The sequence below is a fragment of the Pseudorhodoferax sp. Leaf274 genome (assembly GCF_001422445.1).
GTDB lineage: Bacteria > Pseudomonadota > Gammaproteobacteria > Burkholderiales > Burkholderiaceae_C > Pseudorhodoferax.
The window spans coordinates 109,352-164,561 of the sequence record NZ_LMNA01000007.1 but is presented as its reverse complement, the minus strand read 5'-3'; the positions used below and the strand labels follow the sequence as shown (position 1 = coordinate 164,561).

Here is a 55,210-nt window from a genome sequence, read left to right as displayed (position 1 = left end):
CCTTCCGTCCTGACGCCACTTGGGCGGCAGAACACTGCTTCACGCGCCGTGGTCTGCTTCACCGCGCTCGGCCTGCTCGTGCTGGCCCTGTTCACCGCCGAGCTGATGCTGGGTGCGGTGCCGATCCCGCTGGGCGCTGTGCTGCAGGCACTGGTCTGTGACCCGGGAGGCAGTCAGGTGTGGCGCGACATCGTCCTGGCCTTCCGGCTGCCGCGCGCACTGAACGCCGTGTTCTCCGGGGCCGCGCTGGGCGTGGCTGGCCTGCTGTTGCAGACCCTGTTCCGCAATCCCCTGGCAGACCCGTTCGTGCTGGGCATCGTGCACGGCGCGCGGCTGGGCAGCGCCATGCTCGTGACACTGGCGGGTGTGGTCGGGCATGCCTTCCTGGTCCGCTTCGGTCTGGTCGGCGATGTAGGTCTGGCCCTCGCGTCGGTCGCTGGCTCGGTCGCGGTGCTCGCGCTGCTCGCGGCGCTGTCACAGCGGATTGGCACCGTGACACTGCTGATCGTCGGGCTGATGCTCGGTTATCTAGCGGTAGGATTAATCAGCGTGCTGATGCACTTCATCGACGAGACCCAGGCCCGCGCCTTCAAGGCCTGGGACGATGCCAGCTTCGCGGGCGCAACGCGCCAGCAGCTTCAGATTCTGGTCCCCGGGGTGGGGGCTGGCTTGGCCGCCTGCGCCGCACTGGTCAAGCCGCTGAACGGGCTGCTGCTCGGGGAGCGCTATGCGGCCTCCATGGGCATGCGTGTCGGTCTGGTCAAGCGCATGGCGCTGCTGACAACCGCGTGGCTCAGCGGCTTGGTGTCCGCCTTCTGCGGCCCGGTCGCCTTCCTGGGACTGGTCGCAGCCCAGGTGGCCCGCGCGATGATGCGCAGCGCAGACCATCGGGTGCTGATTCCGGCCGCGGCCCTGGTCGGGTCTTCACTCGGACTGGCCGCCGATCTGGTCATGCATCTGCCCTGGAGCCGCCACGTGTTCCACCTGAACGCCGTCATCGGCCTGGTCGGCGCGCCGCTTGCGTTGTGGATGCTGTACAGGACAAGAGCGATGCAACAGGTGGACTGACCAGCACCGGGCCGGCGGCCGAGCAGCGGGCCAAATCATAGGGTGCGCATCGGAGTTGCGAAGCCAAGACTCTCGGACGACCCGACGTCGCGGGCGAACAGCTATCGCACAGCATTGGCCACAACCGGTTGCCAATCGTTGATGCAGCAGGAAAAGTCGACCGTTCTTGGCGACGACGTCGCTGGAAGTTGGCGAGACGCGAGCAACGGTGCGACGACGGTCAGGCCGTCTTCTTCTTGTTGAGGGAGGCTTGCGCGTAAGCCGTGTCTTCGCCCCCATCCGGACGTGGAGTGTAGTAACAGTGCTCGGAGAGCGGCCAAATTCGGGAGCTCGCTTCGCTCGTCAGCTGGCAACATTCGGCCCAAATAGCCGAAAAGGAGCGTCGAGGTGCGGATACACGTCGAGGTTGTAATCGAAGGCCAGCCCGCGCGACAGCGCATCGCAACGGTCGAGCGGATCGTGAAGCCGGCCACCTGCGACGGCTTAGGCTTGTCGCTTGACTAAGCCAAGGGACGTACCCTACAAGGCAGCACGCCTGTGGTCATGAGCCTGCTCGGCAACCAGTTAGGTGCTGCCTTCATCGATAGCGCCAGTGCTCGGCCTCATGCAGACAAGCTCCGCTTCCTCGCCGTGACAGGCACCAAGCGCGTTCGTGGGCTTCCGGACCTGCCGATCCTCCAGCGGGCCACCATGCATATCCTGCGAGACGCGCCGATCATCGCCGGACGCCCTCAGGCAAACAAGTTCAGCTGCCCGACTTCCTATGCGTACCGGACGGATTCAAGCTTGTCGTGGCTGATGGCAGTTCCATCATCGGTGACTCCACAGTGCAACTGGCGCACGAAACGTGACGCGACTGCGGGCAGCTTTTCGAGTAAGGCAACTCTGCGATCCAGTTGCCGCCACGAAGGTAGGCGCCTGGAGCCACAAAGCAGTGAGGCCCAAGGATCAGTGGTCCCTTGAAAATGATCGAGAGACCTTGTCCGCGCGATCTCGTCCAGCATCCGTGCTCGGCGCGGAGCTTGATCTCGCGGGCAGCGATGGGCATGACTTTTTCATCAGAATGCCGGCGCGGAATGTCCGCAGCGCAACGTGCTGCCGTGTCTCGCAGCAGTCAGCGCAACGTGGCTTCCGCAGTGGCCGGTGCGCGCTGCCGCGGGGCGGCCGCGCTGGGCCGGCCTTGCGCCAGGCCGGCGGGTGCATCGGCCGCGGTGCCGGCGGTGCCGCCGATGTCGTAGTGGCAGGCGATCCAGTGCGCCTCGCCCACGGGCCGCAGCAGGGGCCGCTCGGCCGCGCAGCGCGCCGTGGCGTGCGGGCAGCGCGACTGGAAGCGGCAGCCGCCCGGCAGGTCGATGGGCGAGGGGATGTCGGCCATGGCCGTGGGCGCGGATTCCACACGGCTCTCGCTGGATGCGATCAGCGCGCGCGTGTAGGGGTGGCGCGCGCGGCCGACCACGTCCTCGCGCGTGCCCAGTTCCATGAACTCGCCCAGGTACAGCACGCCGACCTGGTCGCTCATGTAGGCCACCACGGCCAGGTCGTGCGAGATCAGCAGATAGGTCAGGCCGCGGGCGCGCTGCAGGTCTTTCAGCAGGTTCAGGATCTGCGCCTGGATCGACACGTCGAGCGCCGACACCGGTTCGTCCAGCACCAGCGCCTGCGGCTGCAGGCCCAGCGCGCGCGCGATGGCCACGCGCTGGCGCTGGCCGCCGCTCAGTTCGTGCGGATGGCGGCGCGCCATCTCGGGCGCCAGGCCCACGAGCGTGAGCAGCTCCTCGGCCTTGGCCAGCACCTCGCTACGCTGGGCCAGGCCGTGCACGCGCAGCGGCTCGCCGATGATGTCGGCGATGCGCATCTGCGGGCTCAGCGACGAGTAGGGGTCCTGCAGCACGGGCTGCACCGTACGGTGGAAGGCCTTGCGGCGTGCGCCCTGCAGGCCGGCCAATTGATGCTCGCCCACGCGGATGCTGCCGCCGCTGACGGGCTCGGCCGCCAGCACCAGCCGCGCCAGCGTGCTCTTGCCCGAACCCGATTCGCCGACCAGGCCGAAGGTGCTGCCCTCCGGCACATCGAAGCTCACGCCGGCCACGGCGTGCAGGGTCTTGCCGCGTCCGAACAGGCCGCGCTTGACCTGGTACTGGCGCTGGGCGCCCTCGACGGAGATGAAGGGCTTGCTCATCGCACGGCCTCCAGTTCGGCCTCAGCCTGCACCGGCTCGCCGGGGGCGTCCTGCAGGCCGAGGCGCTCGGGCGTGCGCCAGCAGGCCACGGCCCGCTGGCCCTCGTCCCAGCCGAACCAGTTGGGGTACTGCGCGTTGCAGCGCGCATCCGCCAGCGCGCAGCGCGGCGCGAAGCGGCAACCCTGCGGCCAGGCGCGCGGCGAGGGCGGCGTGCCGGGGATGGTCTTGAGCCGCTCCTGCAGGTCGGCCAGCGAGGGCGCTGCGCGCAGCAGGCCCTCGGTGTAGGGGTGCACGGGGCGGTGGAACACCTCGCCGATGGGCCCGCGCTCGACCACGCGGCCGGCGTACATGATGGCCACGTCGTCGCAGAACTGGGCCGCCAGCTTGAGGTCGTGCGTGATGAACACGATGGTCATGTTGCGGCTCTTCTGCAGCTCGCGCAGCAGGTTCAGGATCTGCAGCTGCACGGTCACGTCCAGGGCCGTGGTCGGCTCGTCGCAGATCAGCAGCTCGGGCGCGGCCGCCACGTTGATGGCGATGGACACGCGCTGGCGCATGCCGCCGCTGAACTGGAAGGGGTAGCTGTCCAGCCGCTCGGCCGCGGCCGGGATGCGCACCGCCTCCAGCGCCGCGATGGACAGGCGCCGCAGCTCGGCCTTGTTGGTGATGCCGTGGTGGTAGCGGAAGATCTCGCCGACCTGCTCGCCGATGGTCAGCAGTGGGTTCAGCGAGGTCATCGCGTCCTGCAGCACCATGCCGATCTGGCGGCCGCGGATCAGGCGCATCTGCTTCGGTGTCTTCTTCAGCAGGTCCTCGCCCTTGAACAGCACCTGGCCCTTGACCACCCGGCCGTTGGCCGGCAGCAGGCCCAGCATGGAGCTGCAGGTCATGCTCTTGCCCGAACCCGATTCGCCGACCAGGGCCAGCGTGCGGCCGGCGGCCACGCGCAGGTTGACATGGTCGATGGCGGTGATGGTGCCGCTCTTGGTGACCAGCTGCGTGGTCAGGTCGCGGGCTTCCAGAAGAATGTCGCTCATCGGTTCACCAGGTTTCCGGAATCGAGGTATTGAGCCGGTCGCGCAGCGCATCGCCGAGCAGGTTGGCGGCCAGCACGGTCACGATGAGCACGCAGCCCGGCGCCACGCAGACCCACCAGGCGGTGGACAGGAAGCCGCGGCCCTCGGCGATCATGGAACCCCACGACGGCGTGGGCGGCTGGATGCCCAGGCCCAGGAAGCTCAGCGTGGCCTCCAGGATGATCACGCTGCCCACGTCCAGCGTGGCCAGCACGACGAAGGTGCCGACGATGTTGGGCGCGATGTGGCGCAGCATGATCCACAGCGGCGAGGCGCCAGCCAGCCGCGCCAGCAGCACGAAGTCGCGCGACTTGAGCGAGAGCACCTCGCCGCGCACCACGCGCGCGAAGCGGGCCCAGTTGGCCAGCGTCAGCACCAGGATCAGGTTGAACAGGTTCACGCCGATGGCGCCCGACAGCACCAGCGCCAGGATCACGGCCGGGAAGGCCAACTGCATGTCGGCCAGGCGCATGACCAGCGCGTCCACCGCGCCACCCAGGTAGCCGCCGGCCAGGCCCAGCGCGGTGCCGAGCACGCCGGCCAGCAGGACCGCGCAGGCCGCGATGAAGAGCGAGACGCGCGCGCCCGCGATGGCGCGCGAGAGGATGTCGCGGCCCAGCTGGTCGGTGCCGAACCAGTGCGTGGCCGAGGGCGGCTGGAAGGTGTCGGACAGCGAGATCGCCACAGGGTCGAACGGCGCGACCCAGGGCGCGAACAGCGCAGCGATGAGCACGGCGCCGAACACCGCGAAGGCCAGCCCCAGCTGGAAGCGGGCCAGCCGGCGCCGCCTGCGCGCGGGCGCGCTGCCGGCGAACGTCGGCTCGGCCGGCGTCTCGGTCAGCACGATGGGGGTGAGTTGCAGGGAGCGTTCAGCCATAGTGGATGCGGGGATCGATGACGGCGTAGAGCAGGTCCACCGCGAGGTTGACCAGCGCGAACACGACGGCCGAGACCGTCACGGCGGCCTGCACCACCGTGTAGTCCAGGTTGTTGATCGAGTCCAGGATCAGCTGACCCACGCCGGGCCAGGCGAACACCACCTCCACCGACACGGCGCCGCCCATCAGCACGCCGAACTGCAGCGAGACGAAGGTGATGACGGGCAGCAGCGCGTTCTTGAGCGCATGGCGCAGCACGATCACATGCTCGGGCACGCCCTTGATGCGCGCGAACTTCACATACTCGCTGTGCAACACGGCCGCCATCGACGAGCGCGTGAGCCGCGCGATGCCGGCCGCCGCATACCAGCCCAGCGCGAACATGGGCAGCGCCATGTGGCTCAGCCCGCCGTAGCCGCCCGTGGGAAACCAGCCGAACTGCAGCGAGAACATCTTCACGAAGATCAGGCTGAAGAAGAAGGGCGGAGCGGCCTGGCCGAACACCGAGAAGATCTTGCCGAACTGGTCGAGCAGGCCGCCCGGCCAGACGGCCGAGGCCACGCCCAGCGGCAGCCCGATGGCCAGCGCCACCAGCAGCGCCGCCAGCGTTAGCTGCAGCGTGGGCCCGAGCGCGCCGGTGACGACCTCCAGCGCAGGCTTGGAGAAGCGGTAGGAGTTGCCGAAGTCGCCGCGCGCGAGTTCGCCGACGAAGCTGGCGAACTGCTGCGGCAGCGGCCGGTCCAGCCCCATCTGCTCGCGCAGCACCTGGCGGTCGGATTCGGTCGCCTCGGGCGGCAGCATGAGGTGCGTCGGGTCGCCGATCGCGCGCACGACCGTGAAGATCAGCGCGACGACCAGGAACACCGTGAAGAAGGCCTGCACGAGGCGTCGCAGGATGTACTGGGCCATGGAAATGCGTGGGGAATGGCGCGAGCGGCCGGTGCGGGGCACGGCCGGACAAGTGGGCAATGTAGGCAGGCGCACGCCGCCGGCCAACGAAGCTTTTCCGATATGCATAGCCGAAAAAGCGTCTTGATCGCGCGGGCGCTGCGCCAGCAGACTGCATGCCCCCTTTGCTTGCCCGTCTCCCCTTGCACGCCATGCCTTTGTCGCTTCGCCCGCTGCTCCTTTCGGCCGCCCTCGCGCTGACCGCCACGACCACTGCCCACGCGCTGGGCGGCAAGCCCGCCGTGGACCGCAAGACCGTAGTGGTCGGCATCTTCTCGGACATCGGCAACCTCGATCCGCAGGTCTCCACCACGGTGGACTCGGCGCGCTCGGGCTGGCAGCTGTTCGACACGCTGTACGGCTTCGACATCGCCGGCAACATCGAGCCGCGCCTGGCCACGGCCCACCAGACCAGCGCCGACGGGCTGCGCTACAGCTTCACGCTGCGCCGCGGCGTGAAGTTCCACGACGGCGCGGCGCTGACCTCGGCCGACGTGAAGTACTCGCTCGAACGCATCCTCGAACCCGAGACCAAGAGCACGCGCCGGCCGTACTTCGCCGGCCTCATCGAGGGCATCGACACGCCCGACGCGCAGACCGTGACGATCCGCCTCACGCGGCGCGACGGGGCCTTCATCAACAAGGTGGCGGGCTACCTGTACATCCTGCCCAAGGCCTACACCGAATCCCTCAAGACGCCCGAGGCCTTCGCGCAGGCGCCGATCGGCTCGGGGCCGTACCGGCTGGTCTCGCGCGCCATCGGCCAGCAGCTCGTGTTCGAGCGCTTCGACGCCTACTACGGCCCCAAGCCCGAGATCGAGAAGCTGGTGTTCCGCGTGCTGCCTGACGCCAACAGCCGCGTCAACGCGCTGCTGGCCGGCGAGGTGGACATCGCCGACGATGTGCGCGCCAGCGACCTCGCGCGGCTGCGCAAGACGCCCGGCGTGGAGGTGCAGAGCGGCCCGGCCGGCAGCCCGCTGCATGTGCGCCTGTACTCCAATGTGCCGAACACGCCGCTGGCCAAGCGCGAGGTGCGCCTGGCGCTGAACTACGCCATCGACACTGAGGCCATCATCCGCAACGTGATGCACGGCGCCGGTGCGCCGCTGTCGTCCTTCATCTCCAAGGCCTACCCCTATGGCGCGCTGCAAGGCAAGGGCAACCCCTATGGCTACGACCCGGCGCGCGCCAGGAAGCTGCTGGCCGAGGCCGGCTACCCGAACGGCTTCGACCCCGAGGTGCTGTGCTACTCGGTCTACGAGCGCGCGATCTGCGAGGCCGTCACGGCCTACTGGTCGCAGGTCGGCATCCGCGCCAAGCTCAAGGTGATCGACCCCGTGGCCTTCGGCCGGCTGGACAACACGCACCAGAGCGGGCCGATGAACTTCACGCAGTTCGCCAACGCGATCTACGACCCGGTGCACCCGGTGGCCGGCGGCGCGAGCAAGGCCGGCACCTGGTCGGACTACTTCAACCCCGAGGTCGAGGCGCTGCTGACCACGCTGGAGGCCGAGGCCGACCGCGGCAAGCGCGACGCGCTGTTCCAGAAGATCGCGGGCATCCTCAACGAGGACGGCTTCGACGTGCTGCTGTCCGAGCAGTTCTTCAACATCGCGCGCGACAACGGCCTGCAATGGGAGCCCCAGCGCGGCGGCAAGTTCTACAACTTCCGCAACGTGCGCTGGAAGTGAGTCGCCCGACCTCCATGACCCGCGGCACCGCCGCGCAGCACCTCCGATGACCCAAGAAATCCGTTTGAACGCCTTCGCGCTGGCCGCGCCCTCGCACCTGTCGGCCGGCCTGTGGCGCCACCCGCGCGACCGCTCGGTCGACTACAACAAGCTCTCGTACTGGACCGACCTCGCGCAGCTGATCGAGCGCGGAAAGTTCGACGGCCTGTTCCTGGCCGACGGCATCAGCCTGTACGACGTCTACCAGGGCTCCAGCGACGTGGCGCTGCGCCTGGGCCTGCAGTTCCCGCGGCTCGATCCGCTGCTGCTGGTCTCGGCCATGGCGCACGTGACGCAGCACATCGGCTTCGGCATCACCAGCAGCGTGACCTACGAGCCGCCCTACATGTTCGCGCGGCGCATGGCCACGCTGGACCACATCACCAATGGCCGCGCCGGCTGGAACATCGTGACCAGCTTCGGCGACAGCGGCACCAAGGCCTTCAACGGCAAGGCCGCGCGCCAGCACGACGACCGCTACGCCGTGGCCGACGACTACCTGGAGCTGGTCTACAAGTACTGGGAGGGCAGCTGGGAAGACGGCGCGGCCCTGCGCGACCGCGCCACCGGCGCCTTCTGCGACCCCAGCAAGATCCACGTGGTGCGCCACGACAGCGACTACTTCCAGAGCGAAGGCGTGTTCATCACCGAGCCCTCGCCGCAGCGCACGCCGGTGCTGTACCAGGCCGGCGCCTCCACGCGCGGGCGCGAGTTCGCCGCGAAGCATGCCGAGTGCGTGTTCATCAGTGCGCCCAGCCGCAAGGTGGCGCGCGACCTGGTGGCTGACACGCGCCGGCGTGCTGCCGAGATCGGCCGCGACCCGCGCGACCTCCGCTTCTTCCAGTCGCTGACGGCCATCCCCGGCCGCACGCGCCAGGAGGCGCAGGACAAGCACGCCGACTACCTGCGCTACGCCAGCGTGGAGGGCACGGCCGCGCTGTTCTCGCGCTGGACCGGCGTGGACCTGTCGAAGTTCGCGCTCGACGATCCCATCACCTACGTGAAGACCAACGCTCAGCAGTCGGCGCTCGAGGTCTACACCACGGCCGACCCGGGCCGCGTCTGGACGGTGCGCGAGGTGCTGGACCGCGTGGCCATCGGCGGCGGCGGCGACCTGCTCGTGGGCTCGCCGGCCGATATCGCCGACGGCATGCAGGCCTGGGTGGAGGAGACCGGCATCGACGGCTTCAACCTAGGCTATGCGCTGGCGCACGAGAGCTTCGCCGACTTCGTCGAGCTGGTGGTGCCCGAGCTGCAGCGCCGCGGCGCCTTCAAGCGCGACTACCGGCAGGGCACGCTGCGCGAGAAGCTGTTCGGCGCCGGGCAGGCGCGACTCAACGCGCGGCATCCGGGTGCCCAGGCGCGGCACGGTGCGCAGCAGGCCGTGGTGGCCTGAGCCTCTCAATCTCCAGGAGTTCGCATGGTCTTCGACACCGACCTCTCCAACCCCTACCTGCGCCAGGCCGCCGAACTGCGCGAGGCCTTCGCCGTCGACGCGGTGGAGCGCGACAAGGCCGGCGGCCAGCCCATCGAGCAGCTGCGCCTGCTCAAGGCCAGCGGCCTGCTGCGCCTGGCGATCCCGCGCACCTACGGCGGCGAGGGCCAGCCCTGGTCCACGGTGCTGCGCGTGGTGCGCGAGTTCGCCAAGGTCGATGGCGCGCTGGGCCATCTGTTCGGCTACCACACGGGCTCGCAGGCGGCGGCCTGGCTCTACGGCAGCTCGGAGCAGGCGGCCACGCTCTACCAGCGTTCAGCGCGCAACAACTGGTTCTGGGCCAACAACGGCAACTCGCGTTCGCGCTCGTTGTTCGGCAAGCGCGAAGGGGAGGGCTGGGTGCTGAATGGGCACAAGCCCTTCACCTCAGGCAGCCACATCGCCGACTACCTCAACATCACCTGGCTGGACGAGAACGGCGAGACCGTGGGCGCCACCATCCCGGCCAACCGCACGGGCTGGAAGGCGCTGAACGACTGGGACGCCATCGGCCAGCGCCAGACTGGCAGCGGCACCGCCACCTACGAGAACGTGCGCGTGGAGCCGCACGAGGTACACCAACCTGGCGCCACCGCGGGTGCGCCGTTCCGCACCGTCACTCCCTTTTTGCAGCAGAGCGTGCTGCTCAACGTGTTCCTGGGCAGCGCCCAGGGCGCGCTGCTCACGGCGCGCGGCTACACGCGGGAAGAAAGCCGGCCCTGGGTGCATTCGGGCGTGGAGCGCCATGTGGACGACCCCTGGGTCAAGCGCGTCTACGGCGACCTCTACACGCGCACGCTGGCCGCCACCGCCTTGGCCGACCAGGCCCTGCAGGCGCTCGACCAGGTCTGGCAGTTGGGCTTCGCGCTGACGGCGGAACAGCGCGGGCAGTACGCCATTCCGATTGCCGCGGCCAACGCCTTCGCGGGCAACACCGCGCTGGAGGTGACGAGCAAGATCTTCGAGGTCACGGGCGCGCGTTCCACCGCCAACCGTTTCGGCTTCGACCGCTTTTGGCGCAACGTGCGCACGCACACGCTGCACAACCCCGAGGAATACAAGACCCGCAACGTGGGCACCTGGTTCCTGACCGGCGAGCCGCCGGCGCCCAGCATCATCCAGTGAGCCACAGCACCATGCCCCAGGAAATCCGCCTCAATGCCTTCGCGATGGCCGCGGCATCGCACCTCTCCGCCGGCCTGTGGCGCCACCCGCGCGACCGCTCGGTGGACTACAACAAGCTGGCCTACTGGACCGATCTCGCGCAGCTCATCGAGCGCGGCAGGTTCGACGGCCTGTTTCTGGCCGACGGCATCAGCGTCTACGACGTCTACAAGGGATCGAGCGAGGCAGCGCTGCGCCTGGGTGTGCAGTTCCCGCGCATCGACCCGCTGCTGATGGTCTCGGCCATGGCCCATGTCACGCAGCACCTGGGCTTCGGCATCACCAGCAGCGTGAGCTACGAGCCGCCCTACATGTTCGCGCGGCGCGTGGCCACGCTGGACCACATCACCAATGGCCGCGCGGGCTGGAACATCGTGACCAGCTACGGCGACAGCGGCGCCAAGGCCTTCAACGGCCAGGGCGCGCGCCAGCACGACGACCGCTATGCGCTGGCCGACGATTACCTGGAACTGGTCTACAAGTACTGGGAGGGCAGCTGGGAGGACGGCGCAGCGCTGCGCGACCGCGAGAGCGGCGCCTTCACCGACCCGAGCAAGATCCATGTGATTCGGCACGACAGCGCACATTTCCAGAGCGAGGGCGTGTTCATCAGCGAGCCTTCGCCGCAGCGCACGCCGGTGCTCTACCAGGCCGGTGCTTCCACGCGCGGGCGCGCATTCGCCGCCAAGCATGCCGAGTGCGTGTTCGTCAGCGCGCCCAGCCGCAAGATCGTCAAGGACATCGTGGCCGACACGCGCCGGCGCGCGGCCGACAACGGCCGCGATCCGCAGGACATCCAGTTCTTCATGTCGCTCACCGCCATCCCGGGCCGCACGCGCCAGGAGGCGCTGGACAAGCATGCCGACTACCTGCGCTACGCCAACCAAGAGGCCACGGCCGCGCTGTTCTCGGGCTGGACCGGCATCGACCTCTCCAGATACAAGCGCGACGACCCGATCAGCTACATCCCCACGCAGGGCCAGCAGTCTGCCGTGGAGCGCTACACCACGGCCGAGCCCGGGCGCGTCTGGACCGTGGGCGAGGTGCTCGACCGCGTGGCCATCGGCGGCAGCGGCCAGCTGGCCGTGGGATCGGCGGCCGAGGTGGCCGACGAGCTGCAGGCCATCGTCGAGGAGACCGGCGTGACCGGATTCAACCTGGGCTATGTTCTGGCCCACGAGAGCTTTGCCGACTTCGTCGAGCTCGTGGTGCCCGAACTGCAGCGCCGCGGCGCGTACAAGCGCGAGTACCGCAGTGGCACGCTGCGCGAGAAGTTGTTCGGCGCGGGGCCGCGGCTGCCGGAGACGCACCCGGCGGACCAGGCGCGGCGCAAGCTGGCGGTGGAAGTGGACTGAGCGGGCTGGCTACTCAGCGCGCCGGCGTCAGCCCGGATCGAGCCGTGTGAATTGGCTGCGCGACAGCAGGCGCCTGAAGTCGCGGTCGAAGGTGACCAGGTGCTCGCCCTGCTGGATGACGGCCGCGGCCAGCCAGGCGTCCGGCAGGTCGTTCGCTGCGAGGTCCTTGTCGATGCACAGCGCGCGCAGGATCGGCCACTCGTCGCCCAACGTGGGCACATGCACACCCGGCGCGTCGACCAAGGCATCGACGAAGCGCATGGCGTCTGCGATGGGCGTGGGCTGGGAGAAGATCTTCGGATGCGTGACCAGCCGCAGAAAACTGGCGGTGACCATGGGCTGTAATGCCAGGGGTGCCGTTTCCTCCGCCCGTGCGAGCGCGGCTTTGAGCCAGTTGCGCGCGCTGGCATGGTGAGGGTGGTCGCTGCGAGAGGCCGCGACGAGGACGTTGACGTCCGGCGTCATTCGTCGGCGGCGTCCAGCAGATCCTTGTTGCGCAGGCCGTTGAGTCCAGCCGCCAGGCCGCCCTTGCCGTGGTAGACGGGCATGCTGCGCGTCGAGCGGCTGCGCGGTGCCGCCTTCAAACGCAGCTGCAGCCCTTCCTCGATCAACCGCGTCAGGCTCGTGCGCTGCTGCGCCGCCAGGGTTTTGGCCTGGGTCACGAGTGCATCGTTGAGGTTCAGCGTGGTCTTCATGGCGCACCTTCTTCGGTACAGATATCTGTATTGTAGACCGGTGCCGCCTGGCGATGTACTGCAGCGCCGCAGCCTTGGCGCGCCCCGGCCTACTTCCAGCTCGCCCCGCGGAAGTCCAGGTTCCAGCCCGCCACCTGCGGCTTCCACTGCAGCGCGGTGTCGCGCAGGTAGCCCAGCTGCGGCTCGGCCAGCAGCACGGCCTGGCCGTCGTCGCGCGCCAGCCGCAGGATCTGCTTGAACAGCGCATCGCGCTTGCCGCGGTCCGACTCGCCCTCGGCCTGCTGGATCAGCGCCTCCACCTCGGGGTTGAAGTAGTCCGACCAGGTGCCGTTCTTGGCCACCGTGCCGCCGATCACGTGGATCGGGTCGTAGATCGCGTTGCCGAAGCCCATCACCACGAGCGGGCCGCTCTGGTGCGCCGCGTTCAGGCGGTTGTAGGCGGCCGAATCGATGACCTTGATCTGCGTGCGGATGCCGACCTGGCACCAGTAGGCCGCGAGCGCCTCGCAGATCGTGCGCGGCTGCGTGGTCGGGCAGGTCAGCGCGGTCTCGAAGCCGTTCGGCAGGCCGGCCTCGGCCAGCAGCTTTTTCGCACGCGGCGGGTCGTAGGCGAAGGGCTTGAGCGCCGCGTCGGCGCCATAGGGGTAGCTGTTGGGGATCAGCGCGCCCAACGGCGCGGCCTGGCCGCGCAGCACGCTCTTGATGATCGCGTCCTTGTCGACCGCGTAGTTCAGCGCGAGGCGCACCTGCGGCTTGGACAGCGGCGTGGCCGGGTCGTTGGAGTAGATGCGGATGTGCAGCGGGCTGCCGCCGGCCACGAGCTCGGTCGCCAGGCCCTTGGCGTCGTTCAGGCGCTCGATGTCGGCCGGCGCGATCTCCACGCCCACGTCGGCCTCGCCGGCCAAGAGCGCATTCACGCGGCTGCTGGGCTCGGGCACGAAGCGGTAGACCAGCTTGGCGATGGCGGGTCGGGTGCCCCAGTAGCCGTCGAAGCGCGCGAACTCCAGCGAGCGGCCGATCTGGTGGTTCACGATGCGGTAGGCCCCCGTGCCCACCGGCGCCTGGGCGAAGGCCTCGGGCGTCTTGAGCGACTGCAGGTAGGCCTTGGGCACGATGTAGAGGTAGCCGGCCAGCTTGTTCAGGAAGGCGCCGTCCTTCTGCTTCAGGCGGAACACCACGGTCTGCGCGTCGGGCGCCTCCACGCTCTCCACCGTGTTCACGAAGAACGGGCGGCGCGTGCTCTTGGTCTCGGGCAGCAGCACGCGCTCCATCGAGAACTTCACGTCCTCGGCCGTGAACGCGTCGCCGTTGTGGAACTTCACGCCGCGGCGCAGCGTGAAGCGGTGCACCAGCCCGCCTTCGCTGACCTGGTGCGCCGTGGCCAGGCGCGGCTCCAGCCGGCCCTCGCGGTCGAAGCCGTACAGCGTGTCGAAGCTGTTCCAGGCGAACTTGGCCGAGTCGATGCTGGGCGGGATCAGCGGGTCCAGGTTGCCGGGGCCCGAGGGCAGGGCCACGACCAGCGTGTCGCGGTCGACGGCGGGCTTGCCGTCGAAGGCCTGGGCGGGCAGGGCGGCGCACAAGGCAGCCGTCAGTGCGCAGAGGGCAAGGCGCTTCATGGCTGCGGCGCCTTCCAGCCGACATTGCGGAAGTTCAGGCTCCAGCCGGCCACCTGCGGGCTCCATTGCAGGTCGGGGTCCTTGGCGTAGTTCAGTTTCAGCTCGGCCAGCAGCACGGCCTGGCCGTCGTCGTGCGTGAGCTGCAGGATCTGCTTGAACAGCGTGTCGCGCTTGCCGCGGTCGGCCTCGCCCTCGACCTGGTCGATGAGCTTCTGCACCTCGGGGTTGAAGTAGTCGGACCAGGTGCCGCCCTTGGCTACTGAGCCGCCGATCACGTGGATCGGGTCGTAGATCGCGTTGCCGAACTCCGAGAAGGCCAGCGGCCCGCTCTGGTGCACGTTGTTGATGCGGTTGAAGGCCACGTAGTCGATGGTCTTGACCTGGGCCTTCACGCCGACCTGGCCCCAGTAGGCCGCCACGGCCTCGCACAGCGCGCGCGGGAAGGCGGCGGCGCAGTAGAAGCTGGTCTCGAAGCCGTTCGGGAAACCCGCCTGCGCCAGCAGCGCCTTGGACTTGGCCGGGTCGTAGGCGTAGGGCTTCAGCGCCGGGTTGCTGCCATAGGGGTAGCTGGCCGGGATGGTGGAAGCCAGCGGCGCGGCCTGGCCGCGGAACACGCTCTTGATGATGGCGTCGCGGTCCAGCGCATGGTTCAGCGCCAGCCGCACCTCGCGCTTGGACAGCGGGGTCGCGGCGTCGTTGGAGTAGATGCGGATGTGCAGCGGGCTGCCACCCGGAACCGAGACCACGGACACGCCCTTGCGCGTGGCCAGCTGCTCGGCGTCCGAGGGCGCCACGTCGGTCGCCAGATCGACTTCGCTGGCCAGCACCGCGTTCACGCGGCTGCTGGCCTCGGGCACGAAACGGAACAGCAGCTTGGCCACGCCGGGCTTGCTGCCCCAGAAGCCGTCGAAGCGGGCCAGCTCCAGCGACTGGCCGATCTTGTGCTCGACGAACTTGTAGGGGCCGGTGCCCACGGGCGCGAGCGCGAAGGCCTCGGGCGTGGCCAGGCCTTCGGTGTAGGCCTTGGGCACGATGTACAGGTAGCCGGCGACCTTGTTCAGAAAGGCGCCGTCCTTCTGCGCCAGCTTGAACACCACGGTCTGCGCGTCCGGCGTCTCCACCGATGCCACGGTGTTGACGAAGTAGGGGCGGCGCGTGCTCTTGGTCTCGGGCTTGATGATGCGCTCGATGGAGAACTTCACATCGGCCGAGGTCAGAGCGGCGTCGTTGTGGAACTTCACGCCGCTGCGCAGCTTGAAGGTGTGGGTCAGGCCGTCGGCGCTGACCGTGTGGGCCGTGGCCAGGCGCGGCTCGATGTTGCCCTTGAGGTCGAAGCCGTACAGCGTGTCGAACACGTTCCAGGCGTACTTGGCCGAGTCCACGCTGGGCGCGACCTGCGGGTCCAGGTTGCCGGGGCCGGACGACAGCGCTACGACCAGCGTGTTGCGGTCGACGGCGGGCTTGCCGCCCAGGGCCTGGGCGGCGCCGGTGGCGAGCAGGCCGATGGCCAGCACGGCAGCGGCGAGGGGGTGCATGCGCAGTTGCATGGGGAAACTCCTGAAGGTGGATGGAAAAAGGATCAGACGGCGGTGGCCGCGCTGGGGCGTTTCAGCCCGCAGCGCCGGCTGGCCGTGATGTGGCGCGCCGCCACGCGGCCGCCGACCAGGCACTCGGCCAGGTTGCCGCCGGCCATGTAGACATGGCCGAAGGCGCTGCCGAGTTCGCCGGCCGCGTACAGGCCGGCGATGGGCTGGCCCTGCGCGTCGAGCACGCGCTGGTGTTGGTCGTGCACGGGGCCGCCCTGGGTGTTGATGACCAGCGGCCAGACCTCGGCCACGTAGAACGGCGGCTCGCGCAGCGGCGCCATGGTTTCGGGGCGGCGGTCGAAGTCGGCGTCCAGGCCCGCGTCGCAGGCCGCGTTCCAGCGCGCCACGGTCTGCTGCAGGGCCTGCGCATCCAGGCCCGCGAGCGCGGCCAGCTCGGCCCAGCTGTCGGCGCGGCGGATGAGGCCGTTGGCCAGCTCCTGGCTGTTGTCGGCGCTCCAGGTGTAGCCCAGGTCCGGGTCGTTGGCCACCGCGCGGCCAAGCGGGTACATGCGAAAGCCGGCAGCGTCCAGCAGCATGCAGGCCGGCAGCCGCGTGTGCTGCGCGCGCGTGGCGTCGAAGTGCGCGAAGTGGCGCACGCCCGTGTCGCCGGGGTAGGGCTCGTACTCGTTGGCGAAGCGCCGGCCGCGCTGGTCCACGAGGATCCAGGGCATCACGGGCAGCGGCGCACTTTGGTGGCCGGGCGTCCACATCGGGAAGTTCTTGGGGTAGAGGCCGTAGCGGAAGGCCGGGTCCGGGTGCCGGAAGCCGTAGGGGCCGTGGAAGTGCCACATGTGCCACAGGTCCGCGCCCACGGCCTGGGCCATGCGGATGCCGTCGCCCGTGTTGCCCAGGAAGCTGGCCGGCAGCACGCCCTGGGTCTCGAAGTACTGGCTCTGCAGTTCGGCGTCGGCCTCGAAGCCGCCGCAGGCCAGCACCACGCCGCCGGTGGCCCAGGCCTCGTGGGTTTCGTGCTGTTGGCCCTGCTGTTCGAAGCGCAGGCCGGTGACACGGCCATCGTCCTCGCGCAGCAGGCTGCGCACGGGCGCGCCGAGCCGCACATCGATGCCGCGGCGGCGCACGTGGTCCACCAGCAGGCCGAAGAAGTTGGCGCCCAGGCCCTGGTGGGCGATGCCACGTGCCGGGTTAGGCGGCAGGTCGGCGACCTCCACGTAGCCGAGCTGGTCGAAGCCCTCGAAAGGGTAATTGCCCAGCGAGGGCCGCACGCGCACCTGCGCGCCGACGGCATCGCCCAGGGCCTGCATCCAGGCCGGCAGCTCCACCATGCCGCGCGCGAGTCTTTTCAGAACGGCCGGCGGCGTGCGGCCGCCGCAGGTGGCCGTCAAGTAGGCGAAGGCCGCATCGGCATCGAAGGCGATGCGCGCGCCGCCGGCCGACACGACGGACAGGCCGCCCGCATACGGCATCTTCTCGAGCAGCAGCACGCGCGCGCCGGCGTCGTGCGCGGCGATGGCCGTCGCCGCACCGGCCGCACCGTAGCCGACGACGATGACGTCGTAGAGCATGTCAGGCGCGGCGCATGCGGCCCCCACGCTCCCCGCTGCGCGAGGTTCGCTGCCCCCCGAGGGGGCGCGAGCTTGCTTGGGGCGGCCCGGCGCGTCGCTCATCGCTGCCGTGTGGAGTCGAAGCTTTGGCCCAGCGCGGCCTGGCCGATGGTCTGGTGCGTGCGGTCGTGGCCCACGTGCAGGATGTGGGTCTGCAGGTCGCGGACCAGACGGGCCAGCGGGTACTCGTCGAACAGCGCGGTCGAGCCGGCCAGCCGGCCCATGGTGGCGGCCACCTGCAGCGCCGATTGCGCGCAGATGGACTTGGCGGCCATGGAGGCCAGTTCGGCCTGCACCGAGTCGCCGCCGCGCCAGGCGTCGATGGCGCGTTCGAACGCGGCCTCGGCCGCGTACAAAGCCACGCGCGATTCGCCCACGTGTGCCTGCACGAAGGGGTCGGCCAGCTTGCCAGGCAGGGTGCGCAGCCAGTCCAGCGTCCAGCCGAACACGCCTTCGGCCGCGCCCAGGTAGTTGGCCGTGAAGCCCAGGTGGAAGCGGCCCTGCCAGCGCCCGGCGATGTAGGCCCCCGGCGCGCCCAGCACGTGGCTGTCGGGCACGAACACCTGCTCCAGCGCCACCTGCGGGCTCGCCGCCACGCGCATGCCGCCGGGCTGGTACCAGCCGGCCTCCTGCTGCACGCCGGCCATGCCGGGTTCCACCAGCACCATCTGGTGGTTCTGTGCCATGCCGTCCACGCCGGCCAGCGAGGCGAACGCGATGCCCAGGCCGTGGTCCACGCCATTGGTCGCGTAGAACTTGCGGCCCTGCACGCGCAGGCCGCCGGCCTCGCGCGTGGCCGTGGTCTGGAAGGCGCTGGCGCCCAGCTGCAGGCCCGGCTCGCTGCCGAGGAAGGAGAACAGCGTGAGCCGCTCGGCAAGCGGACTCAGGAAGCGCGCGCGCTGCTGCGGCGTGCCCAGTTCGTCCAGCGTCCAGACCGCGTGGTTGTGCACCTGCAGGCAATGCGCGGTGCCGGGCGAGACGCGCGCCACCGTGCGCACGGCCTGCAGGTACGAGGCCGGGTCGGCACTGCGCAGATGGCTGGCGCCACCCTGCGGTGCCGACAGCGTGGCGCGCAGCCAGCCGGCGGCGTGCAGGTCCTGCAGGTTGGCCAGGGGCAGCGCGGCGCGGTCGTGGAAATCGCGCTCGCGCGGTGCGAAGCGCTCGCGCACCAGGGTGTCGAGCGCTGCAAGGGCTAGCGTCGTCATCGCGGCGTGTCGCCCTGGATGGTCACGCGGTAGCCCGAGCGCACGGCGGGCCGGTAGTCCCACACCGCCAGGTGCTGGGTGCAGCGGTTGTCCCAGAACGCCACCGAGTGGGCCTTCCAGCGGAAGCGCACGACGAACTCGGGCTGCGTGCTGTGCTCGTACAGGAAGGCCAGCAGGGCCGCGCTCTCCTTGGGCGGGATGCCGTCGATGTGGGTCGTGAAGCCCGGGTTCACAAACAGCGCCTTGCGGCCCGTGACCGGGTGCGTGCGCACCACCGGATGGCTGGAGCGCGGGTAGACCTTGCCGGTGTCGGCGGCGCCGTAGTTCTTGAAGCGGCCGCGGTAGACGTGGTCGCCGTCGTGCGTGGCGGTCAGGCCGTCCAGGTACTGCTGGAGGCGGTCCGACAGCGCGTCGTAGGCCGCGTACATGCTGGCGAACAGCGTGTCGCCGCCCTGCGGCGGCACGGTGTGCAGGTGCAGGATGCTGCCCAGTGGCGGCTCGGCGTCGCAGGATACGTCGGAGTGCCAGTTCTCGCCGGCGATGTACTTGGAGTTCGCGTCGGCGTGGATGCGCAGGATCTCCGGGTGGCCCTCGGGGGAGGGCGCGCCCGGGTGGATGTGCAGCGGGCCGAAGTGGCGGCCGAAGGCCTTCTGCGCGTCGAGTTCGAAGGGCTGGTCGCGGAAGAAGATGACCTGGTGGTCGGCCAGCGCCTGCTGCAGGTCGCGCACCTGGGCCGCGTCCAGCGGCTGGGTGATGTCGATGCCGCTGATCTCGGCGCCGATGTGGCGCGTGAGCGGCTCCGCGCGCAGGGTGGCGTAGCGGCGGGTGTTGGAGAGGGTGGTCGTCATGGGGAGGTCGGCGCGCAGGGGAGCCGGGCATGCTAGGTGGCGCCACGCGCCGCCACAAAGAACGAAAACGAGGATGCATGCGCGGTCCGCGCATAGCGCGCCGAACGGATATCGATCCTCGGATTCCTTCGTTCGCAGGGCGGCTTGGGCTCCTTACGCTCGTGGGTTTGCCGCGGCCGGCGCACGGAAGAACCACATGAGCACATCCATCCCCTCCAGCGTGACCGGCACGGTCTGGAAGATCGAGGCCGCCGAGGGCCAGCAGGTCGCGCGTGGCGACAGCCTGCTGCTGGTCGAGTCCATGAAGATGGAGGTCCCGATCGAGGCGCCCGGCGCAGGCCGCGTGCTGCGCTTCCTCGTCGCCGAGGGCGAGACCGTGGCCGAGGGGCAGGCGCTGGTCGCCTTCGAAGCGGCATGAGCACAGCGACCGCGGAACTCAAGCCCTTCGAGACCACGGTGGACCAGATGCTGGTCCACGCGCTCGCGCACTGGCCCGATGAACTCTTCATCGCCGCCGACGGCGTGGAGTTGACGTATGCCGAGGTCGGCGCGCGCGTGGATGCGCTGGCGCGCGGGCTCACGGCGCTGGGCCTGGCACCCGGCGACCGGGTCGCGCTGTGGATGTCCAACATCTGGGAGTGGGTGGTCGCGCAGTTCGCGGTCACGCGCTGCGGCGCGGTGCTGACGCCGCTCAACACGCGGCTGCGCAGCGACGACCTGGCCCATGCGCTACACGACAGCGGCGCGCGTTTCCTCGTCACGCAGGACCACGCGGGCGAGTTCTCCTACCTGGCCACCGTGCGCGGCCTCGTCGAGTCCGGCCGCGTGCCGGCGCTGCAGCAGGTGGTGGTGGCGCGGCCCGCGGCTGGCCTGACGGCGCCCTTCCTGGGCTGGGACGATGTGCTCGCGCACGGCCAGGCCAGTGCCGCCGCGCCGCGGCCCGCGCAGGACCCGCAGCAGCTGGCCTACATCCTCTACACCTCGGGCACGACCTCGCTGCCCAAGGGTGTGATGCTCTCGCACGCCAACCTCAACAACGCCTTCCGCACGCGCCGCCGGCTGCAGCGCGGCGACTTCAACTTCCTGGTGTTTCCGCTGTTCGCGATCACGGGCTGCCACAACGCCGTGCTGGGCGCGCTGCTGGTCGGCGCGGGCCTGGTGCTGCAGCAGCGCTTCGACGCCGAGGAGGCCATCGAACTGATCGAACGCTACCGCTGCAAGGCGCTCGGTGCCATCGTGTCGGTGCTGCCCGCGCTGCTGCAGGCGATGAACTTCCGCGCGGACCGCGTGGCCTCGCTGGAGCACCTCAACGTGTTCCCGCGCCGGCCCCAGCATGTGCCGCTGTTCCAGGCGCTCGGTGTGCAGAGCGTGAGCGCCGGCTACGGCATGACCGAGACGGCGGGCCCGCTGAGCTTCACCGAGGACATGACGGACGCCGGCCTGCGCACCGAAGGCACGCCCTGGCCCGGCACCGCGCTGCGCATCGTCGACGACGCCGGTCAGGACCTGCCGGACGGCAGCGAGGGCCAGATCCTCGCGCGCAGTCCGCAGGTCATGCTGGGCTACTTCAACCAGCCCGAGGCCACGGCCCAGGCCATCGATGTCGACGGCTGGCTGCACACGGGCGACGTGGGCCGGCGCGATGCCGAGGGCCGCATCACCTGGGTGGGTCGGCGCAGCGATGTCTACAAGAGCTCGGGCTTCAACGTGGCCTCGGCCGAGGTCGAGGCCTTCCTGGGCCAGCACCCGGCCGTGGCCGAGGTGGCCGTGATCGGAGTGCCCGATGCCGACAAGGGCGAGGTGGGCGCGGCCTTCGTGGTCGCCCAGCCGGGGCAGGGCATCGACCTGGCCGGCCTGCGCGCCTTCTGCCAGGGCCAGATCGCCGGCTACAAGACACCGGGGCATGTGGTCGTGCTGCCGGCCTTCCCCAAGACCACGAGCGGCAAGGTGCGCAAGCTCGAACTGCGCGCCACCCACTTCGGCCATTTGCTTTCCGCCTGACCATGGACACCGAACTGATCGCCGCAGTGCACGCGCGCCGCGCCGCCGTGCTGGCCCAGACGCCTGAAGACAAGATCGCGCGCCTGCGCGCCGAGGGCAAGCTGCCCGTGCGCGAGCGGCTGGAGGTGCTGCTGGATACCGGCTCCTTCCGCGAGATCGGCTTGCTGGCACGCAGCCAACTGCCCGAACTGCGCGAGCGCACGCCGGCCGACGGCCTGGTCTGCGGCAGCGGCAGCATCGCCGGCCGGCCGGTCTATGTAATCGCCGACGACCCGCTGGTGCTGGCCGGCACGCGTGGCCGCGTGGCCGAGGCCAAGACCGCGCGTGTGCGGGCACTCGCGCTGGCCGAGCGCGCGCCGCTCATCGTGCTCAGCGAGGCCGGCGCCGCGCGGCTGCAGGAAACCCGCGGCGCGCTGGCCGCCGGCCTGGGCGGGGGCTTCGCGCAGCATGTGCGCCTGAGCGGCCGCGTGCCGCTGGTGGCCGTGATGCTGGGCGCGGGCTTCGGTGGGCCCTCGTTCCAGGCTTCCATCTCGGATGTGACCTTCCAGGTGCGCGGCACGGGCTTCATCGGCATGTCCGGCCCCAAGGTGGTCAAGGTCGGCATCGGCCAGGAGGTCACGGCCGAGCAGATCGGCGGTGTGCAGATGTCGGCCGAAACCACGGGCCAGGCCCATGTGGTCGGCGAGGGCGATGCCGAGACGCTGCGCGCCGTGCGCCGCTACCTGTCCTACTTCCCGGCGCACAGCGACGAGCTGCCGCCGCGCGTGCCGGCCCGGCCCGCGCCCTGTGAAACGCCCGAGGGCGCGGCCGCGCTCGCCGCGCTGGTGCCCGAGAACCAGCGCCGTGCTTATAGCGCGCACCGGCTGCTGGAGCTCGTCGCCGACGAGGGCAGCCTGTTCGAGCTGTCGGCCGCCTATGGCCGCAGCATGGTCACGGCGCTGGGTCGGCTGGGCGGCCAGGTGGTGGGCTTCGTCGCGAACAACCCGGCCCAGGGCGCCGGCGCGCTGACCGAAAAGACGGCCAACAAGCAGCGCCGCTTCATCGACCTGTGCGACGCGTACCACATCCCGCTGGTGTTCTTCACCGACACGCCCGGCTTCCTGGTCGGCCCAGAGATCGAGAAGCAGCGCATGGTCAGCCTGTGCGGCCGGCTGATGAACAGCCTGCTGTCGGCCAGCGTGCCCAAGCTCACCATCGTGCTGCGCAAGGCGGTCGGCATGGCCTACCTGGCCATGTGCGGCCGTTCGGCCAACCCGGCGCTGATCGCGGCCTGGCCCACGGCCTTCTTCGACGTGATGGGCCCGGAGGCCGGCGTGATGCTGCTGCACGACAAGGAGATCGCGGCCGCGCCCGACCCGGCCGCGCGCAAGCAGGAGATCCTCGCGGCGCTGGCCGCGCAGGCGGCGGCCACGGAAGCCGCAGCGCTGGGTCTCATCGACGACGTGATCACGCCCGGCGAGACGCGCCAGCGGCTGCTGGAGACGCTGGCGCGCGCGGCCGGCGGCGAGCGGCCGGGCTTTCGGCACCGCATCGACCCCTAGCACCAGCGAGTGCACACCATGGCCGAAGCCTCCGTTGCCACACCGCACCAAACCTAGCTGGCCCGCAAGCGCTTTCTGCTGGTGTTCGCGCTGGTGGCCTCGCTCACACCCGGACTGACCTGCAGAACATCGTGGGTCGTGAGTTCGATGTGCTGCAGAGCATGCCGCGTGAGTTCATTCCGACGCCGCTCGAACCCGCTGCGCTGGAGTCTTGGTTGCAGCGCGCAGAAGCAGCCAATCCTGTTCTTGCCACCCGCCGCCAGGCGGTCTCGGTAGCAGAAGCGGAGGTTGCGCGGGCGCGCGCAGGTCACCAGCAACTCGTCGCCGAAATAGCTGCGCAATTGCGCCAATGAGCCGCTGGCGGCCGACTGACCGATGTGCAGGCGCTCGGCCGCACGCGTCACATTTTTCTCTTCAAGTAAGGCGTCCAGAACCACCAATAAATTCAAGTTGAAGCCGTCGAAGCGCATGAGTCCACGTCTCGTACATATTGCCAATGGCGATGAAGACCATCGCCTCAAACTGCTTTCGGATAGGCCGGTTCGCCGATAGGCCGGTGCGCAAGACCGGCAGCAAACGTGCCAACGACTGGCGGTTTGGCGATCCAGCCGTCTGATGTCATTGAGAAGCGGAGAGGTGCATTCGAACGAAGTGCTTTCTGCCCGGTGACATCGCTCGGCATAGCACTAACTGTCAGGGCTGGCACCGGCGCCTCTTTGCCTGCAGCGAGGTCGTCGAGCAGATTCGCCCAAGCCTGGACCATCTCGCGGCGCTGAGCGAGGAAGGTAGTGCGGTCGTAGCTTCCTGCGAGTTCTTCTTCGGAGACATGGGCCAGGTGTCGTTCGATCACCTCTTTGTCCCAGCCAAGACATTCGCGGATGAGGGTGCGCGCGGTCGCTCGGAATCCGTGGCCTGTGATCTGCTCCTTGGTGTCGTAGCCCAAGGTGCGAAGCGCGCTGTTGATAGTGTTCTCGCTCATGAACCGAGTCTTGTCACTGCGTCGCGCCATACTTCGGAACACGGGACCTTCAGGCCCGGTCAGAGCATGGAGCTCCGTCAGAATGGCAACCGCTTGCGTGGGCAGCGGGACGACATGAGCAGGGGTCCTGCTATCGCGCTTCTGCCATTCGCGCATCTTCATGTTCTCGGGTGGGCAGCGCCACACCCCTTCGCTCAAAGAGATGTCTTTCCAATCTGCCAAACGGATCTGCCCCGGCCGCTGGAAGACCATTGGCATGATGCGTAGTGCAGCTTTCGTCACATACAGCCCACTGTACGCCTGGATGTCTCGAAGCAGTTGACCTAGCTGCTTCGGATCAGTGATAGCTGCGTAGTGGCGGGTACGTGGAGGAGGCAGGCCGGCGGTCCTTGGGTTGACGAAGTTCTTCGCCGCTTCCAGTACCCCTAGGTCAACTGCGAACTGGAAGATGTCCACAGCGTGTCCGCGAACCCGTTGTGCAGTATCCAGGTGACCCTTATCCCTGATTCTGTGCAAGCACCTGACCAACAACGTTGACGGTATCTCGGAGATTGGCAGATTGCCCAGCCAAGGAAACAGGTGCTTTTCCAACTGGACCAGGACCTTGTCTGCGTGGCGGACCGACCAGATCCGGTCTCTTCCTGCTTGAGCATGCCACGCCCGCGCGAGTGGTTCGAAGGTGGTAAGTTTGGACGCCCTGGAGAGCTCCTGTGCCTTCAAGCGTTCGAGCTTGGGATCGAGGCCACCAGCACGGCGCTCGATTTCAATCAGCGCGGCCTTACGCGCAGAGGCCAGTGACACCGAGGGGTAGGTACCAAGGCTAAGCTTGACTGCCCTTCCGTTTTGCTTGTAGCGGTAGACCCATGCTTTGCCGGTTGGCCGAACCCTTAAGAACAGGCCATCACCATCCGCAAGCAGGTAGTCGTTGCCGTTCGATACGGCTCTGCGAATGTGAAGATCGGTCAGCAATCCCATGGGGTCCCCAAGCACAAGGGTGCTTAAAAAAGCATCATTCTGGGGACCTTTTGGGGGACCCGCAAGGGTGGAATTGGGTGAAACTGTAAGACGCTCAATGAACCACGATTTTCGCTCAAGCCATTGAATCTGAAAGGTTTTTGAGGCCTCGTGGGACGGCATGAAACTCTTGAGTGGTGCCCCGAACCGGGATCGAACCGGTACGCCCCCTCGCGGGGAAGCGGCGGATTTTAAGTCCGCTGTGTCTGCCAGTTTCACCATCGGGGCAGCATGCCTGCCGATACGAAACAGCCCCTGGAGCGCTGGGCTGCAGGGGCTGCCGGTTCTTGCAAGATCTCTGGAGGCGCGACCCGGAGTCGAACCGGGCTAGACGGATTTGCAATCCGTTGCATAACCGCTTTGCTATCGCGCCAAAAGCCCACGATTCTATACCAAGTGATTGGCGCGTTTTTGCGCGTGGTAGCGCCCCGTGCCGCGGGCCAGCACGCGGTCGCTGGCCAGCACGCTGCCCGGCGCATGCTCGGCCTGGCCCTGGGTGCGCGCGTACAGCGGCGCGAAATCGATGCGGGCCAGCTCCAGCAGTTGCTCCAGGTCGTCGATCACGAAATAGCTCTCCTGGAAATCGTCGATGCGGTAGCGCGTGCGCATCACGCGCTCGAGCTCGAATCCGATGCGGTTGGGCGAAGGGTCGTCGAGCGCGAACACGGTCTCGGTGTAGGACGAGGCGATGCCGGCGCCGTAGATGCGCAGGCCGTCCGGCTGCTGCACCAGGCCGAATTCCACCGTGTACCAGTACACGCGGGCAAGCTTGTCCAGCACGCCCAGCTTCTGCGCGCGCAGGCCGCCCACGCCATAGGCCTGGATGTAGTCGGCAATCGCCGGGTTCATGAGCATCGGCACGTGGCCGAACACGTCGTGGAACACGTCGGGCTCTTCCAGGTAGTCGAGCTCGTGCGGCTTGCGGATGAAGTGGCCGGCCGGAAAGCGGCGGTTCGCCAGGTGCTCGAAGAACACCTCGTCGGGCACCAGGCCAGGCACGGCCACCACCTGCCAGCCCGTGCGGGCCAGCAGGATCTCGGAGAGCTGCTCGAAGTCGGGGATCTGCTCGGGGCCGATGGGCAGATCGCGCATGCCCTGCACGAAGGCATCGCAGGCGCGGCCGGGCAGCAGGCGGCTCTGGCGCTCGAACAGCGTCTTCCAGACGGCATGCTCCTCGGCCGTGTACTGCGACCAGCCCTGGTCGATGGTCCAGTCCGCGCGTGCGGGCCGGCCGGCATCGCCGGCGGCCAGGCCGTGCCGGGCCGGGGTTTCCTGTTGTTGTTCGCTGCGCTGTCGTTGCATGCCGTCCTCCAGGGCCGCCACCGCGGCCGTGCAGGCCATTGCACCGCGCCGCGCCTGGCCATGCAAGAGGGCGCGGCCCCCTCGGTGCACACAACGCCGATATCCTGCGCGCGACAGTGTCGGCAGCGCAATGACGCAAGAATCCTGCAACGCCACCGCTATCCTTCGCCGCCATGCCGACCCTCTACCACTGCGTGAGCGCACGTTCGTTCCGGCCCTTGTGGACGCTCGAAGAACTGCAGGTGCCCTACACGCTCAAGATGCTGCCGTTCCCGCCGCGCGCGCTGCAGCGCAGCTACCTGGACATCAACGTGCTGGGCACGGTGCCTTTCCTGGAAGACGGCGACCAGACCATGACCGAGTCCGCCGCCATGTGCCAGTACCTCGCCGAGACGCAGGACCCGGACAACCGCCTGGGCCTGTGGGTGGGGCGCGGCGAGCGCGACCATGCCCACTACCTGAACTGGCTGCACCACGGCGAGGCCACGCTGACCTTTCCGCAGACCCTGGTGCTGCGCTATGGCCGCTTCGAGCCGCCGGAGCGGCGCCAGCCCCAGGTCGCCGACGACTACGGCCGCTGGTTCCTGGCGCGGCTGCGTGCCATCGCGGCGCGGCTGGAGCACCAGTCCTTCCTGGCGGCCGACCGCTTCACGGCCGCCGACATCTCGGTCGGTTATGCGCTGATGCTGGGCGAACTCGTCGGCTTGTCTGCGCAATACCCGGCCAGTGTGCAGGCGTACTGGGCGCGGCTGCGCGAGCGCCCCGGCCATGCGCGGGCCCTGGCCGCACAAGAGCAGGCCGCGCAGCAACAGGGTGTGGCCGCGGCACCGGCCACGGTCTGAGCTTCAACGCCCGGCCGGCGCGTCCAGCGCGAAGGCCGGCGGCTGCCGGCCATCGGTGTCGGTGAAGCCGTAGCGCTGCGCCAGCTCGGCCACCAGCAGCACCTGGCCGCTCCAGTCCAGCACCTGCGGATCGGCCGCCAGCGCGGCCACGGCGCGGCCCAGGTAGCGCGGCGATTCGGTCCGCGCCAGCTCCGGGCGCTCGGTCCAGTGGTCCTCGTCGGTGCGGTGGCCCTGCAGCACGAACTCGGTGCGCATCCAGCCCGGCGACAGCGCGATGGACGCCACGCCGTGCGGCCGCAATTCCTCGGCCATGCCGAAGGCCAGTCGCGTCATGGCGGCCTTGGCCAGGTCGTAGTAGAGGTTGCCGCGCAGGTAGTGGCCGCGGTCGTGGAAGGTGGTGGTGACGATCAGCCCGCGGCCCTGCGCGACCATGGCCGGCGCGGCCTGGCGGCTGGCCAGCAGGTGGTGGCGCACGCCGTGCTGCAGCATGCTGTCCCAGTGCGCGGTGGGGTGCTGCCAGAACGGCGCGTCGAACACGCCGTCGAAGCTCTGGTGCCCGCCCCAGGCGTTGTTGACCAACAGGTCGATGCGTCCGTGCTCGCGCAGCACACGTTCGAACAGGGCTTGCACCTGGGCCTCGTCGCCGTGGTCGCAGGCGATGGCGATGCCGCGGCCACCCGCGGCGGTGACGGTCTCGGCCGTGCTGTCGATGTCGCCTGGCAGTTGCGCCTGGCCCGACAGGGCGAGGATGCCGTCGTACCCCGGTGCGGCCTGCGTGCGCGTGCTGCGGCCGGTCACGACCACGGTGGCGCCGGCGGCGCCGAGTTCGCGTGCGATGCCGCGGCCTGCGCCACGGCTGGCACCGGTCACGACGGCGATGCAGTCGGCCAGTGGTTGGGGGTCTTCGGACATGGCAAGGCTCCGGGGCGCGGGTCGTTCACGCCATGGTCCCACAGGCGGTGGGCACGTGCAGCCGCGCCAGCCAATGCCGAGCGGCACGGTCGAGTTGCGTGGTCGGGCCGCTGCTGAGCAGGCTGAGCTCGCCGAGCCGCGCGCGCCGCGCCAGCCCCTCCGGGCCGAGCCGGCGCACGGTCTGCCGCGCCACGGCCTCGCCCGTGGCCACGAGCCGCACCCAGGGGCCGACCAGCGACTGCAGCAGCGGCGCGACCAGCACATAGTGCGTGCAGCCCAGCACCAGGGTGTCGATCTCTCCGGCGGCGGTGCCGAAGGGGCCCATCCGGGCCAGGTAGCGCGCGGCCAGCGGCTGCACCGCATCGGGTTCGTCGTCGCGGTACACCGATGCGTCGATGGCCGCGGCCAGGCCGTCGCAGGGCTGCACCACGCAGTCCACGTCGCTGGCCACGGCGGCCTGCAAGGCGGCAAACCGGGCGCTGGCCAACGTGCCGCGCGTGGCGATCACGCCGATGCGGCGTGTGCGGCTGGCGGCCACGGCGGGCTTCAATGCGGGCTCCACGCCGACGATGGGCAGCAGGGGCCACTCGGCGCGCACGGCCTCGGCCGCAGCGGCGGTGGCCGTGTTGCAGGCGATCACGAGCGCCTTGATGCCGCGCGCATGCAGCGCCGCGGTGACGGCATGCGTGCGCTGCTGCACGAAGCCGGCATCGCGCTCGCCGTACGGCGCGAAGCCGCTGTCGTCGGCGTAGACGAAGTCCTCGTGCGGCAGCGCCGCGTGCAGCGCGCGCAGCACCGACAGGCCGCCCGTGCCGCTGTCGAACACGCCGATGGGCCGGGGGTCGCCCACCGGCGTGGAGGACATGGCCCCCACGCTCCCCGCTGCGCGAGGTTCGCTGCCCCCCGAGGGGGCGCTCGCCGCCTTGGGGCGGCCCGGCGGCGGCTCGGTGGCCCCCACGCTCCCCGCCGCGCGAGGTTCGCTGCCCCCGAAGGGGGCGCGAGCTTGCTTGGGGCGGCCCGGCGCGGCGCTCTCCATCAGGCGCTGGCCAGCTCGATGCCCTTGAACTCGCCGCTGGCGATGCGCTTTTGCCACTCGGCCGGGCCGGTGATGTGCGCGCTGGTGCCGCCGGCGTCCACCGCCACGGTGACGGGCATGTCGACCACGTCGAACTCGTAGATGGCTTCCATGCCCAGGTCTTCGAAGCCCACCACCTTGGCGGTCTTGATGGCCTTGCTGACCAGGTAGGCGGCGCCGCCCACGGCCATGAGGTAGGCGCTCTGGTGCTTCTTGATCGCCTCGATGGCGACCGGGCCGCGCTCGGACTTGCCGATCATCGAGATCAGGCCGGTCTCGGCCAGCATCATCTCGGTGAAGCCGTCCATGCGCGTGGCGGTGGTGGGGCCGGCAGGGCCCACGGCTTCGTCGCGCACCGGGTCTACCGGGCCCACGTAGTAGATGACGCGGTTGGTGAAGTCCACCGGCAGCTTCTCGCCCTTGGCCAGCATGTCCTTGATGCGCTTGTGCGCCGCGTCGCGGCCGGTCAGCATCTTGCCGTTCAGCAGCAGCGTGTCGCCAGGCTTCCAGCTGGCGACTTCCGCCTTGGTCAGCGTGTTGAGGTCCACCTTCTTGCTCTTGTTGTAGTCGGGTGACCAGTTCACCTGCGGCCACAGGTCCAGCGACGGCGGATCGAGGTACACCGGGCCCGAGCCGTCCAGCACGAAGTGTGCATGCCGCGTGGCCGCGCAGTTCGGGATCATGGCCACGGGCTTGCTGGCCGCGTGCGTGGGGTACATCTTGATCTTGACGTCCAGCACCGTGGTGAGGCCACCCAGGCCCTGCGCACCGATGCCCAGCGCGTTGACCTTCTCGTACAGCTCGATGCGCAGCGCCTCGACCTTGCTGAGTTCGGCGCCGCTGGCCTTCTTGGCCTGCAGCTCGTACATGTCCAGGTCGTCCATCAGGCTTTCCTTGGCCATCAGCACCGACTTCTCGGCCGTGCCACCGATGCCGATGCCCAGCATGCCGGGCGGGCACCAGCCCGCGCCCATGGTCGGCACGGTCTTGAGCACCCAGTCGACGATGGAGTCGCCCGGGTTCAGCATGGCCATCTTGCTCTTGTTCTCGCTGCCGCCGCCCTTGGCCGCGACCGTGATGTCCACGGTGTTGCCGGGCACCAGCTCGGTGAAGACCACGGCCGGCGTGTTGTCCTTGGTGTTCTTGCGGTCGAAGTGCGGGTCTGCCACCACGCTGGCGCGCAGCGTGTTGTCGGGATGGTTGTAGCCGCGGCGCACGCCTTCGTTGATGGCGTCGTCCAGGCTGCCCGTGAAGCCTTCCCAGCGCACGTCCATGCCGACCTTGAGGAACACGTTGACGATGCCGGTGTCCTGGCAGATCGGGCGCTGGCCGGTGGCGCTCATCTTGCTGTTGGTCAGGATCTGGGCGATGGCGTCCTTGGCCGCGGGGCTCTGCTCGCGGGCGTAGGCGCGCGCCAGGTGGGCGATGTAGTCGGTGGGGTGGTAGTAGCTGATGTACTGCAGGGCAGCGGCGATCGATTCGATCAGGTCCGCCTGCCGAATCGTCGCAGAGGGGGTGGTGGTCATGTCGTGGGGAGATCGTTGTAGGAGGCGGGCCGAATTATCCCCAACCCGTCAGCCCGGTTCCGGCGCGGGGTCGAATGCGAAACCCACCCCGTAGACCGAGCGGATCCACTCCCGGCCGGGGCCGGCCGCGGCCAGCTTGCGGCGCAGGTTCTTGATGTGGCTGTCCACCGCGCGCTCGTTCACGTCCTGCGTGTCCTCGTAGGCCAGGTCCAGCAGCTGCGCGCGCGAGAACAGCCGGCCGGGCTGGCGCGCCAGCGCCTGCAGCAGGCGGAACTCGCGCCGGGTCAGCGTCAGCGGCTGGCCGAGCAGGCTGGCCGACCAGCCGTGCGCGTCCAGCGCCAGCGCCGGCTGGCCGGCCGGGCTCCCGGCGCTCCCGGCGGTTCCGGCACTGGTGCGGGCACGCCGCAGCACCGCCTTCACGCGCGCCACCACCTCGCGCGGCGAGAAGGGCTTGCAGATTTAGTCGTCCGCGCCAAGCTCCAGGCCCAGCAGCCGGTCCAGCTCTTCCACACGCGCGGTGAGCAGGATCACGGGGTGGGTGGTGCCGGGCTGCAGCTGGCGCAGGATGGACAGCCCGTCCAGCCCCGGCAGCATGATGTCCAGCAGCGTGAGGTCGGGCGGGTCGGCCAGCAGGCGCGCCAGCGCCGCGCGTCCGTCGGCGATGTGCTCGGCCTGCCAGCCGGCATGGCGCAGGTAGTCCAGCAGCACCGAGGCGATGTCGAGTTCGTCTTCGACGACGAGGATGCGTGTCACAGCGGGTCCAGCAGGGGCAGGCGCAGCACGATGGCCAGCCCGCCCAGGGCGGAGTCTTCGGCGGCGATGCGGCCGCCATGGGCCAGCACGAGGTTGCGGCAGATCGCCAGGCCCAGGCCGGAGCCGCCATGGGCGCGGTTGCGCGAGGCCTCGCCGCGGTACAGGCGTTCGAACAGGCGTTCGCGTTCGGCCGGCGCCACGCCCGGCGGGCTGTCGTCGAAGCGCAATTCCAGCCAGCGGCGGCCCGCGTCGTGCACGACGGCGTGGCGCACCTGCAGCTGCCCGCCGGCGTCGGTGTAGCGCAGGCTGTTCTCCAGCAGGTTCAGGAACACCTGGTGCAGCTGGCGCGGGTCGGCCGACACCGTGGGCTGGGCTTCGGCGCGCGCGGCGGCCAGCAGGGCCGTGGCCTCGATGGACAGCCCGGCCTGCGCGAAGCGCTCCTGCATGCTCGCCAGCGCCTCGGCCAGCAGCGCCAGTGGATGGGCTGGCACATGGCCCAGGCGCAGTCCCGCGCGGGGCGTCTCCAGGCTGGTGCGCAGGTCGTCGACGAGCTGGATCAGCCGCATGACCTGGCGGTGCAGCCGCAGCGCGGCCTTGTCGTCGAACTGGCGGATGCCGTCCTGCAGCGCCTCGATCTCCGCGCGCATGGCGGCCAGCGGCGTGCGCAGCTCGTGCGCCACGTCGGCCAGCCAGTCGCGGCGCGAGCCGTCGGCCTGCTCCAGGCGCTGCACCATGTCGTTGAAGGTCGTGGCCAGGCGCGCCAGCTCGGCCTCGCCGGCCACCGGAACGCGGGCCGACAGCTCGCCCTGGGCCACGGCGCGCGCGCCCTCGGCCAGCGCGTGCACGGGCGCCAGCCAGCGCCGCGTGAGCCACCATGAGAGCAGCAGCGCGAGCGCCAGCCCGGCCAGGCCCGTGGCCGCCATGAAGCCCAGGTGGCGGCGCAGAAGCGCCCGGTCGGCCGCGCTGTCCTGCACGCGGGCCGGTGCCAGCACCAGCGTGCCGACCGCGGCACCGTCCAGCAGCACCGGCCGCAGGGCGGCGTCGGCCGCGCGGGTGTCGATGCCAGCGACGGAGCGGCCCTGGGCGTCGCGCAGGCCGAGCCGCCGGTCCGGGCTGTCGGGCGGCGCGTCCTCGGGGTGGCCGCGGGGCGGGCGGCCCGGTGGCGGGCGGTCGCCGCCGAAGTCGGGCCGGGCGGCATCCGGCGGCCACGGCGGTGGCTCGCCGCGCCGCGGCATGCCGCCGAACGCGGGCCAACGCAGCTCCTGCCACAGCTCTGGCCGGGCCTGCAGGGCAGCCCAGCCGCCGTTCTGCCGGTAGTGCTGCGCCAGCCGCTGCGCCAGGCCGTCCATGCGGGCCAGCTCGATCTCGGCGACGTACGGCCCCAGGCCCTGCTGCAGTCCGATGCGCGAGAACGCGGCGAAGGCCAGCAGCAGCACGGCCAGCAGCACGGTCAGTGCAGCGAAGACCTTGGCGTGCAGCGTCAGGCGGGGCATGGCGGAGTGGTCAGGGCGGCTGCGGGCGGTCGGGTCGGCGGTGGGGCGATCAGCCCAGGCGGGCCCCTGGGCGAGCGCGCCGCGCGCCGCGCATTGTGCGGCAGGCAGCCCGCTTCACGAGGCGATGGAGATGGTGATGGCGGCCGTGTAGCCGTCGGTGGTGTTGCCGGTCATCGTGGTCATCTCCAGGTCGTAGCCGTCGCTGAAGATGTTGTCGGTGGCCAGGCTGATGCTGTTGAAGTTGCGGATGCTGGCGCTGTACAGGCTGCTGCTGTTGTAGATGGTGCCCATGGTGGCCGAGGGGAACGCCAGCTGCGTGGTGCGCAGCTTGTTGGCCGCCGCGGTGGCCGTGGCCAGGCTGCGGTACACCTCCAGGTGCATGTGCGGCACGCGGCCCGCATAGCAGCCCGGCACGATGGTGGTGAAGCGCACCGTGCCGTTGGCATCGGTGGCCTGCACGCCGCGCAGCTGGTTGTCGTCGACGCTCTGGGTGGTGTAGACCGAGTAATTGCCGTCGGCCGTGCAATGCCACAGGTAGATGGCGTAGCCCTCCAGTGCCGCGCAGTTCCGCGTGGTGCTGGTCAACGTGATCTCCACCGTCAGCGGCACGCCCAGGGCCCGGGCCGTGGAGCCGATGCTGGTGCGGATGTCCGAGCGCACGATGCCCGCGAGCCCCAGCACGTTGTAGTTGCGGCTGCTGGCCGTGCTGCCGTCGGCGGGGTAGGGGCCTGCGGTTTCCTCTGGCACGACCGCGCAGCTGGCACTGGTCTCGGTGGTGGTGCCGGTGGAGGTGCTGCCGCCCGTGGTCGTGGTGGTGGTCGTGGTGCCCGTGGCCGTGGTGGCGTCCTCGCCACCGCCGCAGCCCAGCAGGCCGAGGCTGCCGAGCGCGCCGAAGGCGCCCAGGGTTTCCAGGGTGTGGCGGCGGCTGAAGGCGCGCGGCGGCGCGGGCCGCAGGTCGGTGGTGGGCATGGGCGTTCTCCGTGGTGGTGGCTGGACACGGCGACTGTGCCGGCCAATCGAGGAGAAACCGTGTGCACGCCGGGCGGGGCCGGCGTCCCTCTTCAGCGGGCTGCGCGGCGACGCTGGGCCGGTGGACGCGGCCGCCCGCCACTGCGCGCGCCGCCTTGCACTTCGGTCTCGATCGCGTAGGTCCGCAGCACCTCGCGGATGGCCTCCAGCAGTGCGCTGGCGGCCGGCGACAGGGTGCGGTCGGTGCGGCGGCAGGTGCCGACCACGCGCGACAGCGTGGGCTGCACCAGCGGCCTGGACACCACCTTGGGATGGCCGGCGACGGGCAGGCCGATCATCGGCAGCACCGAGATGCCGAAGCCGGCCTCGACCATGCCCCAGACCGTGGCGAGGTGGGAGGCCGGCGTGTTGCGCCGCGGTTGCACCGACTGGCGTGCCAGCTCGTCGGAGATCACGCGCTCGCTGCCGCTGGTGGTCGACAGCGTGACCAGCGACTCGCCGCTCAGGTCGCTCCAGCGGACCTGCTCCAGCGCAGCGAACGGGTGCGCGCGCGGGCACACCACGTACAGCGGGTCTTCTCGCAGCGCCTCGAACGCCAGGCCCGGCTCCAGTTCGCGCGGCGCGATGGTCAGGCCGAAGTCGACGTCGCGCGCGCGCACCGACGCCAGCACCTGCTGCGCCACGTCGTCCCGCACCACCACCTCGACCTGCGGGTGGCGGCGGCTGCAGGCCTGGATCGCCAGCGGCATGACGCGCCCCGCCAGCGAGGACACGCAGGACACCACCACGCGCCCGCGGCGCGACTGCGCCACGTCGCCAACCTCCTGCACGAGGTTGTCGAAATCGCCGACCACGCGCGCCGCGCCGGCCACGAAGGCGACGCCCAGTTCCGTCGGCGTGACCGAGCGCGAGGTGCGGTCGAACAGCGTCACGCCCAGCTGGTGCTCCAGCTCGGAGATCGCCAGCGACAACGCCGGCGGCGACATGTGCAGCGCCTGCGCCGCCCGGCGAAAGCTCCCCTCGCGCCCCAGGCTCACCGCGGCGCGCAGGTGGCGCAGGGTCACATGCATATGATTTCCAGAACGATCGATGAGAACATTAAACTTGTTTGAATGATAGGCGGCGCCTACGCTCGTGTCCATGGACCACCACCAATGGAAGAGACAGGCCAGATGACCGTGCTGAACATTGCCGCCGATGCGCGCCGCACCATGGACACGCTGCAAGCCGGGGAGATCGCGATCTTCCCCGTGGACGTGGGCTACACCGTCGCCGGCGGCTCGCAGGCGGCGCTCCAGAAGATCTTCGACACCAAGGGCCGCGCCGCCACCAAGCTCAACGCCATGGTGGGCGACATGGCGATCCACCGCAGCCTGCACGTGCTGGACGGCCGGGCGCGGGAGATGGTGGCGGCCATCACCGAGGACTACGACCTGCCGCTCGGCGTGATCGCGCCCTTCGTGCAAGACCACCCGCTGGTGCAGCGGCTCGACCCGGCCTCGCTCGTGGGCAGCTCGCGCGACGGCACCATCGCCATGCTGGTCAACGCGGGGCCCTTCCATGCCGCGCTGTGCCGCCTGAGCCTGGCCGAGTCGTTCCCGGTCTTCGGCTCCTCGGCCAACCTCACCAACACCGGCACCAAATTCCGCGTGGAAGACATTCCGGTGGAGATCAAGTCGATCGCCGGCAGCATCGTCGACTACGGCCTGCGCAAGTACCACCGCTACCAGCGCTCCGCCACGCTCATCAACTTCCAGACCCTGCAGGTCGTGCGCGTGGGCTCCTGCTACGAGCTGATCGCCGACGTGCTGCGGCGCCATTTCCAGGTCGAACTGCCGCCTGCCGACTGAGCCGGCGGACGGCACCCGCCAACCGGGCCTGCGCCAGCGCAGGCATCGACAACCAGAGAAGGAAACAAGCCATGAAGACATTGCGCCTCTTGCTGGGCAGCCTGGCCTTGGCCGGTGCCGCCGTGGGTGCCCAGGCCCAGAACATCACGATCCGCTTCCCGGTGGAGTACGCGGCCGAGATCACCCAGGGCCAGGCCAACCTGGACTTCGCCAGGCGCATCGAGGCCAGCTCGCAGGGCCGCATCAAGGTGCGCTACTCGCCCAACGGCGCCACCTTCAAGGGCAACGAGCTGGTGCAGGCGCTCACGCGCGGCGACGCCGAGATGACGACGCTGGTCTCGGCCTACTGGACCAGCATCTCGCCCCAGGTGCAGCTGTTCGACCTGCCCTATGCCTTCCCGGACCAGGCCACCTTCGCGCGGGTCACGGCCGACAAGGCCTTCGTGTCCAAGGTCTACGCCGCGGTCGAGTCCAAGGGCGTCAAGGTGCTGGGCCTGCTGCCCAACACCTACATCGTGCCGGGCACGCGCAGCAAGCAGCTGCTCGAACCCAGGGACTTCGCCGGCATGAAGCTGCGCGGCCTGGGCAAGATCAACTCGGCCACGCTCAAGGCGCTGGGCGCCAATGCCGTGTCGATCAACGTGACCGAGGTGCCGGCCGCGCTGCAGCAGGGCCTGGTCGACGGCACGCAGACGCTGATGGACGCCTACGTGCAGTACAAGCTGTCCGACTACATCAAGTTCATCACCGACGCGCGCTACCAGTTCATCTACTACCCCTGGACCGTCAACGCCAAGTGGTGGAACGCCCTGAAGCCCGAGGACCAGCGGCTGGTCCAGGCCGCGGTGGACGAGGCCATCGCCGCCAACGCGCCAGTGGTCACCAAGGCCATCGCGCAGGCCGAGACCGAGCTCAAGTCCAAGGGCGTCAGCATCGTCAAGCTCAGCGCCGCGCAGGAGGCCGCGCTGCAGAAGGCCACGGCCGAGGTCTGGAAGCAGGCCGAGGGCGACATCGGCAAGGCGCTGATCGACGAGTTCCGCGCGCTGGCGGCCGCGAAGTAAGAGGCCTGCATGTCTTCGGAACCGCAAGTGCAGGCGCCTGTGGCGGGGCCCGAGGCGGCGCTGATCCGCTTCGAGCAGGCGGTGGCCGCGCTGGGCCTGCTGCTGATGCTGGGCCAGGTGTGCCTCGAAATCGTGCTGCGCAACTTCTTCAACACCTCGTTCCTGTGGTCCGAGGAGGTAGCGCGCTACCTGATGATCTGGTCGGTGTACTTCGGCGCCGCCGCGGCGGTGGGCACGGGCAGCCACCTGCGCATCGACATGCTGATCGACCATGTGCCCGCCGGCGTACGGCGCGTGCTCGACACCGTCGCGCAGCTGTGGGTGCTGGCCTTCAGCGTGGGCATCGCCTATGCCGGCTGGACGGTGGCGCGCGAGAGCTTCGCGATGGGCATGGTCTCGGCCGACTCCAACCTGCCGCTGCAGCTGGGCTGGGTGCAGCTGGTCATCCCGCTGACCTTCGCGCTGTCCAGCCTGCACGCGGCCTGGCGCTGCTGGCTGCTGCTGGCCGGCCGCAGCGCGCCGCGCAGCGCCCTGGTGGAGGGCTGAGACATGGCATTCGGATTCCTGCTGCTGGCCCTGCTGGCGGTGTTGCTGGCTGGGGTGCCCATCGCCTATGCGATCGGCGGCCTGGCCATGGTCGGCAACCAATGGTTCGGCGCGACCTCGTTCGCGCGGCTGGCCGAGACGCAGTTCTCCAGCATCAACAGCTTCGTGGTGATGGCGATCCCGTTCTTCATCCTGGCCGGCAACATCATGCTCAAGGGCCAGATGGCGCGCAGCCTGTTCGACTTCATGAGCGCGCTGACGCGCTGGATGACGGGCGGCGTGGCCATCGGCGCCACCGGCGCCTGCGCGCTGTTCGGCTCGCTCACGGGCTCGTCGGCGGCCGCGGCGGCGGCGCTGTCGCCGGTGGTGATCCCGGAGCTGACCCGGCTGGGCTACCCGCGTCCGTTCGCCTGCGGCCTGATGGCCGCGGGCGGCACGCTGGGCATCATGATCCCGCCCTCGGTGGTGTTCGTGGTGTATGGCGCGCTGACCAGCACCTCGGTGGCCGACCTGTTCCTGGCCGGCGTGATCCCCGGCCTGTTCCTGGCGGGCCTGCTCGCGCTGTGCTGCTACGTGCAGGCGCGCCGCCACGGCTACGGCACGCCGCAGCCCTTCGTGGTGCAGGAGGTCTGGCGCACGTTCAAGGCCGCCATCCCCTCGCTGCTGATGCCGGTGATCGTGCTGGGCGGCATCTACTCGGGCCTGTTCACGCCGACCGAGGCGGCCGCCATCAGCGTGGTCTATGCGGTGCTGGCCACGCGCTTCCTGTACCGGACGCTGGCGTTCTCGGACCTGCCGGGCATCTTCGTGGAGTCCGCCCGCAGCGCGGCCGTGGTGCTGATCATCCTGGCGGCGTCCCTGGGCATCGGGCTGCTGGCCTCGTTCCTGGGCGTGGCCGAGGACCTGGCCACCTGGCTGCAGGGCCTGAACCTGTCGGCCTGGCAGTTCCTGCTGGCCGTGAACCTCCTGCTGCTGGTGCTGGGCTGCTTCTTCGACGGCTTCACGTTGCTGGTGCTGCTCACGCCGCTGCTGCTGCCCTCGATCAAGGCGCTGGACATCAACCTGGTCCACTTCTGCATCATCCTCACGGCCAACATCGAGATCGCCTCGATCACGCCGCCGGTGGGCTTCAACCTCTTCGTGATCAGCAGCACCACGCGCGTGCGCATCGCCGAGGTGGCGCGCGGCGTGGTGCCTTTCGTCTTGGCCATGCTGATCGGCCTGTTCATCCTGACCTACGTGCCCGGCCTGAGCCTGGCCCTGCTTTGAAACGACAACCAAGGAGCCCCGAGATGACCGACTACATCAACCGCTTCACGCGCCCGGTGGCCATCGCCGCCGCGGACACCGCGCTGGTGGTGATCGACATGCAGTACGCCAGCGGCTCGCGCCACCATGGCCTGGGCGCGCTGCTGGCCAGCCAGGGCCGGCTGGCCGAGGCGGAGTACCGCTTCTCGCGCATCGAGAACCTCATCATCCCCAACACGCGCAGGCTGCTGGCCGCGTTCCGCGCCGCTGGTGCACCGGTGGTCTACGTCACGGTGGGCGCGCACAAGGCCGACTATTCCGATGCGCCGCCGCACGTGCGCGGCTTCTTTCAGGCCTGCAACAACCACGTGGGCTCCTTCGAGAACGGCATCGTGGAAGGGCTGCGGCCGCTGCCGGGCGACCCGGTGGTGGCCAAGAACACCATGGGCGCCTTCGCCAGCTCCGACCTCGGTGCCGTGTTCGACCGGCTTGGCGTGAGGACCGGTGTCTACGTCGGCGTCTCCACCAACAACTGCGTGGACACGACCGCGCGCGAGGCCGCCGACCGCGGCTATGGCGCGGTGCTGGTGTCCGACGCCACCGGCACCTGCTCGGACCGCATGCAGGAGGTGACGCTGGAGTCCTTCCGCCGGCTGTGGGGCCGCGTGGTGGACACCGAGGAGGCCATGCGCGAACTGGCCGGCGCCACGCGTGCCGCCAAGGCCGCATGAGCGGGCCGCTGCGCAAGGGGCCCCGCATCACCAGGCGCGCGTTCGTCGCGCTGGGCGCGGTCGCGGGCGGCGCCGTGCTGCCCGCCTGGGGCCAGAAGTACCCGGACAAGCCGATCCGCCTGGTGGTGCCGTTCGCGGTCGGCGGCGGCACCGACATCCTGGCCCGTGACCTCGCGCCGCGGCTGGCCGAGGCGCTCGGCCAGCCGGTCGTCGTCGAGAACAAGGGCGGCGCGGGCGGCAACCTGGGCGCCGACGCGGTGGCCAAGTCCGCGGCCGACGGCTACAGCGTGCTGTTCGGCTCCAACACCCTGTCCATCAACGCCGCGCTGTACCAGAAGCTGCCGTTCGATCCGGTGCATGCCTTCGCGCCGGTCGGCACCGTGGCCACCGCGCCGCTGGTGCTGGTGGTGCATCCGGATGCGGGCCTGCAGAGCGTGCGCGACCTGGTGCGCGAAGCCAAGGCGCGGCCCGGCCAGCTCAACTGGAGCGCGCCGGGCAACGGCACGCCGCACCACCTGGCCTCCGAGCTGTTCAACCGCATGACGGGCAGCGACATCGTCCACATCCAGTACAAGGGCGGCGGGCCTGCCATCAACGACCTGCTGGGGCGGCAGACCCAGGCCAGCTTCCAGACCGTGGCCTCGGTCCGCTCGTTCATCGCCGCGGGCCGCCTGCGCGCGCTCGGCGTGGCCGCGGCGCAGCGCACGCCGCTGCTGCCCGAGGTGCCGACCATCGCCGAGGCCGGCGTGCCCGGCTACGAGGTCAACCTCTGGTACGGCCTGTTCGCCCCCGCGGGCACGCCCGCAGCCGCGGTGCAGGCGCTCAATGCCGCCCTCAACCAGGTGCTGGCCGACCCGGCCGTGCAGGCCAAGTTCAACAGCCAGGGCTACGAGTTGAGGCCGGGGCGCCCGGACGCACTGCGCACGCTCTACACCGAGGACCTGGCGCGCAGCGCCAAGGTCGTGGCCGAGGCCAACATCAAAGCCGATTGAGATAAGGAGACCCCCATGGAAGTGATCGACCGCCAGAGCCCGCCACCGCCCGACGTGGTGCGGGCCGATGCCCGCAAGGCATTCAAGCTGATGAAGGGCGGCGGCGTGACCGTGCTGCCGCTGGACGTGTCCTACGCCATCTTCGGCCACACGGCGCGCGCCGTGGAACGCATCTATGCGCTCAAGAAACGCCCCGCGACCAAGCCCAACGGAGTGCTGGGCAACTGGGACATCTTCAGCGAGGTGCTGCAGACCACCGAGCGCGACCGCGACCTGGTGCGCTGCATCACCCAGGACCACGACCTGCCGCTGTCGGTGGTGGCGCCGTTCCGGGCCGAGCACGACTGGTTGCAGACCACCGAGTTCGGCGCGCTGCGCCGCTCCAGCAAGGCCGGCACCATGGACCTGCTCATGAACGCCGGCGCGATCCAGGAGGAACTGGCGCGGCTGTCCTTCGATGCCTGCACGCCGCTGTTCGGCTCGTCGGCCAACGTGTCGCTGTCGGGCAGCAAGTTCGAGATGCAGGATGTCGAGGCCGAAGTGCAGGCCGGCTGCGAACTGGTGCTGGGCTATGGGCGCTCGCGCTATGCCAATGCCTGGCTGATCGGCAGCACCATCATCGAGTTGCCGAGCTGGCGGGTGCTGCGCTTCGGCGGGCTGTACGAGCAGCAGGCGCAGCTGGTGCGCAAGCACTTCGGCGTGGAGCTGCCGCCGCGGCCGGTCGAAGGCAGCATGTCGCTGGTCTGAGGGGGGCCGCCATGCATGCACCGTTCACCCGGCGTGCCGCACTGGGCATGGCCGCCGCCCTGGCCGCCATGGCGCCGGCGCGGGGCCAGCAGCCCTGGCCGTCGCGGCCGATCCGCATGGTCGTGCCGTTTCCGCCCGGTGGTGGCGCCGACACGTTGGCACGGCCGCTGGCCGAGCGGCTGCGCCAGCGCCTGGGCCAGCCGGTGGTGCTGGAGAACAAGACGGGCGCGGGCAGCAACATCGGCACCGAACTGGTCGCCAGGTCCGCCGCCGACGGCTACACCGTGCTGATCAACACCGACGCCATCGCCATCTACCCGCTGCTCTACCGCAACCTGCGCTACGACACCTTCAAGGACCTGGCGCCCGTGGCCTACGTGGCGAGTTCGCCGCTCGTGCTGGCCTGCCACCCGGAGATCGCCGCACGCGACCTGCGCGCGTTCGTGGCCCTGGCCCGGCGCGAGCCCACACGGCTGAACTTCGCCAACCCGGGGCAGGGTTCGCCGCACCAGCTGGGCTTCGAGCTGCTGGCGCGCACGGCGGACTTCCGCATCGGCGAGGCGGTCTACCGCGGCGGCGGGCCGGCCTTGAACGACGTGGTCGCGGGCCATGCCCAGGTCGGCGTCTTCACCTTCGGCGCGGTGCGCCAGTTCCTCGAGAGCGCCAAGCTGCGGCCGCTGGCCGTGCTGTCCGAGCGGCGCAGCGAACTGGCGCCCGAGCTGCCGACGGCCGTGGAGACCGGGCTGGCCGGCGTGCACGTCGCCCTGCGTTTCGTGGTGATGGCACCGGCGGGGACAGCGTCCGACACCGTGGCGCGCCTGCATGCCGCCATCGCCGAGTCCGTGGCCGAACCCGAGTTCAACCAGCTGCTGCGTCAGCAGGGCTACGAGCCCTTCGTGACCACGCCGGTCGCGACGGGCCGCCTGCTGCGCGAGGAACACAGCCGCTGGGGGCCGCTGCTCCAGGCGGCCGACATCCGGCTGGAGTAGCTAGGCCGGCCATCCGCGCGCAGGACACGGCGCGGTGGCCGACCCTGTTGATGAGAGCGCTTCTCATCCGGGTGATACTGTGAGGCTGTTTTCACTGCCGTTGAGCCCAGCACCATGACCACCCGCACCGAAAAAGACACCTTTGGCCCCATCGAGGTGCCTGCCGACAAGCTCTGGGGCGCGCAGACCCAGCGCTCGCTGCAGAACTTCGACATCTCGGGCGAGCGCCAGCCGCGCGAGATCATCCGCGCGCTGGCCCAGGTCAAACGGGCGTCGGCCACCGTGAACCATGCGCTGGGCCTGCTCGACGGCAAGAAGAAGGACGCCATCGTCGCCGCCGCGCAGGAAGTGATCGAGGGCAAGCATCCCGATGAATTCCCGCTGGTGGTCTGGCAGACCGGTTCGGGCACGCAGACCAACATGAACCTCAACGAGGTCATCGCCAACCGCGCCAGCGAGCTGCTGGGCGGCGAGCGCGGCGAGGGCCGGCTGGTGCACCCCAACGACGACGTGAACAAGAGCCAGTCGTCCAACGACGTGTTTCCCACGGCATCGCACGTGGCCGCCGTCGATGCGCTGACCCGCAAGCTGCTGCCCGCCATCGACCTGCTGAAGGCCACGCTGGATGCCAAGGCCAAAGCCTTCGACCACATCGTCAAGATCGGCCGCACCCACCTGCAAGACGCCACGCCGCTCACCTTGGGCCAGGAGATCTCGGGCTGGGTCGCGCAGCTGGAGCATGGCAAGAAGCACGTGCAGGCCGCGCTGCCGCACCTGTACGAGCTGGCACTGGGCGGCACCGCCGTGGGCACCGGCCTGAACGCGCCCAAGGGCTATGCCGAGGGCGTGGCGCAGGAGATCGCAGGCATCACCGGGCTGCCGTTCGTCACCGCGCCCAACAAGTTCGAGTCGCTCGCTTCGCAAGATGCCCTCGTGCACGCGCATGGCGCGCTCAAGACCCTGGCCGCCAGCCTGAACAAGATCGCCAACGACGTGCGCTGGCTTGCCAGCGGCCCGCGCAGCGGCATCGGCGAGCTCAGCATCCCCGAGAACGAGCCCGGCTCGTCCATCATGCCGGGCAAGGTCAACCCGACGCAGAGCGAGGCCGTGACCATGCTGGCCGCGCAGGTCTTCGGCAACGACGTGGCCATCAACATCGGCGGTGCCTCCGGCAACTTCGAGCTCAACGTGTTCCGCCCGGTGGTGGCGCACAACTTCCTGCAGAGCGTGCGCCTGCTGGCCGACGGCATGGTCAGCTTCAACAACAACTGCGCCGTCGGCATCGAGCCCAACCTGGACCGCATCGCCCACCTGGTCGAGCAGTCGCTGATGCTGGTCACCGCGCTGAACCCGCACATCGGCTACGACAAGGCCGCAGCCATCGCCAAGAAGGGCCACAAGGAAGGCTTGAGCCTGCGCGAGGCGGCCATCGCCTCGGGCCACGTGACGGGCGAGCAGTTCGACCAGTGGGTGGTGGCGGCGAACATGGTCGGCCGCTGAACGGCGCGGCCGGCCTGCTCAGGGCATGTCGGCCATGCGCTGCAGCAGGTAGGCCAGCGCCAGCCGCTCTGCAGGATTGAAGTCGCCGAAGGTGCGTTCGGTGACGCGCTGGGCGAAGGGCACGGTGGCGGCCACGAGGTCGGCACCCGCGTCCGTCAACGCCAGCTCGCGCTTGCGTCCATCGCGCCGGTGCGCCGACACGGTGAGCAGGCCGCGTGCGGCCAGCCGCTCCACCACGCCGCGCACCGTGGCCTGGTCGATGGCCGTGCGCTTGACGACATCGTTGAGCGAGCAACCGCCCATGTCCCGCACCGCGCACAGCGTCACGAACTGCGCGGCCGTCAGCTGCGAGTCCGGGATCTCCGCCTGGAACAGCGCGACATGCCGCTGGTAGGCCCGCCGCAGCAGGTGGCCCACCTGTTCGGTGACGGCGTAGTCGTTGCGCGGGTCGCGCGGCGGAGCAGGGGGCGTGCGGGGCATGCGGCGGATGTGGAGGGTGTGCCTGCGCAGTGCGCGCCGCGCTACTGGCAGCTGAAGTTGGCGGCGTCCTCGATGCTGCCGGAGCCCTTGTAGATGGCTTCCTTGGGATAGGCGCACAAGGGGCGGGTGCGGCCGGGCCAGGCGACACCGGCCGCGGCCCGCGCCGTGGACACCATCACGTCGGGCGCCGTGCCCTTTTCCACCCAGTCCACCAGCGCGCCCACGGCGTCGAACTGGTCGGTGCCGTAGGCGCCGCCCGAGCAGTGGCCCATGCCCGGCACGAAGAAGGCCCGCGCGAAGCCGGCCGCCTGGTCGGCGCCGTAGCGTGCCTGCACCTTCTTGTAGTAGCTCTCGACGTCGTGGATGGAGAACGCCAGGTCGGCCGCGCCATTGAACACGATGAGCTTGCCGCCACGCGCCCGGAACCGGTCCATGTCCGGCGACTCGGCGTTGGTGAAGTCGTTGCCCGAGCGCGTGAAGGTGGCGTTGGTGGCGCTGAGCTTGGCGAACTCCACGTCCACGCTGGCGGTGAGCCCATAGCCCAGCAGGTCGGCCGTGATCGTCGGCGGCGTGGTGTAGATGTGCGAGGCCTCGCCGGCGAAGATGGTGTAGAACGGATTGGCCGACTGCGCCGCCATGCCGGGGTCGAAGGGCCATGGCGCATAGATCTGCGCGCCCGCGGTGGTCCTGGCGCCGTCGAACAGCTTCTTCACGTAGTCGGCCTTCGGGGCCGACAGGCAGTTGCCGCTCTCGCCTGGCTGGCAGGCCCAGGCCAGCGGATCGGGCTTGCAGGCGCTCATGCGGCTGACCATGCCGTCCGTGGCGCCGTCCAGTGCATCGCAGGCGTCCAGGATGCGCCGGCGCACCACGGCCTGGTCGTCGGCCGTGAGCGGCTTGGTGATGTCCGGCCGTCCATCGGCGCCCATGGGGGCGATGGCCGCCGCGATCTGCGCCTGGTAGACCGAACCCTGGATCGACGCCTGCGTGAGCCGGAAGCCTGGTGCCGCGGCCACGATGCCGTCGAACAGGTCGGGGTAGCGCTGGGCCGCGACCATGGCCTGGCGGCCGCCGTTGGAGCAGCCGACGAAGTACGAGCGCACCGGCACGATGCCGTAGAACTTGCGGATGAGCAGCTTGGCCGCTGCCGTCACCTGGGGCAGTTGCCGGTCGCCGTATTCGTCGCGCGCCTGCGGATCGGCGCCGAACAGGAAGCTGCCGTTGGCCACCCCCGATTCGGCGCGGTGGCCGGAGTCGGTGGTGACGACCGCGTAGCCGTCGAGCAGCGCGTTGCGCGTGTTGCCGCCGCCGGTGTAGGCACCCACGGCACGGAACAGGGTGCCGTCGACGCCCGATCCGCCCTGGTAGTAGAAGCGCTTGTTCCAGGCGAAGGGCAGGCTCATCTCGAAGCCGAGCGCATAGGGCTTGCCGTCGATGCCGGTGCGCTGGTTCATCGTGCCGCGCAGCAGGCAGTGCTGCGGCACCGCGGTCGCGGTGACCGCGCCATCGGACGCCGCCGTGAACGTCGACTCGCTCACCGCGCCGCCCGCGACGGCCGTGCCGTTGAGCGCGGCGCACGCCGACTGGAACTGGTCGAGCGTCATTGCGACCGGCTCGGGGTCGCCATCGCCGCCCCCGCAACCGGACAGGGCAAGGGTCAACAGGAAGGCACCGGCGGGCATCGTGGCATTGCGCAGTCTTCTCATGGCTTACTCCAGGGGTGAAGGGGTACGGCGCGCAGCAGCGGGGCGGCAAGGGCGCGCCACTTCCAGCGTATACGCTCGATGGGGCTAGCAAGCAATGAGCCATGCCGCGATGGCGTCCCGCCTCAGGCGGGAAGGTGGTGTTGGAGAAAGTGGAGTGCTCACACGCCATCGATGCTGGTGCAGGATGCACCGGCATGGCGCAGCGCATCGGCGCGCGGGCATGGCCGCGCCGAGGTCCGCGCTATCCTCGCGCCCTCCTGCCGTTCTGCCGAAAGACCATCCGATGCAACTGCGTTCAGCCACCTTGGCGCTTGGCGCCGCCCTGGTTCTCACATCCTTGCCGGGCTGGTCGCAGACCCGCACCGCGCAGGAAGAGGCCAACCGGCAGACGGTACTGGCCTTCTACGAAAAAGGCCTGAACCAGAAGGACGCCGATGCGGCGCTGCAGTACGTCGGCGACCGCTACATCCAGCACAACCCCGGCGCCGAGGACGGCCCCGAGGGCTTTCGCAAGTTCATCGGCTTCCTGCGCGACAAGTTCCCGCAGTCGCGCAGCGAGATCAAGGCCTCGTTCGTCGATGGCGACCACGTGATCCTGCACGTGCACGCCGTGCGCGAGCCCGGCACGCGCGGCAGCGCCATCGTCGACATCTTCCGCCTCGAGAAGGGCAGGATCGTCGAGCACTGGGACGCGGTGCAGCCCATCCCCGAGAAGGCCGCGAACGGCAACACGATGTTCTAGGGCCGGCGCGCCGCGCGGCGCCGGCCGCTGCCCATCAGGCCGCCGCCGTGGCCCGCGGTGCGGTGGGCACGGACGCCGAGCCGCCGAAGGCCGTGGCCACCGTGCCGGCCACCATGTCCGCCGTCACGGCCGACAGCGTCCAGCCCAGGTGGCCGTGCCCCGTGTTGTAGAACACGTTGGCCGAGCGGCCACGCCCCACGCGCGGCAGCATGTCAGGCAGCATCGGCCGCAGGCCCGCCCAGGGCGTCACGCGGCGCGTGTCCACGCCCGGGAAGCAGTCGCGCACCCAGTCCACCAGCGGGCGGATGCGGTCGGCGCGGATGTCGCGGTTCTCGCCGTTGAACTCGGCCGTGCCGGCCACGCGGAATCGGTCCGGGCCCAGGCGGCTCGTGACCAGCTTGGTCGCGTCGTCAAGCAGGCTCACCTGGGGCGCGGCGGCGCGGCTGGCCTCGTCGTCCAGGTGCACGGTGATCGAGTAGCCCTTGACCGGGTAGATGTTGACGCGGTCGCCCAGCGCGGCGGCGAACTGGCGGCTGGCCACGCCGGCGCAGACCACCACGCCGTCGTGCCGGTGCTGGCCGCGCTGGCCGTCCGGGCCGGTGGCGGTGATGGTCACGCCGCCGGCATCGCGCTGCACCGATTCGACCTGCTGCTCGTACAGGCAGTGCACGCCGCGCCGGCTGGCGGCCTGCGCCAGGCCGACGGTGAAGCGGTGGATGTCGCCCGTGCTGTCGCTCTCGGTGTACCAGCCGCCGTAGTAGTCGCCGGCCAGCGTGGGCTCGATGGCCCGCATCTCGCCAGGCGTCACCGCGCGGCGCTGCAGCCCGCCCTGCGCCAGCAGCCTGGACACGCGGCCCGCGTGCGCGAAGCCGGCCTGGTCGCGGTAGATGTGCAGGATGCCTTCGCGCTGGTGGTCGAACGCGATGCCCTCGGTCTCGGCCCAGTCGAACAGGTGCTCGCGCGCGGCGATCGCCAGCCGCGCGGTCTCCACGGTGTTGCGCTCGTAGTGCGGCATCGCGGCAATGAACTCGGCGAACCACGACAGCTTGTGCCAGCTCGGCTTGGGCGAGACCAGCAGCGGCGCATCGGCGCGCAGCATCCATCGAAGGCCCTTGAGCATGGTGGATGGCAGGTTCCAGACCTCGGCGTTCGAGGCCGACAGCTGGCCGCCGTTAGCGAACGAGGTTTCCATCGCGGCGTAGCGGTGCCGCTCGTACAGCGTCACGGCAAAGCCGCGGCGCGCCAAAGCGTAGGCGGTGGTCACACCGGTGATGCCGCCGCCGACCACGGCGATGTGGGAGGGGGTCATGTGAGGCTCCAGAACACGCCAGGGGTTGGGACCGCTGCACGACCGTGCAGCGGACACCCCCTCTGTTCCGGACCTGAGAGATTCACGCGGCTATGAAGCTGCGCTTGCTCCTTCGGTGCACCCGGTTGGCGTTGCCGCCGGGCGCTCTTCAGAGTTCTTTGCGTGGGGCCGGTCCTTTTGCCTGAGAGATTCCGGGGCGGTTGCTCCTTCGGCGCCGACCGCGGCCTGTGCTGCGGTGCGGACTCTCCCGATCCCACGCCGGTCGGCATCCAGGATGCCGGCCGGGTGTGGCGGACCTTGCGGTGCCGCCAGGGCCGCGATTGTTGCGCGGCCGTCCCGGCCTGCCAAGCACTGGGCCTGGCGCGCCGGGGCGGTGTGGTTTTTCAGCCGTCGATGTTGCGGTCGCGGCTCTCGGGCATGGCCAGCATCGCGGCTGCCGTCACCAGGCTCGTGATCGCCACGTACCAGGCCGGCGCGGCCTTGTTGCCGGTCGCCTCGATCAGCCAGGTCACGACAAACTGCGTGGTGCCGCCGAACAGCGAGACGCCCACGGCATAGGCGATCGACAGCCCGCTGGCGCGGATGCCGCGCGGCAGCAGCTCGGGGATGGCGGTGATGCTGGCACCGCCGCTCATCGCGCCCAGCGCGGAGATCACCAGCGTCACGGCCAGCAGCACGGGCAGGCTGGGCTGGTCGATCAGCCACAGGAAGGCCGGCACCACCAGCAGCGCCGTGGCCAGGCGCGGCCACAGCATCACGGGCTTGCGGCCATGGCGGTCGGCCAGCCAGCCGCCCAGCAGTGCGAAGCCGAAGGTGGCCACGCCCATCATCACCGTGGCGCCCATGGCCACCAGCGGCGCGAACTTCAGCGTGGCCATGGCATAGGTCGTCATGTAGTTGCCGACGTAGTTGGACACCGTGCCGCCCAGGATCACCAGTACCGCAAGGCCGATGGTGCGCCGGTGCCGCGCGAGCGTGGCGAAGCCCGCGTGTTCGCGCATGCCGCCGGTTGCATGCAGCGTCTCGGGCATCTCGCGGCGCAGGTACACGGCCAGCGGCACCAGCAACAGGCTCAGCAGGAAGGGCAGGCGCCAGCCCCAGTGCTGCAGCTGTTCGGGCGTGAGGGTGGCGATGACGGCCATGCCGATCAGGCCGGCCACCAGCGTGGCGATGCCCTGGCTGGCCAGCTGCCAGCCCGAGTAGAAGGCCCGCCGGCCCGGCGGCGCGGCCTCGACCAGGAAGGCCGTGGCCGGCCCCACCTCGCCGCCCAGCGCGATGCCCTGCACGAGGCGGCAGAACACCACGATCAGCGGCGCCGCCATGCCGATCTGCGCGTACGAGGGCGTGAGGGCCAGCCCCAGCGTGCCGACCGTGATCAGCGCGATGGTCAGCAGCATGGCCGGCTTGCGGCCCGCTCGGTCGGCGAACATGCCGATCAGCACGCCGCCCAGCGGGCGCGTGACGAAGCCCACGCCGAACACCGCCACGGACAGCAGCAGGCTGGCCAGCGGTGTGGACGCCGGGAAGAACGCGCGGCCGATGTAGACCGCGAAGAACGCGTAGGTGACGAAGTCGTAGAACTCCAGCGCGTTGCCCGCGACGGTGGCGGCCACGATGCGGCGCGGCACGCCGGTGGCCTGCGGTGTGTCGGTGGCGCGCGGCGTGGTTTCGCTGCGCGTGGGCGGGGTCGCGTCGAGCGGCGGCAGGGCGGTGGTGGACATGCGGGGCTTTCGCAGGGGAAGGGGGCGGGGGGCGAGGGTGGCAGCGGGGCTGGAGGGCTCAGGCCGTCAGGAACCGCTGCGCCAGCAGCGTCCAGTACGCCGCGCCGACGGCGATGTTGCGGTCGTCGAAGTCGTAGCCCGGGTTGTGGACCATGCAGCTGTCTTCGCCCTCGCCGTTGCCCACGAGCAGGTAGCTGCCCGGCACGCGTTCCAGCATGAAGGCGAAGTCCTCGCTGCCCGTCAGTGCGGGGCCCTGTAGCGTCACGCGCTCGGCGCCGACCAGTTCCAGGCCCACGGCACGCGCCAGCGCGGTCTCGGCCGGCGTGTTCACCAGCACCGTGTAGCCGCGCCGCCAGTCCACGCGGGCCGTGCAGCCTAGGCCCTCGGCCTGTGTGGTGGCCAGCGCGCGGATGCGCTGTTCCAGCAGTGCGCGCACGCCGGCATCGAGCGCACGCACGCTGATCTCCAGCCGTGCGCTGGCCGGGATCACGTTGTTGGCCTGGCCGGATTGCAGCGCGCCCACCGTCACCACCGCGGTCTGCTGCGGATCGACGTTGCGCGACACGATGGTCTGCAGCGCCATCACCAGGCTGGCCGCCGCCACGATGGGGTCGCTGGCGCGGTGCGGCATGGCGCCATGGCCGCCCACGCCTTCGAGCGTGATGGTGGCGTAGTCGCTCGACGCCATGGCCGGTCCCTCGCGGAATTGCAGGTGGCCCAGCGGCAGGCCCGGCATGTTGTGCATCGCGAAGATGGCGTCGCAGGGATGGCGGTCGAACAGGCCGTCCTCCATCATGCGCAGCGCGCCCCCCCCGCCTTCCTCGGCAGGCTGGAAGACCAGCACCAGCGTGCCGCTCCAGCGCGTGTCGTCGGCCAGCCGGCGCGCGGCCGCCAGCAGCATGGCGGTGTGGCCGTCGTGCCCGCACGCGTGCATCACGCCGGGGCGGCGGCTGGCCCAGGGCCTGCCGCTTCGCTCTGCCATGGGCAGCGCGTCCATGTCGGCGCGCAGGCCCAGGCGGCGTGTGCCGTCGCCACGCACCAGGCGGCCGACCACGCCGGTGCCGCCCACGCCGCGCTCCACCGCATAGCCCCAATCCTCCAGCTTGCCGGCCACCAGAGCGGCGGTGCGGTGCTCCTCGAAACCCAGCTCGGGCTCGGCGTGGATCTCGCGGCGGATGCGGATGAATTCGTCGACGGCGTGCTGCCGCGCCGTGGCGAGGTAGGCGCCTTCGGGTTCTGTGGAAAGTTGCATGGCGTGGGCTCTCGTGGGGTGGTACGCCGCAGACTCTAAGAGTCGCCCGATCAAACATCCAATGCATCCTTCGCAGGCATATGATGCGGCCACTGCATTCCTTGCCTGCCATGACGCTGGTCCAGCTCCGCCACCTGATCGCCCTGGCCGACGCGGCCTCGTTCACGCGCGCGGCCGCTGCCGTGTGCCTCACCCAGCCCGCCTTCAGCCGCAGCATCCGCGCACTGGAGGACGAACTCGGCCAGCCCCTGTTCGACCGCGTCGGCAAGCGCACCGAACCCACGCCCTTCGGCCGCGAGATCGCGCAGCGCGCCCGCCAGATCGTGTTCGACACCGACGAGCTCTCTTCCAGCGGCCGCAGCATGAGCGCCGGGCGCACCGGCGCGTTGCGCGTGGGCATGAGTTCCGGCCCCGGCGCGATGCTCATGACCGCGCTGGGCCACGAGATGGCCACGCGCCATCCCAGCGTGCGGCTGACGATCGCGCGCGGCCACACGATGGTGCTGGTGCAGTCGCTGCGCGAGCGCGCGCTGGATGCGCTGGTGCTCGACATCCGCGCCATGCCGCCCAGCCCCGACCTGCAGGTGAGCGAGGTCGTCACCATGCGCGGCGCCTTTCTGTGCCGGCCTGGCCATCCGCTCACGCGCTGGAAGGGCGCGCTGCGTTTCGCGGCGCTGCGCCAGTACCCGCTGGCCTCCACCCCGCTCAGCGACGAGGTGGCGCGCCACCTCGTGGAGCGCTACGGCCCGCAGGCGCACCCGCGCGAGAGCGTCACGCTGCGCTGCGAGGAGATCGCCAGCCTGGTCGACGTGGCGCGCGAGAGCGACACCGTGGTGGTGGCCATCCGCGCCGCCGCGCCCGATCTCGTGGAGCTGCCGGTACAGCCCGCCATCGCGCTGCCGGCGCAGTTCGGACTGGTCACGCTGGCCGCGCGCGCCGAGGCGCCTGCGCTGGCGATCGTGCGCGACCTCATGCGCAGGCGCATGCGCGATGCCGACGCGCCGGCCCGCTGAAGGCAGGCCGGCGCAGTTGAGAGCGCCTCGCATCTATAGTGCCGGCAATGACCCTCTCCGCACCGCCGACCGAACCCATCGCCCAGCAGGCGCTGGACCTGCTGCTCACGCGCCGCTCCCCCTGGCCGCTGGCCGAGCCCATCCCGAGCGAGGCCGAGCTCCAGCGCGCCTTCGCCGCCGCCATGTGCGCGCCCGACCACGGCGCGCTGCGCCCGTGGCGCTTCGTGCTCATCCGCGGCGCGGCGCGCGAGCGCCTTGGCGACCTGTTCGTGCAGGCCGCGCGCCTGCGCGAGCCCGAAGGCGATGCCGAGCGCTTTCGCCGCAAGGCCCTGGTCGCGCCGCTGCTGGTGGCCGTGGTGGCGCATGTGCAGCACCACCCCAAGGTGCCCGAGATCGAGCAGACCGTGGCCACGGGCGCTGCCGCCATGAACCTGTTGAACGCGCTGCACCTGCAGGGCTACGGCTGCTTCTGGGTCTCGGGCCCCAACGCCTACGACCCCACGGTACATGCCGGCCTGGGCCTGGCCGGCAACGAGCGGCTGCTCGGCTTCGTCTACGTGGGCACGCCGCCCCAGCGCGAGCAGCCTCCCGCCGAGCGCGCCGACCCCGCGCCGCACGTGCGCGAGTGGCGCGGGCCGGCGGCCTAGCAACGGGCCGTGGCCGCCCCGGTGCCGCCGGGCCGCTGCGGCTGGTGTCGAATCGGCACCTTGCCGTTCGTCGTGGCGGCATCCACAACCCCAGGAGCACATCCATGTCACGTCTTCGCGTCGCCTGCTTCAGCCTGTCGTTCGACGGCTTCGGTGCCGGCCCTTCGCAGAGCCTCGAGAAACCCATGGGCGTGGGCGGGGAGGGCCTGCACACTTGGTTCCGCGGCACGCAGACCTTCCGCCGCATGATCGGCCAGGCCGGCGGCAGCACCGGTGCCGACGACGCCTTCGCCCAGCGCGGCCTGGAGAACATCGGCGCGTGGATCCTGGGCCGCAACATGTTCGGCCCCGTGCGCGGCCCCTGGCCGGACGACAGCTGGCGCGGCTGGTGGGGCGACGAGCCGCCCTACCACTGCGACGTCTTCGTGCTCACCCACCACGCCCGCGCGCCGCTGGCCATGGGCGGAACCACCTTCCACTTCGTCACCGAGGGCATCCACGTGGCGCTGGAGCGCGCGCGTGCCGCCGCCGCCGGCCGCGACGTGCGCCTGGGCGGTGGCGTGGCCACCGTGCGCCAGTACCTGCAGGCCGGCCTGGTGGACGAGATGCATCTGGTGCAGTCGCCCGTGCTGCTGGGCCAGGGCGAGGCGCTGCTGCAGGGGCTGGACCTGCCGGCGCTGGGCTTTGCCGTGGCCGAGCACCAGGCCACCGAGCAGGCACAGCACCTGGTGCTGCGCCGGCGCTGAGGCACGGACAGAACGGCCGGAGCCGAGCGCTCCCGCAGGTGTGCGGCGGATGGGCCGGCCGCTCAGCGCGCCGCGGCCGTGCCGTGGCGGCAGCGCGCAGCCCGCGCGAGGAAATGCTCCAGCGGCGGCGTGGCCAGGCCGGCCGTCTTGGCCTGGTCGTCCCACAGCCGCAGCCGCACGGCATCGCCGGCATGCGGCCGCGCGATGAAGGCATCCGCCTGCTGGGCGGAGAACACGCCGCCCTGCAGCGCCAGGCTGCGCCGCGAATCCTCCGACAGCGCAGCGTGGTAATGCGCGCGCGTGGCGCACAGGTAGCGCTTGGCGTCCACATGCCAGCGGATCGGCTCCAGCACCGCGCCATCGAACAGGCCGCGCAGGAAGGGCAGGGCGTAGAACTGGTGCAGGTCGTCGATGCCGCGCAGCGTGGGCGATGCGCCCTGGTCGTTCAGCAGGTGGCCCAGGTCGTGCAGCAGCGCGGCCGTGACCAGCGCGTCGCCGGCGCCCGCCTGCTCGGCCAGCGCGGCGCATTGCAGCGCATGCTCCAGCTGCGTGACCGGCTCGCCGCTGTACTGCTCGGCACCGCGGCGGTCGAACAGCGTGCCGATGTCTTGCAGCGTCAATGCCATGCGGGCCCCGCTGCGCGTCAGGCGGCGACCGAACGCCGCGCCGCGCGTGCCGGCGCCGGCGAGGGTTCGCGCGTTGCGAAGTTCAGCCGCGTGCGTTCGCGGCTGTTCATCACGTGGTCGTACATGGCCTGCCCGGCGGCCTCGGCGTCGCCCGAGGCGATGGCCTTGACGATCTGCCGGTGCTCGCGCGAATACACGGCCATCGATTCGGTGGTGAGGTTCTTGCGGCGGAACAGCGACAGCTCGTTGACCAGCTTGCGGTAGGTGGCGATCAGCTTGCCGTTGCCGGCCAGCTCCAGCAGCCGGTCGTGGAAGCGGAGGTTGAAGCGGTGGTAGTCCTGCGCGTTGCCGGCCTTCACCGCCTGGTCCATCGCGTCGACCAGCTGGCGCAGCTCGCGCACCTCGGCCGGCGTGGCGGTCTGCGCGATCTTGCGGCCCACGTACAGGTCCATCACCGCGCGCACCTCGAAGATCTCCAGCGCCTCGTCGACCGGCACGTCGCGCACGAACACGCCGCGGTTCTTCTCGGTGCGGACCAGGCCGGCCTCTTCGAGATGGCGGAAGGCCTCGCGCACCGGCCCGCGCGAGACGCCGAGCTGGTCGGCCAGCAGCGACTCGGTGAGCTTGGCGCCGGGCAGCAGCTGGCCGTCCAGGATCATGCGTTCGATCTCGCCCTGCACCAGCTTGGGCAGCGAATTGCCCTGCAGCTGCGCGATCGTGGGATGGGTGGAAGAAGTGTTCGACATGGCCGGCTTCGGTGCGTTTGCAGAATGAAGATTGTCTACGATTGACGATCTGCAATTGACAATCAGCGATCCCTGGCCGCATTTTCCAACGGCTCCATGTCATGAGGATGACATTTCCGCTCGGCACATTGCCGGCTGTTCCCTCAAGACCAGGAGTCGTTTCATGTCCCTCGCCCTCACTTCCAAGAACATCGCAGCGCTTGCCCTGGGCCTGGCCTTCGGCGTTGCAGCCCACGCGCAGAAGACCGACCTCACGGTCTACACCGCGCTGGAGACCGACCAGCTCAAGGCCTACCAGGAAGCCTTCAACAAGGTCCACCCCGACATCGCCATCAAGTGGGTGCGCGACTCCACCGGCGTCGTCACGGCCAAGCTGCTGGCCGAGAAGGCCAACCCGCAGGCCGACGTGATCTGGGGCGTGGCCGCTTCCAGCCTCGCGCTGTTCGACAAGAACGGCATGCTCGAGCCCTACGCGCCGCTGAACCTGGACGCCATCATGGCCAAGTACCGCGACAAGAAGACGCCGCCGGCCTGGTGGGGCATGGACGTGTTCGGCGCCGTGGTGTGCTTCAACACCGTGGAGGCCAAGAAGAAGAACATCCCCGTGCCCACGAGCTGGCAGGACCTGCTCAAGCCCGAGTTCAAGGGCCAGGTGGTGATGCCCAATCCCGCCTCTTCGGGCACCGGCTACTTCGACGTCGCCGCCTGGCTGCAGATGTGGGGCGACGACAACGGCAAGGGCGGCGGCTGGAAGTACATGGACGCGCTGC

50 protein-coding genes, 2 tRNA genes, 1 pseudogene and 1 riboswitch (2 of these 54 cut by a window edge) are annotated in these 55,210 nt (G+C 70.1%); of the genes and pseudogenes, 23 read left to right on the top strand and 30 right to left on the bottom strand.

Annotated elements, in window-relative coordinates; all coding sequences use genetic code 11:
- Window positions 1-1,068, top strand: the 3' portion of a protein-coding gene (locus ASF44_RS11960) for an iron ABC transporter permease (RefSeq protein WP_056899441.1). The gene continues 15 nt to the left of window position 1, outside the view; only the last 1,068 of its 1,083 coding nucleotides appear in the window; its start codon lies beyond the left edge, outside the window; it ends in the stop codon at window positions 1,066-1,068.
- A 1,114-nt stretch (window positions 1,069-2,182) separates the two neighbouring features.
- On the opposite strand, the gene ASF44_RS11955 is transcribed toward ASF44_RS11960, so the two are convergent.
- From ASF44_RS11955 to ASF44_RS11940, 4 genes are read right to left on the bottom strand one after another with little or no spacing between them, the layout of a single operon-like run.
- On the bottom strand, window positions 2,183-3,247 hold the full coding sequence (locus ASF44_RS11955) for an ABC transporter ATP-binding protein (protein ID WP_082524711.1): 1,065 nt from the start codon (window positions 3,245-3,247) through the stop codon (window positions 2,183-2,185).
- A complete protein-coding gene (locus ASF44_RS11950; protein WP_056899440.1) occupies window positions 3,244-4,284 on the bottom strand; it encodes an ABC transporter ATP-binding protein in 1,041 nt (346 codons plus the stop codon). The genes ASF44_RS11955 and ASF44_RS11950 overlap by 4 nt, the downstream gene beginning before the upstream one ends.
- 4 nt (window positions 4,285-4,288) lie before the next feature.
- Window positions 4,289-5,200 (bottom strand): ABC transporter permease, encoded by a 912-nt coding sequence (locus tag ASF44_RS11945; RefSeq protein WP_082524710.1) that lies wholly within the window; start codon window positions 5,198-5,200, stop codon window positions 4,289-4,291.
- A complete protein-coding gene (locus ASF44_RS11940; RefSeq protein ID WP_056899439.1) occupies window positions 5,193-6,110 on the bottom strand; it encodes an ABC transporter permease in 918 nt (305 codons plus the stop codon). The genes ASF44_RS11945 and ASF44_RS11940 overlap by 8 nt, the downstream gene beginning before the upstream one ends.
- 191 nt (window positions 6,111-6,301) lie before the next feature.
- On the opposite strand from ASF44_RS11940, the gene ASF44_RS11935 reads away from it, so the two are divergent.
- From ASF44_RS11935 to ASF44_RS11920, 4 genes are read left to right on the top strand one after another with little or no spacing between them, the layout of a single operon-like run.
- Window positions 6,302-7,840, top strand: coding sequence for an ABC transporter substrate-binding protein (locus ASF44_RS11935; protein WP_056899438.1), 1,539 nt, complete (start codon window positions 6,302-6,304; stop codon window positions 7,838-7,840).
- Window positions 7,841-7,886: 46 nt separating this feature from the next.
- Window positions 7,887-9,275 carry an LLM class flavin-dependent oxidoreductase gene (locus ASF44_RS11930; protein ID WP_056899437.1) on the top strand — a complete coding sequence of 463 codons (1,389 nt, stop codon included), beginning with the start codon at window positions 7,887-7,889 and terminating at the stop codon, window positions 9,273-9,275.
- Window positions 9,276-9,299: 24 nt separating this feature from the next.
- The gene (locus ASF44_RS11925) at window positions 9,300-10,478 is read left to right on the top strand and encodes an acyl-CoA dehydrogenase family protein (RefSeq protein WP_056899436.1); all 1,179 of its coding nucleotides are present in this window, start codon (window positions 9,300-9,302) and stop codon (window positions 10,476-10,478) included.
- Between the two features lie 11 nt (window positions 10,479-10,489).
- Entirely contained in the window at window positions 10,490-11,872 is a 1,383-nt protein-coding gene (locus ASF44_RS11920; protein WP_056899461.1) for an LLM class flavin-dependent oxidoreductase, read from the top strand.
- A gap of 27 nt (window positions 11,873-11,899) precedes the next feature.
- On the opposite strand, the gene ASF44_RS11915 is transcribed toward ASF44_RS11920, so the two are convergent.
- The 7 genes from ASF44_RS11915 to ASF44_RS11885 form a co-directional block, all read right to left on the bottom strand.
- Window positions 11,900-12,337 carry a TA system VapC family ribonuclease toxin gene (locus tag ASF44_RS11915; protein WP_056899435.1) on the bottom strand — a complete coding sequence of 146 codons (438 nt, stop codon included), beginning with the start codon at window positions 12,335-12,337 and terminating at the stop codon, window positions 11,900-11,902.
- Entirely contained in the window at window positions 12,334-12,567 is a 234-nt protein-coding gene (locus ASF44_RS11910; protein ID WP_056899434.1) for a DUF6364 family protein, read from the bottom strand. Before ASF44_RS11910 ends, ASF44_RS11915 begins: the two co-directional genes overlap by 4 nt.
- An 89-nt stretch (window positions 12,568-12,656) precedes the next feature.
- Window positions 12,657-14,183 carry an ABC transporter substrate-binding protein gene (locus tag ASF44_RS11905; RefSeq protein ID WP_056899433.1) on the bottom strand — a complete coding sequence of 509 codons (1,527 nt, stop codon included), beginning with the start codon at window positions 14,181-14,183 and terminating at the stop codon, window positions 12,657-12,659.
- Entirely contained in the window at window positions 14,180-15,730 is a 1,551-nt protein-coding gene (locus tag ASF44_RS11900; RefSeq protein ID WP_235579199.1) for an ABC transporter substrate-binding protein, read from the bottom strand. Before ASF44_RS11900 ends, ASF44_RS11905 begins: the two co-directional genes overlap by 4 nt.
- A 32-nt stretch (window positions 15,731-15,762) precedes the next feature.
- Window positions 15,763-17,292, bottom strand: a complete 1,530-nt coding sequence (locus tag ASF44_RS11895) for an FAD-dependent oxidoreductase (protein WP_056899432.1) — start codon at window positions 17,290-17,292, stop codon at window positions 15,763-15,765.
- A 98-nt stretch (window positions 17,293-17,390) separates the two neighbouring features.
- Window positions 17,391-18,536: an acyl-CoA dehydrogenase family protein gene (locus tag ASF44_RS11890; protein WP_082524708.1), complete on the bottom strand. Its 1,146-nt coding sequence runs from the start codon at window positions 18,534-18,536 to the stop codon at window positions 17,391-17,393.
- The gene (locus tag ASF44_RS11885; protein ID WP_056899430.1) at window positions 18,533-19,384 is read right to left on the bottom strand and encodes a TauD/TfdA family dioxygenase; all 852 of its coding nucleotides are present in this window, start codon (window positions 19,382-19,384) and stop codon (window positions 18,533-18,535) included. The genes ASF44_RS11890 and ASF44_RS11885 overlap by 4 nt, the downstream gene beginning before the upstream one ends.
- A gap of 196 nt (window positions 19,385-19,580) precedes the next feature.
- On the opposite strand from ASF44_RS11885, the gene ASF44_RS11880 reads away from it, so the two are divergent.
- The 3 genes from ASF44_RS11880 to ASF44_RS11870 are packed head-to-tail and all read left to right on the top strand — an operon-like array spanning window position 19,581 to window position 22,926.
- Window positions 19,581-19,802 carry an acetyl-CoA carboxylase biotin carboxyl carrier protein subunit gene (locus ASF44_RS11880; protein ID WP_056899429.1) on the top strand — a complete coding sequence of 74 codons (222 nt, stop codon included), beginning with the start codon at window positions 19,581-19,583 and terminating at the stop codon, window positions 19,800-19,802.
- Window positions 19,799-21,385 (top strand): class I adenylate-forming enzyme family protein, encoded by a 1,587-nt coding sequence (locus ASF44_RS11875; RefSeq protein WP_056899428.1) that lies wholly within the window; start codon window positions 19,799-19,801, stop codon window positions 21,383-21,385. The genes ASF44_RS11880 and ASF44_RS11875 overlap by 4 nt, the downstream gene beginning before the upstream one ends.
- A 2-nt stretch (window positions 21,386-21,387) precedes the next feature.
- On the top strand, window positions 21,388-22,926 hold the full coding sequence (locus ASF44_RS11870) for an acyl-CoA carboxylase subunit beta (protein ID WP_056899427.1): 1,539 nt from the start codon (window positions 21,388-21,390) through the stop codon (window positions 22,924-22,926).
- A gap of 53 nt (window positions 22,927-22,979) precedes the next feature.
- On the opposite strand, the gene ASF44_RS33270 is transcribed toward ASF44_RS11870, so the two are convergent.
- The 5 genes from ASF44_RS33270 to phhA all read right to left on the bottom strand — a co-directional run bounded on the left by ASF44_RS33270 (window position 22,980) and on the right by phhA (window position 26,221).
- Window positions 22,980-23,396: a LysR family transcriptional regulator gene (locus ASF44_RS33270; RefSeq protein ID WP_056899426.1), complete on the bottom strand. Its 417-nt coding sequence runs from the start codon at window positions 23,394-23,396 to the stop codon at window positions 22,980-22,982.
- A 47-nt stretch (window positions 23,397-23,443) separates the two neighbouring features.
- Window positions 23,444-24,880 (bottom strand): integrase arm-type DNA-binding domain-containing protein, encoded by a 1,437-nt coding sequence (locus ASF44_RS30975; RefSeq protein WP_082524707.1) that lies wholly within the window; start codon window positions 24,878-24,880, stop codon window positions 23,444-23,446.
- Between the two features lie 174 nt (window positions 24,881-25,054).
- Window positions 25,055-25,147 (bottom strand) — tRNA-Leu (locus ASF44_RS11860).
- A 71-nt stretch (window positions 25,148-25,218) separates the two neighbouring features.
- Window positions 25,219-25,292: transfer RNA gene (locus tag ASF44_RS11855), tRNA-Cys, on the bottom strand.
- Between the two features lie 14 nt (window positions 25,293-25,306).
- Window positions 25,307-26,221, bottom strand: coding sequence for a phenylalanine 4-monooxygenase (phhA, locus tag ASF44_RS11850; protein ID WP_056899459.1), 915 nt, complete (start codon window positions 26,219-26,221; stop codon window positions 25,307-25,309).
- A 173-nt stretch (window positions 26,222-26,394) separates the two neighbouring features.
- On the opposite strand from phhA, the gene ASF44_RS11845 reads away from it, so the two are divergent.
- Window positions 26,395-27,063, top strand: coding sequence for a glutathione S-transferase family protein (locus tag ASF44_RS11845; protein ID WP_056899425.1), 669 nt, complete (start codon window positions 26,395-26,397; stop codon window positions 27,061-27,063).
- Between the two features lie 3 nt (window positions 27,064-27,066).
- On the opposite strand, the gene ASF44_RS11840 is transcribed toward ASF44_RS11845, so the two are convergent.
- From ASF44_RS11840 to ASF44_RS11810, 7 genes and pseudogenes are all read right to left on the bottom strand, one after another.
- Window positions 27,067-27,975: an SDR family NAD(P)-dependent oxidoreductase gene (locus tag ASF44_RS11840; RefSeq protein ID WP_056899424.1), complete on the bottom strand. Its 909-nt coding sequence runs from the start codon at window positions 27,973-27,975 to the stop codon at window positions 27,067-27,069.
- 25 nt (window positions 27,976-28,000) lie between these two features.
- Complete coding sequence (murI, locus tag ASF44_RS11835; protein ID WP_056899423.1) at window positions 28,001-28,840, bottom strand: glutamate racemase; 840 nt, start codon at window positions 28,838-28,840, stop codon at window positions 28,001-28,003.
- Between the two features lie 170 nt (window positions 28,841-29,010).
- Window positions 29,011-30,576, bottom strand: coding sequence for a fumarate hydratase (locus ASF44_RS11830; RefSeq protein WP_056899422.1), 1,566 nt, complete (start codon window positions 30,574-30,576; stop codon window positions 29,011-29,013).
- A gap of 48 nt (window positions 30,577-30,624) precedes the next feature.
- Window positions 30,625-31,329 (bottom strand): annotated as a pseudogene (locus tag ASF44_RS32865) (response regulator).
- Entirely contained in the window at window positions 31,326-32,822 is a 1,497-nt protein-coding gene (locus ASF44_RS32860) for an ATP-binding protein (protein WP_056899421.1), read from the bottom strand. Before ASF44_RS32860 ends, ASF44_RS32865 begins: the two are co-directional and overlap by 4 nt.
- A 114-nt stretch (window positions 32,823-32,936) precedes the next feature.
- Window positions 32,937-33,791 (bottom strand): intradiol ring-cleavage dioxygenase, encoded by an 855-nt coding sequence (locus ASF44_RS11815; RefSeq protein WP_056899420.1) that lies wholly within the window; start codon window positions 33,789-33,791, stop codon window positions 32,937-32,939.
- Window positions 33,792-33,883: 92 nt separating this feature from the next.
- Window positions 33,884-34,861, bottom strand: coding sequence for a LysR family transcriptional regulator (locus ASF44_RS11810; RefSeq protein WP_056899419.1), 978 nt, complete (start codon window positions 34,859-34,861; stop codon window positions 33,884-33,886).
- Between the two features lie 102 nt (window positions 34,862-34,963).
- Here ASF44_RS11810 and ASF44_RS11805 point away from each other — a divergent pair, with 102 nt between their 5' ends.
- From ASF44_RS11805 to fumC, 9 genes are all read left to right on the top strand, one after another.
- Window positions 34,964-35,641, top strand: coding sequence for a Sua5/YciO/YrdC/YwlC family protein (locus tag ASF44_RS11805; RefSeq protein WP_056899458.1), 678 nt, complete (start codon window positions 34,964-34,966; stop codon window positions 35,639-35,641).
- A 71-nt stretch (window positions 35,642-35,712) separates the two neighbouring features.
- Window positions 35,713-36,702, top strand: coding sequence for a TRAP transporter substrate-binding protein DctP (dctP, locus tag ASF44_RS11800; protein ID WP_056899418.1), 990 nt, complete (start codon window positions 35,713-35,715; stop codon window positions 36,700-36,702).
- Between the two features lie 9 nt (window positions 36,703-36,711).
- A complete protein-coding gene (locus tag ASF44_RS11795) occupies window positions 36,712-37,248 on the top strand; it encodes a TRAP transporter small permease (RefSeq protein ID WP_056899417.1) in 537 nt (178 codons plus the stop codon).
- A gap of 3 nt (window positions 37,249-37,251) precedes the next feature.
- On the top strand, window positions 37,252-38,517 hold the full coding sequence (locus tag ASF44_RS11790; protein ID WP_056899416.1) for a TRAP transporter large permease: 1,266 nt from the start codon (window positions 37,252-37,254) through the stop codon (window positions 38,515-38,517).
- Window positions 38,518-38,540: 23 nt separating this feature from the next.
- Window positions 38,541-39,227: a cysteine hydrolase family protein gene (locus ASF44_RS11785; protein WP_056899415.1), complete on the top strand. Its 687-nt coding sequence runs from the start codon at window positions 38,541-38,543 to the stop codon at window positions 39,225-39,227.
- Complete coding sequence (locus tag ASF44_RS11780) at window positions 39,224-40,219, top strand: tripartite tricarboxylate transporter substrate binding protein (protein ID WP_056899414.1); 996 nt, start codon at window positions 39,224-39,226, stop codon at window positions 40,217-40,219. Before ASF44_RS11785 ends, ASF44_RS11780 begins: the two co-directional genes overlap by 4 nt.
- A gap of 15 nt (window positions 40,220-40,234) precedes the next feature.
- Window positions 40,235-40,966 carry a Sua5/YciO/YrdC/YwlC family protein gene (locus ASF44_RS11775; protein ID WP_056899413.1) on the top strand — a complete coding sequence of 244 codons (732 nt, stop codon included), beginning with the start codon at window positions 40,235-40,237 and terminating at the stop codon, window positions 40,964-40,966.
- Between the two features lie 11 nt (window positions 40,967-40,977).
- Window positions 40,978-41,955 carry a tripartite tricarboxylate transporter substrate binding protein gene (locus ASF44_RS11770; protein ID WP_056899412.1) on the top strand — a complete coding sequence of 326 codons (978 nt, stop codon included), beginning with the start codon at window positions 40,978-40,980 and terminating at the stop codon, window positions 41,953-41,955.
- Window positions 41,956-42,069: 114 nt separating this feature from the next.
- The gene (gene fumC / locus ASF44_RS11765) at window positions 42,070-43,455 is read left to right on the top strand and encodes a class II fumarate hydratase (protein ID WP_056899411.1); all 1,386 of its coding nucleotides are present in this window, start codon (window positions 42,070-42,072) and stop codon (window positions 43,453-43,455) included.
- An 18-nt stretch (window positions 43,456-43,473) separates the two neighbouring features.
- Here fumC and ASF44_RS11760 read toward each other — a convergent pair whose 3' ends face one another.
- Window positions 43,474-43,935, bottom strand: a complete 462-nt coding sequence (locus ASF44_RS11760) for a MarR family winged helix-turn-helix transcriptional regulator (protein WP_056899410.1) — start codon at window positions 43,933-43,935, stop codon at window positions 43,474-43,476.
- A 41-nt stretch (window positions 43,936-43,976) separates the two neighbouring features.
- Window positions 43,977-45,638: a tannase/feruloyl esterase family alpha/beta hydrolase gene (locus tag ASF44_RS11755; RefSeq protein ID WP_082524704.1), complete on the bottom strand. Its 1,662-nt coding sequence runs from the start codon at window positions 45,636-45,638 to the stop codon at window positions 43,977-43,979.
- 283 nt (window positions 45,639-45,921) lie between these two features.
- On the opposite strand from ASF44_RS11755, the gene ASF44_RS11750 reads away from it, so the two are divergent.
- Window positions 45,922-46,380 (top strand): nuclear transport factor 2 family protein, encoded by a 459-nt coding sequence (locus ASF44_RS11750; RefSeq protein ID WP_056899408.1) that lies wholly within the window; start codon window positions 45,922-45,924, stop codon window positions 46,378-46,380.
- Window positions 46,381-46,414: 34 nt separating this feature from the next.
- Here the strand turns inward: ASF44_RS11750 and ASF44_RS11745 are convergent, their stop codons facing one another.
- The 3 genes from ASF44_RS11745 to ASF44_RS11735 form a co-directional block, all read right to left on the bottom strand.
- Window positions 46,415-47,689 carry a D-amino acid dehydrogenase gene (locus ASF44_RS11745; protein ID WP_056899407.1) on the bottom strand — a complete coding sequence of 425 codons (1,275 nt, stop codon included), beginning with the start codon at window positions 47,687-47,689 and terminating at the stop codon, window positions 46,415-46,417.
- Window positions 47,690-47,848: 159 nt separating this feature from the next.
- Window positions 47,849-47,949: riboswitch (glycine riboswitch) on the bottom strand.
- 123 nt (window positions 47,950-48,072) lie between these two features.
- A complete protein-coding gene (locus ASF44_RS11740) occupies window positions 48,073-49,410 on the bottom strand; it encodes an MFS transporter (RefSeq protein ID WP_056899406.1) in 1,338 nt (445 codons plus the stop codon).
- Window positions 49,411-49,468: 58 nt separating this feature from the next.
- Window positions 49,469-50,662 carry a M20 aminoacylase family protein gene (locus ASF44_RS11735; protein ID WP_056899405.1) on the bottom strand — a complete coding sequence of 398 codons (1,194 nt, stop codon included), beginning with the start codon at window positions 50,660-50,662 and terminating at the stop codon, window positions 49,469-49,471.
- Between the two features lie 110 nt (window positions 50,663-50,772).
- Here ASF44_RS11735 and ASF44_RS11730 point away from each other — a divergent pair, with 110 nt between their 5' ends.
- From ASF44_RS11730 to ASF44_RS11720, 3 genes are all read left to right on the top strand, one after another.
- Entirely contained in the window at window positions 50,773-51,675 is a 903-nt protein-coding gene (locus tag ASF44_RS11730; protein WP_056899457.1) for a LysR family transcriptional regulator, read from the top strand.
- Window positions 51,676-51,713: 38 nt separating this feature from the next.
- Window positions 51,714-52,322 carry a nitroreductase gene (locus ASF44_RS11725; RefSeq protein ID WP_369820918.1) on the top strand — a complete coding sequence of 203 codons (609 nt, stop codon included), beginning with the start codon at window positions 51,714-51,716 and terminating at the stop codon, window positions 52,320-52,322.
- Window positions 52,323-52,426: 104 nt separating this feature from the next.
- On the top strand, window positions 52,427-53,068 hold the full coding sequence (locus ASF44_RS11720) for a dihydrofolate reductase family protein (protein WP_056899403.1): 642 nt from the start codon (window positions 52,427-52,429) through the stop codon (window positions 53,066-53,068).
- Between the two features lie 62 nt (window positions 53,069-53,130).
- Here the strand turns inward: ASF44_RS11720 and ASF44_RS11715 are convergent, their stop codons facing one another.
- Window positions 53,131-53,694 carry a phosphonate degradation HD-domain oxygenase gene (locus ASF44_RS11715; protein WP_056899402.1) on the bottom strand — a complete coding sequence of 188 codons (564 nt, stop codon included), beginning with the start codon at window positions 53,692-53,694 and terminating at the stop codon, window positions 53,131-53,133.
- A gap of 17 nt (window positions 53,695-53,711) precedes the next feature.
- Window positions 53,712-54,440, bottom strand: a complete 729-nt coding sequence (locus ASF44_RS11710) for a phosphonate utilization associated transcriptional regulator (protein WP_056899401.1) — start codon at window positions 54,438-54,440, stop codon at window positions 53,712-53,714.
- 163 nt (window positions 54,441-54,603) lie between these two features.
- Between ASF44_RS11710 and ASF44_RS11705 the strand changes: the two genes are divergently transcribed.
- Window positions 54,604-55,210, top strand: the 5' portion of a protein-coding gene (locus ASF44_RS11705) for a putative 2-aminoethylphosphonate ABC transporter substrate-binding protein (protein ID WP_056899400.1). The gene runs 437 nt beyond the window's last position; the window shows 607 of its 1,044 coding nt (coding positions 1-607); it begins with the start codon at window positions 54,604-54,606; its stop codon lies off the right edge, out of view.

Coding starts and splice junctions, on each gene's coding strand:
- ASF44_RS11955 (WP_082524711.1), bottom strand. CDS start 3,247: ATGAGCAAGCCCTTCATCTCCGTCGAGGGCGCCCAGCGCCAGTACCAG.
- ASF44_RS11950 (WP_056899440.1), bottom strand. CDS start 4,284: ATGAGCGACATTCTTCTGGAAGCCCGCGACCTGACCACGCAGCTGGTC.
- ASF44_RS11945 (WP_082524710.1), bottom strand. CDS start 5,200: ATGGCTGAACGCTCCCTGCAACTCACCCCCATCGTGCTGACCGAGACG.
- ASF44_RS11940 (WP_056899439.1), bottom strand. CDS start 6,110: ATGGCCCAGTACATCCTGCGACGCCTCGTGCAGGCCTTCTTCACGGTG.
- ASF44_RS11935 (WP_056899438.1), top strand. CDS start 6,302: ATGCCTTTGTCGCTTCGCCCGCTGCTCCTTTCGGCCGCCCTCGCGCTG.
- ASF44_RS11930 (WP_056899437.1), top strand. CDS start 7,887: ATGACCCAAGAAATCCGTTTGAACGCCTTCGCGCTGGCCGCGCCCTCG.
- ASF44_RS11925 (WP_056899436.1), top strand. CDS start 9,300: ATGGTCTTCGACACCGACCTCTCCAACCCCTACCTGCGCCAGGCCGCC.
- ASF44_RS11920 (WP_056899461.1), top strand. CDS start 10,490: ATGCCCCAGGAAATCCGCCTCAATGCCTTCGCGATGGCCGCGGCATCG.
- ASF44_RS11915 (WP_056899435.1), bottom strand. CDS start 12,337: ATGACGCCGGACGTCAACGTCCTCGTCGCGGCCTCTCGCAGCGACCAC.
- ASF44_RS11910 (WP_056899434.1), bottom strand. CDS start 12,567: ATGAAGACCACGCTGAACCTCAACGATGCACTCGTGACCCAGGCCAAA.
- ASF44_RS11905 (WP_056899433.1), bottom strand. CDS start 14,183: ATGAAGCGCCTTGCCCTCTGCGCACTGACGGCTGCCTTGTGCGCCGCC.
- ASF44_RS11900 (WP_235579199.1), bottom strand. CDS start 15,730: ATGCAACTGCGCATGCACCCCCTCGCCGCTGCCGTGCTGGCCATCGGC.
- ASF44_RS11895 (WP_056899432.1), bottom strand. CDS start 17,292: ATGCTCTACGACGTCATCGTCGTCGGCTACGGTGCGGCCGGTGCGGCG.
- ASF44_RS11890 (WP_082524708.1), bottom strand. CDS start 18,536: ATGACGACGCTAGCCCTTGCAGCGCTCGACACCCTGGTGCGCGAGCGC.
- ASF44_RS11885 (WP_056899430.1), bottom strand. CDS start 19,384: ATGACGACCACCCTCTCCAACACCCGCCGCTACGCCACCCTGCGCGCG.
- ASF44_RS11880 (WP_056899429.1), top strand. CDS start 19,581: ATGAGCACATCCATCCCCTCCAGCGTGACCGGCACGGTCTGGAAGATC.
- ASF44_RS11875 (WP_056899428.1), top strand. CDS start 19,799: ATGAGCACAGCGACCGCGGAACTCAAGCCCTTCGAGACCACGGTGGAC.
- ASF44_RS11870 (WP_056899427.1), top strand. CDS start 21,388: ATGGACACCGAACTGATCGCCGCAGTGCACGCGCGCCGCGCCGCCGTG.
- ASF44_RS33270 (WP_056899426.1), bottom strand. CDS start 23,396: ATGCGCTTCGACGGCTTCAACTTGAATTTATTGGTGGTTCTGGACGCC.
- ASF44_RS30975 (WP_082524707.1), bottom strand. CDS start 24,880: ATGGGATTGCTGACCGATCTTCACATTCGCAGAGCCGTATCGAACGGC.
- phhA (WP_056899459.1), bottom strand. CDS start 26,221: ATGCAACGACAGCGCAGCGAACAACAACAGGAAACCCCGGCCCGGCAC.
- ASF44_RS11845 (WP_056899425.1), top strand. CDS start 26,395: ATGCCGACCCTCTACCACTGCGTGAGCGCACGTTCGTTCCGGCCCTTG.
- ASF44_RS11840 (WP_056899424.1), bottom strand. CDS start 27,975: ATGTCCGAAGACCCCCAACCACTGGCCGACTGCATCGCCGTCGTGACC.
- murI (WP_056899423.1), bottom strand. CDS start 28,840: ATGTCCTCCACGCCGGTGGGCGACCCCCGGCCCATCGGCGTGTTCGAC.
- ASF44_RS11830 (WP_056899422.1), bottom strand. CDS start 30,576: ATGACCACCACCCCCTCTGCGACGATTCGGCAGGCGGACCTGATCGAA.
- ASF44_RS32860 (WP_056899421.1), bottom strand. CDS start 32,822: ATGCCCCGCCTGACGCTGCACGCCAAGGTCTTCGCTGCACTGACCGTG.
- ASF44_RS11815 (WP_056899420.1), bottom strand. CDS start 33,791: ATGCCCACCACCGACCTGCGGCCCGCGCCGCCGCGCGCCTTCAGCCGC.
- ASF44_RS11810 (WP_056899419.1), bottom strand. CDS start 34,861: ATGCATGTGACCCTGCGCCACCTGCGCGCCGCGGTGAGCCTGGGGCGC.
- ASF44_RS11805 (WP_056899458.1), top strand. CDS start 34,964: ATGACCGTGCTGAACATTGCCGCCGATGCGCGCCGCACCATGGACACG.
- dctP (WP_056899418.1), top strand. CDS start 35,713: ATGAAGACATTGCGCCTCTTGCTGGGCAGCCTGGCCTTGGCCGGTGCC.
- ASF44_RS11795 (WP_056899417.1), top strand. CDS start 36,712: ATGTCTTCGGAACCGCAAGTGCAGGCGCCTGTGGCGGGGCCCGAGGCG.
- ASF44_RS11790 (WP_056899416.1), top strand. CDS start 37,252: ATGGCATTCGGATTCCTGCTGCTGGCCCTGCTGGCGGTGTTGCTGGCT.
- ASF44_RS11785 (WP_056899415.1), top strand. CDS start 38,541: ATGACCGACTACATCAACCGCTTCACGCGCCCGGTGGCCATCGCCGCC.
- ASF44_RS11780 (WP_056899414.1), top strand. CDS start 39,224: ATGAGCGGGCCGCTGCGCAAGGGGCCCCGCATCACCAGGCGCGCGTTC.
- ASF44_RS11775 (WP_056899413.1), top strand. CDS start 40,235: ATGGAAGTGATCGACCGCCAGAGCCCGCCACCGCCCGACGTGGTGCGG.
- ASF44_RS11770 (WP_056899412.1), top strand. CDS start 40,978: ATGCATGCACCGTTCACCCGGCGTGCCGCACTGGGCATGGCCGCCGCC.
- fumC (WP_056899411.1), top strand. CDS start 42,070: ATGACCACCCGCACCGAAAAAGACACCTTTGGCCCCATCGAGGTGCCT.
- ASF44_RS11760 (WP_056899410.1), bottom strand. CDS start 43,935: ATGCCCCGCACGCCCCCTGCTCCGCCGCGCGACCCGCGCAACGACTAC.
- ASF44_RS11755 (WP_082524704.1), bottom strand. CDS start 45,638: ATGAGAAGACTGCGCAATGCCACGATGCCCGCCGGTGCCTTCCTGTTG.
- ASF44_RS11750 (WP_056899408.1), top strand. CDS start 45,922: ATGCAACTGCGTTCAGCCACCTTGGCGCTTGGCGCCGCCCTGGTTCTC.
- ASF44_RS11745 (WP_056899407.1), bottom strand. CDS start 47,689: ATGACCCCCTCCCACATCGCCGTGGTCGGCGGCGGCATCACCGGTGTG.
- ASF44_RS11740 (WP_056899406.1), bottom strand. CDS start 49,410: ATGTCCACCACCGCCCTGCCGCCGCTCGACGCGACCCCGCCCACGCGC.
- ASF44_RS11735 (WP_056899405.1), bottom strand. CDS start 50,662: ATGCAACTTTCCACAGAACCCGAAGGCGCCTACCTCGCCACGGCGCGG.
- ASF44_RS11730 (WP_056899457.1), top strand. CDS start 50,773: ATGACGCTGGTCCAGCTCCGCCACCTGATCGCCCTGGCCGACGCGGCC.
- ASF44_RS11720 (WP_056899403.1), top strand. CDS start 52,427: ATGTCACGTCTTCGCGTCGCCTGCTTCAGCCTGTCGTTCGACGGCTTC.
- ASF44_RS11715 (WP_056899402.1), bottom strand. CDS start 53,694: ATGGCATTGACGCTGCAAGACATCGGCACGCTGTTCGACCGCCGCGGT.
- ASF44_RS11710 (WP_056899401.1), bottom strand. CDS start 54,440: ATGTCGAACACTTCTTCCACCCATCCCACGATCGCGCAGCTGCAGGGC.